Source organism: Microbulbifer elongatus (assembly GCF_020524885.1).
Lineage (GTDB): Bacteria > Pseudomonadota > Gammaproteobacteria > Pseudomonadales > Cellvibrionaceae > Microbulbifer > Microbulbifer elongatus_A.
This window is the reverse complement of sequence record NZ_JAIVKJ010000001.1, coordinates 230,687-288,357: the sequence shown is the minus strand read 5'-3', so window position 1 is coordinate 288,357 and position 57,671 is coordinate 230,687. Positions and strand designations below refer to the sequence as shown.

The following is a 57,671-nucleotide window of genomic DNA, read 5'->3' as shown; positions in this document are numbered from 1 at the left end:
AGAACTGCATGTGCACCCGCAGGAGGCGCAAAAGTTCGGTATCGAGGACGCGCAGCTGGTGCGTGTGGAGAGCGAGAAAGGTCAATTTTTTGGCCGCGCACGTGTCACTGCCAGTCAGAAACCCGGCCAACTGTTTGCCCCCATCCACTGGAGCGACAGTCTTGCTCACAACGCCACCGTGAGCGCACTGGCTATTCCCTTCACAGATCCATTCTCCGGCCAGCCGGAACTGAAACAGGTGGCGGTCAAGGTGGAGCCCCTGAGTGCCCAAGGTTACGCGTGTGTGCTGCTGCGTACCAAGGCAGCCGAGGAACTTCACAGCCGTCTGCAGGCCGGTGAGAAACCGCTGTTCGACACCATCCAGCACTGGTACCGCGTACCCGTGGAAGGCGGATACCGTTTCGAACTGGCCCTGAAAAAGCAGCCAGACTGGCAAGGCATTGCCAACAGCCTGCTCTCCCTGAACGCCAAGCCGCTAAACCGCCAGCACCTGCAACTGCCCACCGGCGAGCGCTGGGTGCTCTATAGCGAACAACTGGAACTGCTGGTATTCACCACCTACGACTGGCAAGCGCTGCCAGATCGCAAGACTCTGGAAGACGCGCTCAATAACCCCCTTCCAGAAACACCTGCCCTACTTCTGCAAAACGTCCCCGCCGGTGCGCAGATGGTATGCACCTGCCTGCAGGTGTCCCGCAAGGAAATCGAGACAGCCATTGCCGATGGGGCTGCGACGGTGGATGCGCTGGGTGAGTTACTGGGCTGTGGGAGCAATTGTGGTTCCTGCAAGCCGGAGATATCCGCACTACTGAATACCAATCTCGCGATTGCGATAGGCTAGTACTTGGCAGAACCCTCCTCAGCCGGCTATCTTGCGGTTCGAGCAGATAGAAAATAAGGCAAGCCTATGTCAGACGCCTGTGCAGAAAATGGCCTCCGCTCCGTAGAAGCCGCCAAGCAGATGCTGATCGACGGCATCAGCCCGATTACGGCGACGGAAACCATTCCTTTGAGTCAGGCCTGTGGCCGCGTTCTGGCCAAGCCTGTATTGGCCGCCCTGGACCTGCCCCCGTGCGATAACTCTGCAATGGACGGTTATGCACTCAGTGGCGACCATGCGAGCTATACCATAATCGGCAAAAGCCTCGCCGGTCACCCCTTTGCTGGTACCCTGGAACCCGGACAGGCTACCCGCATCACCACCGGCGCTGCGGTACCCGAGGGCGCCGACCGCGTTCAGATGCAGGAAAACTGCACACTCGCTGGCGATCAACTCACCATGCGCCGACCTGCGCAAATTGGCGAAAATATTCGTCGCCGCGGTGAAGACGTACACACCGGGCAAAGCCTTGTACCGGTCGGCAGTAAAATCAAAGTCCCCCACATTGCACTACTGGCCGGCGTCGGTGTTGCCAAAGTGACGGTGCTGCGCAAACTCAAAGCTGCCCTGCTGTCCATTGGTGATGAGCTAAAACCCATTGGCACGCCGGTATCCGATCTGGGCGATGGCGATATTTACGATAGCAATCGCATCGCGCTTCAGGCCGCCCTGGAGCAGCTGGATGTGGATATCCTGGACCTGGGCTGCTGGCCGGATAAGCCAGAAAAAATCCGCGAGGCATTTGTACAGGCACGGGACAACGCGGATTTTGTGATTACCAGCGGCGGTGTCTCCGTCGGTGAAGCGGACTTCACCAAAACGGTTTTACAGGAACTTGGTGAAATCGATTTCTGGAAACTCGCGATTAAACCGGGCAAACCTTTCGCCTTCGGCCGACTTCCCAAACCAGATGGCGAAGCCCTGTTCTTCGGCCTCCCCGGCAACCCGGTTTCCGCCATCGTTACCCTTTACCAGCTGGTTGTTCCCGCACTGGAAAAGTTACGCGGCACCTCCGAACAACGCCGTCAGCCTCCGCTACAACTCCGTGCGCGATTGCTAAACAATATTCGTAAAAAGCCAGGGCGGACGGATTATCAGCGTGGATTCACCTATCTCGATGAGGACGGGATTCAGGTAGTTGAGACTCGAGGTATTCAGGGGAGCCACATTCTTTCTGGCTTTGCCGGGGCAAATTGTTTTGTTGTTTTGCCTCGGGAGGGCGGAGACTGTGAGACCGGGGACTGGGTTACTGTTGAGCCTTTTACTGCCCCTCTGGCATAACTTAGTGGCCCCGATTAAGTCGCTTGGGTAGCGGCAAAGTACTGGGTACGGGTTTTCAGGACCGCTGTGAATACATCCCTGTACGCTGCGTCGGCGACGTCCTGTCGCCGACGCTCCTGAAAACCCGTACCCAGCACTTTGCCTTCGCTTAAAACCCCTATGTTCTTCACAGGCGGCTTTGTTAAATACAAGGAGGTAGTATGATTCTTGAGGTTGCAATTCTCGACGTTAAAAGCAGTCAGAATGAAAAATTTGAAGATGCTTTTAAGAAAGCGCAGAACATCATTTCTTCAATACCAGGCTATGTCAGCCACCAATTGCAAAAGTGCCTGGAAAAAGAAGGCCGCTATATCCTCTTAGTAAATTGGGAAAAGCTAGAGGACCACACCGAAGGCTTCCGAAAATCCCCCGAATACCAAGACTGGAAAGCCCTTCTCCACCACTTCTACAATCCATTCCCCGAAGTAGAACACTACTCACTAGTCGAGCTATAAGAACTCCAACGCGAAGGTCAAGTGCCGGGTATGGGGTTTCAGGAGCGTCGGCGCCATGGACGGCGCCGACGCAGCTTACATGGATGTACTTGCAGGGGGGCGCCTAGCTCGGTCCTGAAACCCCATACCCGGTGCTTGGCCGCTACTGAACTATCTAAGCAGGTACCACCACGCTCCAATGCTATAATCCGCGGCACCCCGAAAACCGAACATGATAGAAGTACCATGAGCCGCAGCCGCTACGAGAAATTCAAACAGGTGCTCCGCCAGCGCCAGCACGACATGACCCTGTTAACCGACCAGGTACACAAGGGCCAGAACATTTCTGCCATGCTGCGCACCGCCGATGCCGTCGGCATCCCTGAAATCCACATGGTACAGCCCAGCTACGGCCACCTGCTCTATCACAACACCGCCGGCGGCAGCGGCCGGTTTACCGGCAATGCCGTCTACCCCGATATCGAGACCGGCATGGCCGAACTCAAGAGCCGCGGCATGCACCTCTACGCCGCCCACTGGTCCGACCGCGCCATCGACTTCCGTGAAGCCGACTACACCAAACCTTTTGCCCTCATCATGGGTGCCGAGAAACAAGGCCTCAGCGACTATGCGGCAGCGCAGGCCGACGACCACGTCACCATCCCCATTATCGGTATGGTGGAAAGCTACAACGTGAGTGTGGCCGCGGCGATTATTCTGCAGGAGGCCATGCACCAGCGCACCAAGGCGGGAATGTACGATAACAAGGTGCTCGACGAGGAAGATCCGGCAATCAAAGATATTCTGTTTCGCTGGATGCATCCGAAAATGGTCAAGTATTGCGAGAAACACGGTTTGGCATTTCCGGAGCTGGATGAGGATGGAGACATTATTCCGCCGAAGGACTCTACGTATCGCCAGCCGAATATGCAGCGATAGAGTCAAAAGCGAAGGCAAAGTGCCGCCACAGCACTCCCCAAGCCCCACTGCCCGTTGCACCAAATCCAGCACCCATCTACCCTTGACAAACCATTTCCAAGACCAAGCATTCCTCAAGGAGGGCGTAGTGCACACCGAAGAAATCGAATACACCATCGACGGCGAATCCTTTACCGGCTACCTGGCCTACGATGAAAGCATCGAGGGCAAACGGCCCGCCATCCTTCTGGTCCACGAATGGTGGGGCATGAACGACTTTACCAAGGAAGAAGCCGAGCGTTTGGCCGCCGAAGGCTTCACTGCCTTTGCCCTCGACATGTACGGTACCGGCAAGGGCGCAGACAACCCTGACGACGCCGCCGCGCTGATGAACAAAACGATCGAAACCGAGGGTGCAGCACTCAAGTGCTTCAAGGCCGCACTCGATCTGATCAACAATCACGAAACCGTCCTGACCGGTGAAATCGCCGCCCAGGGCTACTGCTTCGGCGGCGCCGTTTCACTGACCATGGCTAGACTCGGCCTGCCATTGAAAGGCGTGGTCAGTTTCCACGGTGCTCTGGAAACCGACGTGAAAATCAAGCCCGGCGATGTCAAAGCCCAGATCCAGGTTTACACCGGTGGTGACGACGACATGATCCCCGCCGAGCAGGTGGCGAACTTTGTGCAGGAAATGCAGTCCGCCGGCGTGCGCTTTGACGTCATCAGCTACCCCGGTGCCAAGCACGGCTTTACCAACCCTGCTGCCACCGGCCGCGGCGAAAAGTTTGGCATTCCTCTCGCCTACAACGAAGAAGCCGCTAACGATGCCTACGAGGGTGCAGTCGCCTTCTACAACAAAATCTTCGAATGGTAATCCCGCACTGCATGCCTTTCCCACGCCCCCGCTAGCGCGCCGACCGCGCTTCGGGGCACAATGTGCCGCAATTTTTGCGATACGCACTACCAACAAGGGGGAAGCGTGCAACCGATCATTTCTATCGAGGGCGTCGGCAAGACCTATGCCGGAGGATTTACCGCGCTCAAGTCCGTCGACCTACAGATACATCGCGGTGAAATCTTTGCCCTGCTAGGCCCGAATGGCGCTGGCAAGACCACCCTGATCAGTATTATCTGCGGTATCGTCAATCCCACCACCGGAACGGTCACCGCCGATGGACACGACATCCAGCGCGCCTTCCGTGCGGCCCGCAGCAAGATCGGCCTGGTACCCCAGGAGTTATCCACAGATTCCTTCGAGAGTGTGTGGAGCACCGTAACCTTTAGCCGCGGGCTGTTTGGCAAAGCGCCAAATCCGGAATATATCGAGAAGATCCTGCGCCAACTTTCCCTGTGGGATAAAAAAGACAGCCGCATTATGGCGCTGTCTGGCGGCATGAAACGCCGGGTGATGATCGCCAAGGCACTCTCCCACGAACCCAGCATCCTGTTCCTCGATGAACCCACCGCAGGTGTCGACGTGGAATTGCGCCGGGATATGTGGGAGATGGTACGCGGTCTGCGCGAAAACGGTGTGACCGTGATTCTCACCACCCATTACATCGAGGAGGCCGAGGAAATGGCCGACCGTATCGGTGTCATCAATCACGGCGAGCTGGTACTGGTGGAGGAAAAACACACCCTGATGCACAAGCTGGGCAAGAAGCAGCTGACCATTCACCTTCAGAACCCGGTTACCGCACTCCCCGAGAGCCTCAGCGAATTCGCACTGGAAGTCGCCGATGAAGGCAACCAGCTCATTTTTACCTTTGATACCCAGCGCGAGCATACCGGTATTGCCGAACTGCTGCGGCAACTGAATCAACAGGGCATTGAATTCAAGGACCTGCACTCCAGTGAAAGCTCACTGGAAGAAATTTTCGTCAACCTGGTGCACCAAAGCCAGAATGAACGCCAGCAGGCCGGATAAGGGGATTGATGATGAATGTTTACGGTATCCGCGCCATCTATAAATTTGAAATGGCCCGCACTGCGCGCACCCTGATGCAAAGTATTGCCTGGCCAGTGATTTCCACCTGCCTGTACTTTATCGTGTTCGGTACCGCGATCGGCTCGCGTCTTGGCGATATCGAGGGTGTCAGTTACGGGGCCTTTATTATTCCCGGCCTGATCATGCTGTCACTGCTCAGTGAAAGTATTTCCAACGCCTCGTTCGGCATTTTCTTTCCAAAATTCAGCGGCACCATATACGAGGTACTGTCTGCGCCGGTTTCCGCGTTTGAAATTGTCGCCGGCTATGTGGGCGCGGCGGCTACCAAATCGGTGATTATTGGCATCCTGATCCTGATCACCGCGCGCTTTTTTGTGGACTATGAAATCGCCCATCCCTTCTGGATGATTGGATTCCTTATTCTTACAGCAGTCACCTTCAGCATGTTCGGTTTTATTATCGGTATCTGGGCGGACGACTTCCAGAAACTACAGATTATCCCGCTGATGGTGATCACCCCGCTGACCTTTCTCGGCGGTGCCTTTTACTCCATCAACATGTTGCCGGAGTTCTGGCAGAAGGTGACCCTGTTCAACCCAGTGGTTTACCTGATCAGTGGATTCCGCTGGGCGTTTTACGGTGTTGCCGATGTGAACGTGGGCATCAGCCTGGGTATGACCCTGTTTTTCCTGCTGCTGTGCATGACAGGCATCTGGTGGATATTCCGCACCGGTTACAAGATACGTACCTGACAGAATTTGCACAAAAAAAAAGCCCGCCGGATTTTTCCCCGCGGGCTTTTTTATCGCCAGGTAATGGACATGGCTTACGCGGTGCCATACGCCCGCGCAAACACCCGCACCACTTCCGCCACATGCTCACGGATTTCTGACCTGGCTGGAGGCTCGCTGCACCCCAGCATGATCTGAATATGTCGGCAGCCGCCCTGCAACATACCAAAGAAAAGCTCCGAGGCCCGTTCGGTATCCGCCACTTGCAACTGTCCCAGCTCGCAGGCGCGATTCAGGAACCGGATCATCTCGTTGCGTGTGCGCATCGGGCCTGCCTCGTAAAACAGGTTGGCCATGGTCTGGTCCTGGGCGCCCACCGCGCTGATCAGGCGCATCAGCCTCAGGGAATCCTCGTGGTAGAGCATTTCCAGAAATGCCTCGCCGATTTTGTGCAGCATCTCCACCACCGGCATGCCCGGCTCCAGGGTAAACATCACCACCGGCATCTGGCTGCAGCACTTGGCCTCGATAGCGGCGCAGAACAGGGTCTCCTTATCGGAGAAATGGCTGTACACCGTGAGCTTGGACACCCCGGCTTCACTTGCCACGGCATCCATGCTGGTGCCGGTAAAGCCATGGGCAAGAAACAGGTGCTTGGCGGCCTCCAGAATGGCCTGCCGCTTGGCGGGGTCTTTGGGGCGGCCACGGCTGGCGGGTACGGAACTGGTAGAAATGGATTCGCTCATGGGTCGTCATCATCGTTATGTCGCACTTCACGCAATCAACGTTGAAGCACGCGCTCGCCGCCACCGAATTAGTGGACTCACGAGTTTAATATACTTACTATACTCGCCAGTATAGCAATTTGCACTGGCAAGGTATGGCAGACAACTGTACCAGTTTCCGCCGCCATCCCCACCCCCAAGTGCCGCCGCAACCCGCGAACCACAAGGAACGAGGCATTTATGAAAAGCTTCCTCTCGCGCCGTGTACCCACTCTCAGGCTGGCAGCCACGCTGGTCTTCACGTTCACCCTGCTTAACCTGACCGCCTGTTCGGCCCCGGAGGCCGAGAAAGCCAAGCCCCCGCGACCCGCCATCGTGGTCCATCCCACGGTTACCGACAGCCAACTGGCCGTCTACCCGGGTGAGGTGCGTGCGCGGCACGAGCCGACACTGGCCTTTCGTGTGGGGGGCGCGGTAACCCGCCGCCTGGTAGAGGTGGGAGATTGGGTCAAGCGGGGGCAGCCGCTGGCGGAGCTGGATGCCCGAGACCTGCAACTCCAGCGGGATGCGGCGAGAGCGCAACTTGAAGCCGCACAGACCGAGAGCCGCAATGCCGCTAATGAACTGACACGCTACCGCGACCTGCTGAAGCGGAAGCTGATCGGCGAATCCCAGTTCGATGCGGTGAAAACTCGCCACGACAGCAGCGTCGCGCAACTGGAACGCGCCCGTGCCCAGTGGAAGGTCGCCGATAACCAGGCGGAATACGCCGTGTTGAAGGCGCCCAGCGATGGCGTGATCACCCGCCGCAGCATCGATGCCGGCCAGGTAGTCAGCGCCGGCCAAGCGGTATTTGCCATGGCCGCCGACGGTGAGCGCGAAGTCCGTATCGACCTGCCAGAACATGAAGTGACGCGTTTCGCCGTGGGCCAGCCGGTGACCATCGAACTCTGGTCCGAACCGGGCACGCCGATTCGCGGCCAGGTGCGGGAACTCTCCCCCGCCGCAGAATCGGGGCTGCGCACCTTTGAAGCCCGGGTCGCGTTCTCACTGGACGGCAGCGCCAACAGCAAGCCTCAGTTGGGCCAGAGTGCCCGTGTATATGCCCGCACCAGCGCAAGCCGCCCCACCCAGCGGCTGCCCATGTCGGCGATTACTGCAGACGGTGCTGAGGCCTACGTGTGGCGCATGGCCCCGGAGACTTTCACCCTGCACAAGGTCGCGGTCACCGTGGCGAATTACGGCCATGAATATGCAGAAGTGATTTCCAGTCTTACACCACAAGACTGGGTACTCTCCGCCGGAACCCAGCTCGTTCGTGAAGGACAGCGGGTGCGCCCGGTGGACCGCCATAACCGGCCGATCGAATCCGACGACCGCCTGGCGCACAGCTTTTAAGCCTGGCGTACAGCTTTTAAAAAGAGCCTGTAAAAATCCCCTGTATTCACGGACACACCAAGATGTCATTCAATCTCTCCGAGTGGGCGCTGAAAAATAAACCGCTGGTGCTTTACACCATGTTGGTGCTAGGTCTGATAGGGGCCATCTCCTATACCCAGCTGGGACAAAGTGAAGATCCTCCCTTCACCTTCAAGGTTATGGTGGTCAACACCCTGTGGCCCGGCGCCAGTGCCGAGGAAGTTTCCCGCCAGGTAACCGAGCGCATCGAAAAGAAGTTAATGGAGACCGGTGACTACCAGCGCATCACCTCCTTTTCCCGCCCGGGCCAGTCCCAGGTCATGTTTGTGGCTCGCGACGATATGCGCTCCGCGGAAATCCCCGACCTCTGGTATCAGGTGCGGAAAAAAGTGGGTGATATTCGCCAGTCATTGCCTGCGGATATCCAGGGTCCATTTTTTAACGACGAATTCGGTACTACCTTCGGCAATATCTACGCATTGACCGGTCAGGGTTTTGACTACGCGTTGATGAAGGACTACGCCGATCGGCTGCAGCTGGCACTGCAAAGGGTCGATGACGTGGGCAAGGTAGAACTGCTGGGCCTGCAGGATGAAAAAGTCTGGGTCGAAATTTCCAATGCCAAGCTGGCGTCCCTGGGGATTCCACTCTCCGCAGTACAGTCCGTGCTGCAGGCGCAAAACCAGATGGCCGACGCCGGTATTGTGGAGGCGATCAGCGACCGGGTGCGCATCCGCATCAGTGGCCAGTTCCGCAGCGTCGACGAAATCCGCCAGTTCCCTATCCACGCTAACGGCCACACGTTAACCCTCGGCGACATTGCCAATGTAGAGCGCGGTTTCAGTGATCCGCCGCAACCGCGCATGCGCTTTATGGGTGAGGATGCCATCGGTATCGCGGTGTCGATGAAATCCGGCGGCGATATTCTGCAGCTGGGTGAAAGGCTGGATGCCGCGGTGGAAACACTGCAGCAGGATCTGCCGGTGGGGCTAACCCTGAGCAAGGTATCCGACCAGCCGGCAGCGGTAAAAAGTGGCGTGGGCGAATTCGTGAAAGTGCTGATCGAAGCACTGGTGATTGTGATGCTGGTGAGCTTTTTCTCACTGGGCTTTCGCACCGGACTGGTAGTGGCGCTGTCCATCCCGCTGGTGCTGGCAATGACCTTCGCGCTGATGAATTACTTTGACATCGGTCTGCACAAGATTTCTCTGGGCGCCCTGGTGCTCGCCCTCGGACTAATGGTGGACGATGCGATCATCGCTGTAGAAATGATGGCGATCAAAATGGAACAGGGCCTGAGCCGACTAAAAGCGGCAGGCTTTGCCTGGACCAGTACCGCCTTCCCCATGCTGACCGGCACACTCATCACCGCCGCGGGTTTCCTGCCCATTGCCACCGCGCAATCCGGCACCGGCGAATACACCCGCTCCATTTTCCAGGTGGTGACGCTTTCCCTGCTCGCCTCCTGGGTGGCGGCGGTCATTTTTGTGCCCTACCTGGGTAACCGCCTGCTGCCGGAACATGGCGGCCACGACCCTTCCAGCAACGCTTCGACAAGTGGCGCTACCGAGAAAGATCCTTACAGCAAGCCCTTCTACCAGCGCTTCCGCCGCATACTCAACTGGTGCCTGCACTATCGCAAAACCGTATTGCTGCTGACCGTGGTGGTTTTTGCAGGCTCGATTTTCCTGTTCCGCTTTGTACCGCAACAGTTCTTCCCCTCCTCCGCACGCCTGGAGCTGATGGTGGATCTGAAACTGAACGAGGGAGCGTCGCTGCACGCCACAGAGGAGCAGGCGCTGCGGTTGGAGGAGCTGCTGTCACAGAACCCGTTGATCGAGAATTATGTGGCTTATGTCGGCACCGGTTCACCGCGGTTTTATCTGCCGCTGGACCAGCAGTTGCCCGCCGCCAGCTTCGCCCAGTTTGTGGTGCTGACCCGCAATGTGGAAGAGCGGGAGCAGGTGCGCCGGTGGTTGATCTCCACCCTGGGAGAACAGTTCCCGGCGGTGCGAACGCGGGTATCGCGGCTGGAGAACGGACCGCCGGTGGGTTATCCGGTGCAGTTCCGGGTTTCCGGTGAGCATATCAGCGAGGCTCGTCGTATTGCCCGCGAAGTGGCCGCCGTGGTGCGTGGCAACGAAGACGTAGCCAATGTCCACCTGGACTGGGAGGAGCCCAGCAAGGTGGTAAAACTGGAAGTGGATCAGGCCCGTGCACGCGAAATGGGTGTTAGCACCGCCTCCCTGTCGCGCGCGCTGCAGGGCTCACTGTCCGGCACCGCCGTCGGCCAATACCGGGAAGACAATGAACTGATCGCCGTAGCCCTGCGTGGCCAGGAGCGGGAACGCCAGGCACTGGAACAGCTGGGCAACCTGGCGGTGCAGACGGACACGGGCAAGTCCTTGCCCCTGAACCAGATCGCCACACTCGACTACGGCTTTGAAGAAGGGGTGATCTGGCACCGGGACCGTCTGCCCACGGTCACCGTGCGCGCCGATATTTACGGCACCCAGCAACCCGCTACCGTGGTCGCCAGTATCCGGCCTCAGCTTCAGGCATTGCGCGACAGCTTACCGCCGGGCTACCTCCTGGAAGTGGGCGGCAGTGTGGAGGAGTCCGCACGGGGGCAGGATTCAGTGAATGCCGGCATGCCGTTGTTTATCTTTGTGGTGTTTACCCTGCTGATGCTGCAACTGCGCAGTTTCTCCCTGTCTGCGATGGTATTTCTCACCGCGCCATTGGGGATTATCGGGGTCACTCTGTTCCTTCTGCTATTCAACCAGCCGTTTGGCTTTGTCGCCATGCTCGGCACCATTGCCCTGGCGGGTATGATCATGCGTAACTCGGTGATTCTGGTGGATCAGATCGAGCAGGATATACGTCAGGGGCTTGTGCCCTGGGACGCCATTGTGGAATCTACCGTGCGCCGCTTCCGCCCGATTGTGCTGACCGCACTCACCGCGGTACTGGCGATGATTCCGCTATCTCGCAGTGACTTCTTCGGCCCCATGGCGGTGGCGATCATGGGCGGGCTCATTGTGGCCACCGCGCTCACGCTGCTATTTTTGCCGGCGCTCTATGCAGCCTGGTTCCGGATAAAAAATCCGCACAAGGAGAACGACCAGCTGGCGGCAGATTCGGGAGCCGCAGCAACCAGCTGATCGGCTCCCCGACAAACCCCGAAAACAAAAAAAGGGCAAAGCACTCTCCGTGCTTTGCCCTTTTTCATTTCATTGTCTTTTGAGGCCTGGTTTTTTGGGGCCACGTGTTTTGGGGCCTGATTTATTGCTGCTTGAGCGAGTCGTACACGATGCCCGTCCAGATATCCGGCTTCATAAAACCCTGCCCGTAATGTTCATCAAACTCCTTTGTAGGCTTGGCCGCAATGACCTGCTCTTTGGAGTTACCCGCATCCACCAATGTCTTGATCTTGTTGCGCAGGCGCACAAGCAGGTCGTGATATTCCTGCAGCCCCTTCTTGTCCGTAAGCGGCCCGTGGCCAGGAATAATTTGAGTCTTGTCGTCCGCCATTTCGAGCACCCGCGCCGCATTTGTAATCACACCATCGACGCTACCCCCCGCGGACAGGTCCACATAGGGGTAGCTGCCATTGAAGAAGGTGTCGCCCATGTGGATTACATTGGCATTTTTGAAAATGATGATGGAATCGCCATCGGTATGCGCAGGCCCCACGTGCTGGACACGTACTTCGTCACCGTTCCAGTGAAAAGTGGTGGCATCGGTAAAGGTGATAACCGGCAACGCGCCCGCCGCAGCGGGAGGCGTAGTGCGGTCCCACAGTTTGGTGAACTGCTCAGTACTCATGCGCTTGCGCACATTTTCGTGGGCCACAATCAATGCACCGGCCTTGCCCAGATTTTCGTTACCGCCGGTGTGGTCGCCGTGCCAGTGTGTGTTGACCACAAAACGCAGGGGCTTGTCGGTCAGTTTACCCACCGCCGCGAGAATCTTTTCACTCAGGGGGGCGAACTGGTCATCCACCAGAAAAGCACCGTCGTCGCCAGCAAACAGAGCCATATTGCCACCAGCCCCGGTCAACATGTACAGGTTTTCCGCTACCGGCTGGGGCTCGATTTCCACCTTGGAGAAATCCCGCTGGGCCTGCACCGACATCGCACTTGCGGCGAACAGTCCGACGGTCAACACTTTGGCAAGAAAAGATTTTTTCATTGGCTCATCTCCTGAAACTCCTGTAGTTCTTGAATAATTTTTATCAGGCGGTCGGGCCTGTCGGTCATTATGCCGTCGACGCCCAGTTCGATCAGCCGGCGCATTTCCGCTTCATCATTTACCGTCCACACATCCACCCGCACCCCGTGATCCTGTGCCTGATGCACACTGTTCCGGTCGATCAGGGTAATGTCATCGTAGTCCGTGGGAATATGCAGGGCCTGGTAGCGGGGGCTGAGCAGGCGAAAAAAGTGCAGTTTGGAGGCCGCGGCAAACAGCCGGACTTCATCGGAACCCGCACCGGTGGCAACCTGCGGGCATTCCTCGCGCAACGCATCAATGGCCCCCTGGTGAAACGAGGAAACAATGACGAGGTTACTTTTGTTAAACGCCTTCAACTTGCGGCAAAGTGCGCGAGCGGCTTCAACGTCCGGCGTTTTCAGCTCCACCACCATGGCGTAGCGCGGATAGGCCTTGAACACTTCATCAATGGTCAGGATACGCTGGGGATTGTCACGGTAGGGATAGCTGCTGCCGTCCTGACTCCAGTTGTAGGCAACATTGAGCTCCCTGAGCTCCGCCAGGGTCTTATCCCGAATTGCACCCTCGCCGTCGGTCGTGCGGTCGACGGTATCATCATGCATAAGCACCAGTTCGTCGTCCGCGGTGGCATGCACGTCCATCTCCAGCACGTCCACGTTCATCGCCGCCATCTGCTGCAGGAATACCGGTGTATTCCCAGGATAGAGCCCCTGCCCGGAATCGTCCGCGTGGGAGATCACCAGCGGCCGCCGGAAGCCCTCACTCTGATAACTCGGGAACTGCAGCCCAGTGTCCGGCGCCGGACGCGCAGCCAGATAGCGCCAGCCGACGAAGACCATCAGTGCCAGTAAAATGACCAGTAACAAACGCTTGAACATGCGACTTTCCAGATTTATCAGGCCAGGATTTTCAATAATCTATCAGGGCGGTTAGTGACAATACCATCCACACCCAACGCGATGTACTTATGCATGGACTCGGTTTTGTCTACCGTCCACACGGCCAGATGCAAGCCGCAACGCCGCGCCGCCTGCAAAAACCTTCGAGTAAACACTGGCAACCCGTAATAACTGGGTGGCAATTGCATGGTATTAAATTTCGGCTTCAGGAACCTTTCCGCAAATACGCAGTGTGCGGCGTAAAACAGCAACGCTTCCGGCAGCGTTGCTCCCGTGGCCACCCGCGGACACAGGCTGCGAAACTTGCGAATTACCCCAAGGTGGAACGAGGAAACGATCACACTGTCCTCTCGTCCGGCCGACTTTATCGCATTGGCCAGCGCCTCGGCTGCCCGCCCCTGGTCGTCCTTGAGTTCGATAATCATCGGGGTATGCGGGAATGCGGCAAACGCCTCATCGATGGTGACCAGCGGCTGCGGATTATCACGATAGGGGTAGTGCACCCCATCCGCCGACCAATGATAAGCGGCGTTGAGCCCCTGCAATTCGGACAGTGATTTATCCCCCACCTCGCCGCTGCCATCGGTTGTACGTTCAAGGGTGCCGTCGTGGATCAATACCAGATGGCCATCGGCGGTGAGGTTGAGGTCTATCTCCAGTGCATCCACCCCCAACGCAACCATTTTACGCAGGTACAACATTGTGTTGCCCGGATACAGGCCGCGCCCGCGATCATCACCATGGGCGATGACCAGCGGGCGCGGGCGTCGGGGGCGCAGCCAGTGAGCGGGCTGGTTCAAGGGAGGCTCACGGTAGAATTTTTTCCAGCCGCTCCAGATCGTTGACTACCCGCCAGCTGCCACCGCCCTCCTCTACTTTTTCCTGCCAATGCTGCAGGCGGCCAAGGTATTCGCTGGGGTCGACATTGTCACTGCTGAGCTTGGTCACGTTCAGGGCAACCAGGTCAAACCCGTTCAAGGTCAGCGGCAGATCGCGGTTGTAGCCCTGTTTGATCTCTTCCTTGAGGTCGGAAAAAATCAGGATGGTTTTGCGGCCGGGCTGCTTTTCGTTGAGAAATTCCACCGCCTGTAACAGACCGCCGGTAATGTCCGTGTAGGCTGCCGGCTGCGCGCTTTCTACAAAAGCGTCGATACTCTGCTGAAAGGCCCGCTTCTGGCGGTTGGCGACACTGGGGCGATCGTCAAACGTAACCTTGGCGTGGATGTTTTTCTCGCTGAAACTGCCGGTATTGATACTGGCTACGGCAAATGTATCCCCGGGATTTAATCGCGCCAGGGTGAAGTTGATCACCTGCTGGGCCTTGCCCAGCTCCTCGGTATAGGTACCGGAGGTATCGATCAACATATATACCCCCTGGTTGCGCGCTACCGGCTCACCACAACTGGCCAGCACCAGCGTCGAGACAACGGCCAATACAAGCAACAAACACTTTTTCATGATGGCTGCTCCTGTAATGTCGCTTCGGAAGTGGTCGCAGTCTTGCTGGAGGATTTGCCACCCCGCCTGGATGTCGATTTCTTGGCGGGCTTGGTAGCCACCTCGGGTGTTTCCGCCTTCGCCTTCGCTGCGACCTGCTCTCGCCAACCCAAGAAACGCGCCTCCAGCCACAAGGGGAAGAAGATAACGATGTCGTATACCCTAACCAGCAGTGTGCCCGCACGCAGCATTCCGGTACCGGCGAGGCGCAACACCACTGACATCAAGCGCAGGGTGAACGCTGCAACAACCCCGATAACCGTGCGTGTGGAAGCGATAAAGTTCTCCAGCGGGATGGCTACAAATGTCAGCGCAAACGGCAGTATAAAGCCCATGCCCATCTGCGCCGCAGTGGTGATCCAGTAAACCCCGCCCTCTGCAGCAACCACTTCCGCACCGCGCAACTGGGCACTAACCGCCAAATCTTCCTGCATCAGGATTTCGCGCATAAAGGCGAGTCCGGCCTCGACGGTAGCGAGGAAGAACAGCAGCGTAAACGCCGCCCACATCATCCGTGTACGCACCTTGTCACTAAGCGCACTGATCACAGGGAAGAGACGTGTAATCCGCAGGCACTCCATCACAAACAGCCCCATGGTGATCTCCACCAGGATGATCACCAGTGCGGAAATATCCGCGATCTTGAAACTGCCGATATAGCTGGTGCCGCCCACCATTTCGGTCATAGGACGTGCGATCAGGTGGAAATTGATCAGCGCACCGCCAACGGCAATGGCGAGCACAAAGGCGGAAATAAAAAACTGGCTCAGGGAAGACGAAGACAGCATACGCTGGGCCCGATCACTGCCCTGCAGGATTTCCTCGTAGCGATCCATATGGCCATCCACCACCTTGGCCCGCTGCTGCACCGTGGTGACGGTTTTATTCACCGCACCGAGGCTCTTCAGGATGGAACGCCACGCGGGCATCATCCGCTTGAGCAACTGGTGGCGCTCACGGGCGGACTCCCGGTAAGCCTCCAGCGCCTTGCCTTCGGCCTTGCGCATTGAACCGTGAATGGTCTCCAGTACATCGCCCACCACCGGATCCTGCTTGGCCGGAATCTCGGCGACCGCCTTGATGGCCTTGGCCCAGTTGGTGGGCTCCGGCGGCACTTCAGCGCTGCGCACGTAGTCTTCGTCGATGGTAGTAAGCTGTTCGCACAGTCTGCGGTGCAGTGCCGGGTATTGAGCCAGCTCCTTTTTCATGGCCCCTTCGATACGATCGAACTCACGTTCGATATGCCGCTCGGTGGCCTCGCGCCCGGCGGCAAGCAACACCTCGCGATTGCGCAGTTGCAAACGGCCCTCCGCGGCAGCGACCGCGTTGGCCCCCAGACGCAGGGACTGATGAAAGAAACGGGCCAGGGCGAGAATGCCCTGATGAACAGGCTTGCGCGCCAGAAACAGCGCAATCAATGCGATAACGAACCATAACCAGGGTGGCAGGCTCTGGAAGATTCCGGTCATGGTACAGCTTCCTCCCTTGCTGACAGGCAGCAATAGTTAACGTGTGTACAGACCTGACCTCAGTCTTGTAATGAAGTAGTGGCGCCTAATGCGACCATATTCCCAAATTTACTTAGAGACATAACCCCCGCATCCTATCAAGGCTGGGCGGCGGTTTCCTTTATATCGTCACAATTACCGTGAGAACCTCTACGTCGGAATACTGGGAACCGGTGAAATGAAGACAGTTTGAGGCGGGAAAGTTCACTTAAGGCTGGATCAGCGTTTATTTTTGCGCCAGGCAAATCCATACGGGTTAATCAAGGCGCTTACGGAACCGCAGTATGGCGAAGGTCATCATCAGCACGATGAATACAAGTAGCGCGAGCACATCCGGCCACAATTCGAGGATGTCCGCCCCCCGCAGCATCACCCCGCGCACCAGGCGAATAAAGTGTGTCAGTGGCAGCAGCTCTGCCAGCCACTGGGCCGCATGAGGCATACCGTCAAACGGAAACATAAACCCTGACAACAGAATCGACGGCAGGAACACAAAGAATGTCATCTGCATGGCCTGGAACTGGGACTGGGCGCGGGTGGAAATCAGCAGCCCCATCGCCAGATTTGCAAGAATCAGCAGGATCGCGGCAATGTACACATCTAGCAGGCTACCGCGTATGGGCACCTGAAATACGAGCTTGCCCAACAACAGGATCAGACTGGTCTGGATCAGGCCAATCAGCCCATAGGGCAGTATCTTGCCGATCATCAGCTCGGCACTGCTAACTGGCGTGGCGATCAACAGCTCCATATTGCCGCGCTCCCGCTCACGCACAATCGCCACCGCGGTAAACATCACCATGGTCATGGTGAGGATGATACCGATCAGCCCCGGTACGATATTGATCGCCGACACCCGCTGGGGGTTGTAGAAGCTGACAATACTTACCGGGCTCTGCGGCAGTGGTATCGAAGACTGTCGATCCGGCAGGCGCGTGTCATTTTCTGGCGGGGGTTCACCAATCGGCACCTGAGCCAACTGTGCCGCGGCACTCTGCACCACTGTGTCGCTGCCATCCACCATGATCTGGATGGCTTCCTGCCCCAGTGCCAACCGGCGCTCGTAATCGTAGGGAATGGCAACCCCTACGCTGATCTCGCCGCGGCGTAATAGCGCCAGCAACTGCTCCGGTGTTTCCGCGCTAACGACAGGCTCAATGACGCCAGTAGCGAGCATATCCATCACTTGCTGCCGGGACGCACTGGTATTGGACTGGTCGGCGATGGCCGCTGGCAGATTGCGCAAATTTAGGTTGATCGCGTAACCAAACAGCACCAATTGCATGATGGGAATGCCCACGATCATCGCCAGGGTCACGCGATCCCGGCGCATCTGTCGGAACTCCTTGATCAGCACTGCAAACAGCCGGCGTCCGTTCAAGCCTCGGGCTCCTCCTGTGGCGACTCAGCGTTCGACTGCTGGTGGGTAACCGCAACAAATACATCTTCCAGGCTGGGGGTAATCGGCCTCACCTCGGCACCCACTCCCCCCGCAGACAGGGCGGCTTCAATATGCCGCTGGCAGTCCCGATCGCTATCCACCAATACCCGCAAACTGTTGCCGATCTGCGCCGCACTGATCACGCCGGGCACCTTTACCAACAGCTGCTTGGCGCGATATTGCATTTCGGTCTCCACCAGCAAGGTGCGCCCATCGAGAGTGCCGGTAAGCTCTGCGGGGCTGCCATCGGCCACAAGGCGGCCGCGATCAAGGATAGCGAGGCGGTGGCAACGCTCCGCTTCATCCATATAGTGGGTGGATACCAGAATGGTGGTGCCCGCTTCGGTGAGTTCAAACAGTTTCTCCCAGAAATCCCGCCGGGACTCAGGATCCACCGCGCTGGTGGGCTCATCGAGAAACAGCAGCTCCGGCTTGTGGATAACTGCGCCCGCCAATGCCAGGCGCTGTTTCTGGCCACCACTCATGGTGCCGGCAAGCTGGCCCGCGCGGCCCTCAAAGTGGTACTCCTCCAATAACTCGTCGACACGCAGCCGCGCCTTCTTTGATGGAAGATTCTGTACTGCAGCGAGGAACTCCAGGTTTTCACGCACGGTGAGGTCGGCGAACAAGGAGAATTGCTGTGTCATATAGCCAATGTGCTGACGCAACGCTTCCGCCTGCTCTGGAATCGTCAAACCCAGCACTTCGATCTCGCCGGCTGTCGGCGTCAGCAGCCCGCAAAGCATGCGGATACTGGTGGATTTACCCGAGCCATTGGGACCGAGAAACCCGTATACCTGACTGCGGTGTACGGTGAGGTCTACATCATCTACTGCCTTCAGGCTGCCAAAATGTTTGCTCAGGCCGCGGGCGCGAATTGCAATCTCATTTTTCACGATCGTCGGGCCCATAATCGTCGACGCGCTCCCCAACCGCCTTCTCTGTCGAGCCATCCGCGCGCTGCGAGTCATCGATATCGATAGCAGTGTCAGCATTGGTCTGCGGGGAAGCGGAGCTCTTCGGCATTCCAGAGAAGGTAGCCTTTAGCGGCAGTCCGGCGGGTAAATGCGCGGCATTATGTTCCAGCTGAATTTCAGCGATGTAGCTAAGCCGCGTGACATCATCCCCGGTAAGCGCATAGTAAGGTGTAAAGCTCGGCTCATTGCGCACCATCCGTACCTGCCCCGAAAAAGGTCCATTCCCCCCTTTCTGCCCTTCCGTAATATCGCCGCCTTGCAGAAAAACTTGAGCACCCCCGCCCACCTGTACCTGAAGACGCAAAGGCTGCGGCACGTATACGCGGGCGTAGGGGGTTTCCCCTGTCAGCATGACCACGAGCGCAGCACCGAGTGGAGCTTCATCACCCAATTTGAACGGAATGCTGTCGACAACGCCAGGCTGGGGTGCACGCACCGTCAACTTATCCAGTAAAACGCGCTGAGCTCGCGCCTGCGCACGTGCCTCCTCCAGTGCCGCACGCCCCTGTTCAATTTCCTCGAAGCGTGTGCCGCGCTCAAGCTCGAGAAGCTGCTCCATCGCTGCCCTTACCTGTGCCTGAGCGCTTTCTGCCGATGCCTGGGCTGCATCTATATCCGAACGGGACGCATAGTTCTTTTCCCCCAGTGCCTGCAGCCGCCGAAAGTCTGCCTGTCGATCCCGCGCTTCAGCCTTGGTCGCGTCAAGCTCCGCTCTGGCGCGGGCGATCTCCTCAACCCTGGGGCCATCGGTCAGCTCCTCCAGAGCGGCCGCCTGCCGAGCAACTGCGGCTTCCGCTGCCCCGAGCCTTGCTCGGGTTTCCCGCGGATCCAACTGCAACAGCACCTGCCCCTGCGAAACACGCTGCCCTTCACGCGCGCCGATACTCACTATCTTCTCCGCAACCGGAGCCGGTAGGGAAATACGGTCCCACTCAAGGGTACCAAGCGCGACTTCTTCACGATGTTCACAGGCGGAAAGCACCATACACAACACAAGAAAAAGAAGTACAAATACACTCTTCACCGTGGTTAAGCGCATGGCGGTTAATCGCGACAACACAAGCCTCACTGGCCTTTCACTTGAAACTACCATCACCTTTTAAATTCCCTGCGGAAACCGAATCGCGCTTTCTCCTGGGGCTCGGAGATCCGCTGAAAATGCATGATTGCCCAATGCGGATTCCGAAAAATTATAAAAACGGAGCAACGCGCACAAATATTTATTAAAAAACGCATCTTTAAGAATAAATATTATGGAACAACTGTCATCTTAATTAGCCGTTGCACCGCAATTCCCGTCTACACTCCATACAAATTTCTCAAGGAATGAGATTTTCCACTTAATCGGGCTGGCATGAATTCCTCCAAATGAGAAGAAAGGAAAACATTCTCACACAAGAGATGGTTAGGGGGATATTTACAGGGGCTTCAATCCGCCAGTTTTGGAACATCTGTCTCATCCTGAGATCGTCATTGGCAAATTATGGGGTCATCTATGCCGATTCTCTTTTTGAGCGATTCGGGCCTGCACGGAGATCTGCTGTTCTCCCTTATTTCAGAGTCACTTCCATACAGCTGGGAAAAGTCAGAATTCGGACGACAGAAGCATTGTCTCAAGAGCTACGACGCGATAATCGTCAACTGCTTCGCGCTATCAGCACAGTCCTCACCGGGCACGGAGCTACAGCACCTCAAGAGCATCGAGCATCCTCGCGTTCTACTGATCAACCTGCCCAATGAGCTACCGAACCACATCACTGCACCACTGGAAGAGAGAAAGTTTGTCTTTCTTTGCGACAGCCGCACAAGCCAGCAGGACCTGATCCGAAAGCTATCCTCAGGCATCCAGAACTCGCGCATACCCGGTGACGCAGATTCTCGCTCCCGCCTGTTGCTGACCAAGCGAGAGCAGGAAATTCTTGCACAACTCACTACCGGCGAGCCCAACAGTGTTATCGCGTCGCGATTACACCTTAGCGAGCACACAGTGAAGAATCACATGTACAACATCTTTCGCAAGATCGGTGTAAAAAACCGCCTGCAAGCCAGCAATTGGGCAAAAATGCATTTGCAAGTTGAGCGGATATGAGACCCCTCGCCCTGATTCTGACTGTATTTCTTCTCGCTCCCGCTGCCGGTAATACCCAGGATGACAGCGGAACGCTGGAGGAATCCCAAGCAGCAGAAAACAGCGCACGTATTGAGGATGAAATCAGCGGGTTCAATGTAGACCAAACAATCACCCGGACCGGACATGATTTCGCCCGTTTCATGAGTGAGTACCGCAACCTGAATTATCCGGACAGCGATTACAACCTGACCATTCTGGAACGACCCTCAGCGCGCTGGGGCAACCTGATCTGGATAACCTACAACAACAAAACGGTATTTCGGCGCTTTATCAGTCCCAGTACCAACAATATCCGCGAGCTCGCGGAGGATGCAAGCAAAATGATCCACGAAATGGTTCTCCAGGAAAAGGTCCGCGCAGCGTTTACCGATCACTTCGATTTAGGAAAGGATGAGTTCTGATGAAAAAAAATAGACTAATCCCCCTGGCCGTAACACCAATACTGATGTTCGCCAGTTCCAGCGGGCTTGCCTCCCAGCTGATCTACGAGCCTACAAACCCTAATTTTGGAGGCAATCCCTTAAACGGCAGTTTTCTTTTGCAGAACGCGCAATCACAGGATGATCACGAGGATCCAAACAATCCCGCAGATCTCTATGAGCAGCCCAGCGCTCTGGACCGGTTTACTGACTCCCTGGAAACAAGGTTATTGAACCAGCTACTTACCGATGTGGGCGATGGCAACAGCGGCGAACTAATCACCGACGACTTTATTGTCCAGATAGTCGATAACGATGGTGTATTGACCGTCTTGATTACGGACCGGTCTACAGGTGACAAAAGTGAAATTATTGTAAGCGGCCTCAACCCAACTAACTGATCAATTACCTGTGACCAAGATGTACCAATAGAACAGAGGAAACAAAGCTATCAGATCCCTATAGAGGTACCCTGGACTGATCCGCAATCCCGAATAATCGCGAATAATACTGGAGACTAGCGTGATGTTTACAAGAGGTTCCAAACTTGTCGCCGCTCTTTCATTTATGCTTGCCATAAGTGGCTGTACCGCGGTCAAGGAGACAGGTGACGCGCTGTTTGGCCCAGGCCTGCAGGACGCGAAGCTGACACCGCGAAACAATACGTACCGCGACCTGCTGAATTTGCCCCAGCCAAAGGGCAAGATACTGGCAGCGGTATATAACTTTCGCGACCAGACAGGGCAGTACAAGCCCGCCCCCTCGAGCAGCTTTTCCACGGCCGTCACCCAGGGTGCCGCCTCGATGCTGATGAATGTCCTAAATGAATCCGGTTGGTTTATTCCACTGGAGCGCGAGGGGCTACAAAACCTGTTAACCGAACGGAAGATTGTGCGCGCGGCATTGGCGAAGCCCAATGCGCCTGAAAACAACCCGATGTTACCGTCATTGGTCGCCGCAAACATTCTTATTGAAGGCGGTATTGTTGCCTATGACACCAACATCCGCACTGGCGGTGCGGGAGCGCGCTACTTTGGTATCGGTGCTGACGAGCAGTACCGCGTTGACCAGATCACCGTTAACCTGCGGGCAGTCGACATTCGCTCCGGGCGTGTTTTGCACTCGGTACTTACGTCTAAAACGGTTTATTCAAAAGCGATTAGCGCCGATGTGTTTCGCTATGTGAAATTCAAAAGACTGCTGGAAATTGAACTCGGTACCACCACCAACGAACCCGCCCAGCTCGCCATGCTATCTGCAATGGAATCCGCCGTTATCCACCTGATAAGCCAGGGGATCGTTGCCAATTCCTGGGCACTGGACAATCCCGACGAAATCAGCAACCCGGTGCTGCAATATTACCTGAATGAAAATACGGCCATTCTGTAGCAGGGCCCAGCGGATCAGATAACGCCAGAATTATTCAAAATACCCATAATTGACGCCAAGAGAAACCAAGTATGCTTCCCAGGCCCACCAGAATCGGATGTGCATTTCTATCTATTGCGCCCCTGATCACAATGGTTGTAACTGCCTCCGCGATGGCTCAGGAGATTGATGGAGGCATCATTGAGCTGTCCGGCGCCAGCGAACTGGAGCTGTCTAATTTCGGCTATTCGGTGGCTAACATTGCCAATGTGTACCAGATGGGAAACTTCAACCATGTTTCAGCTGAGCAGTCCGGTACCGTCAATTTTCTCTCCGTGCAGCAGGTTGGATTTAAAAACCTGCTAATCAGTGCCCAAGCCGGCGACGGTAACAGTATCGTTACCACGCAGTCCGGAGAAGGCAATATTGCCGCGCTGATCCAGGCGGGCTACGAGAATATAATTCTGCTGGAACAGGTGGGGTACGCGCACCAGGCGGGGATCACCCAATATGGCGTGCGCAATTCAGCATCCGTTGAGCAAGTCGGGCTGTACCACAGTGTCACGATCAACCAGCGCGGCAATGGACTAAGCACAGCGGTGACACAGACCGGCGTATCCATGACGACCACTATCAACCAGTACGATTGAGGTTAGTAATGCTACATATTGAGCAGGTTGAAACGTCAGCGGCAACTGCCATACGCCATATAGGTTGCGCCCTGTGCCTTTTGGCAATCGTTATTCCCGAGCAGGTCGCCGCAGAACAAAACACGGTGTATCAGTACCAGGAAGGCCTGGATAATTTTGCGGTGTCTCAACAGCAGTTTTTCAACACGATAAACAACACCTTCGAGCAGGAGCAGGAAGGAGTACAGAATACCGCTGAGGGAACCCAGAAGCAGGAAGCGGGCAGTGAAATTCACCAGCAGCAAAACGGCGCATTCAATAGCGCGCAGGTGCAGCAACAGTACGGCGGTGATAATAGCGTACGCAGTACGCAGATTGGTGTAGAGAACAGCGCGACCAGTTTGCAGTCGGTGACCTACGATAACCATAGCCAGACCTACCAGGTCGGCTTTGGCAATGAATCGAGTAGCTCGCAGTTAAACGGCAATTTTAACGATATCCGTATTATTCAGTCAGGTATTGCCAACATTGCCACTACCACGCAGACCGCAGGTTTCTATACCAAGAGCTACACCGAGCAACAAGGTAACGACAACAGCGCAACGGTGTCACAAAATGGTGTGGATCACTTCTCTGCCACCGTCCAGGAAGGTGCATTTAATCGTGGCGCGACACAGCAATCCGGCGCGCTTCAAGAAGCAGATCTGTTACAAAATGGTTTGGCCAATCAGGCCTCTCTGTTACAGGCAGATGATTACAATCAGGTCAGCACCAGCCAAAACGGTAACTTTAACCAAGTGGTGGTTAGCCAAACTGGCACTTTTGGCTTGGGTGGCAATCACCAGTCTGTGGTGAGCCAGGTTGGTACTTTCAATGCGACCGCCATCTCACAGGCGGGTATTTCTTCCAGTGCCACCGTTAGTCAATTTGGCGTCGGCAACTCGGTATCACTTACCCATTAGTGCCGCTCGTTTCCTTTCAGCGCCACCCTCTCACCGCCACCTTCTTCTCCACATTCGCCAGCTTTTATTCTGTGCCGGGAGGCCGAGCACCTGTCGCCCAAAAAGAGGTTTTGCCCGCCAAATTCCCCCCAATTGGTTATGAAACCAGACTTTCCAGACCACAAATTGATCAAAAAATATACTTTCTTCCTAGTTTTTCACCACTTCCCTCCTATAGCGCCACGCCGTCCCAACTACAAAACTCAATAGCAAGATGATCAAAATTTAACCCACCCGATCATTTTTAACTCTCGCGACGAGAGTCGTTTCGGGGCAACTTCACTACCATCAAAGCTTCTGCCAGATCGCTCCATTAGATAGGGCACGTGGTAGCCAGGTAAGGAGTGCTCCGGAAGAACTGAGGAATCCGGGTGACAACATAGAGTGTGCAGTGGGATTGATCGATACCCGCTGCCGCGCGACTGAGACCCAAAGAATATGGCGCTTATTTGTCTGTGCCATAGATAATCAGCACCCCCGGGGCTGGTTGTACTTAACGTCCGAAGTAAAGGAGCAACTCATGAAGACGTTTACCCCCATTGCCGCTGCAATCCTTCTAGCCGCCAGCGGTTCCGCCTTCGCCGCGAACAACACCGCCAACCTCACTCAAGTCGGTGTTGGTAATGGCGCCCTCGCAAATCAGCAAGGCCCAACCACCAACAACAACACCATCAACCAGTTCCAAGGAGGCTTTTTCAATGGTGCTGCTGCCGTGCAGGCTGGAGAAACCGGCAGCCTGATTACCCAGACTCAGCTGGGTGCAGCAAACGGAGCCTTCTCCCTGCAAGCCGGTGGTATTGCTAACAATGCCGCCATCCTGCAAGTTGGTGCGGTGAACGGTGCTGCCACCACTCAGGTGGCCTCCGGCCTCTCTTCTGCATCCATTACCCAGGTGGGCTTCTTTAACGGCGCTTCCGTTCTGCAAGCGGTGAGCCTGCTGAGTTCAGCATCCATCACTCAGGTTGGTATTGCCAACACCGCGTCTGCGGTTCAGGTGCTGAGCCTGGGGAACTCTTCAACCATCAATCAGCTGGGTATCGCGAACAACGCAGACTCTTTCCAGTCTGGCATTCTGCAGTCTTCCAGCATGACCCAGGTAGGTCTTGGTAACGATGCAGACACCCGTCAGATCGGTCTGTTCAACGAGGCCGATATCCTGCAAGTTGGCCTGGCGAACGAAGCAGACGTATCTCAATTGGGTCTGGGTAACTCAGGCAGCACTGCACAGTTCGGCTTCCTGAACGACAGCTACATCGGTCAGGTTGGTATTGGCCTGACGGCCTCTACTACTCAGCTGGGTGGTTTCAACAACGTTCTGGTTGGTCAGGTTGGCCTCGGTGACACCGCTACTTCCCTGCAAATTGGCTTTGGCAACAACGGCTTGATTCTGCAGTAATCCCGCAGCGGCTGTGAATACGGCGAGCGGCTTATTCAGCCGCTCGTTGTTTAACTCTTCTCCACCACAAACCACTCCAGCTAATACAGAAAATTCCTTTCGTAGTTCGAAGTGAAGGAGTTCATGTGAAGTACCTAGCTCATGTCAGCGCCTCAGTGCTATTCGCCATAAGCGGATTCGCTCTGGCCGACCAAAATACAGCAATTCTCACCCAAACCGGGGTGGGAAATACGGCAAGTGTTGACCAGACCGACGCCGGCGCTGTGGGTAACCTGATCCAGCAGACACAGTCTGGTTTTTTCAACCAGGCATATGCCACACAGGTTGCCGAAACTGACAGCGCAATCTTTCAGACACAGAACGGTGGATTCAATGACGCTTACGCATTGCAGTCCGGAGGATCAAACAATGTAAGCAATGTACAGCAGCAAGGGTTTGCGAATACCGCATCCACCTTTCAGCTGGGCTCAGCCAACAGCACCGCGATTGTGGTTCAACAGGGCTTGAATAACGATGCGCGAATTGACCAGGTGGCAGGCACCGACAATGTTGCGGTCATCGAGCAGACCGGGCTGGTGCACAACGCCTATATCGGCCAGTTTTTCAGTGCCGGCTCGCAGGCATATATATTCCAGGACGGGATAGGAAACGATGCGGGCATCCTTCAGGGCGGTGTTGGCCATACGGCAAGTATTACCCAGTCCGGCGTGGCTAACGATGCCGGCATTGTACAAACCGGCTTTTTCAATACCGCAGATATCAATCAGAGTGGTTTTGGTAATGACGCGCTCATTACCCAGACTGGATGGTTTAATGCGGCATCCATTTCGCAGGACGGCTTCCTGAACAATGCCAATGTGTTACAGCTTGGCTTTGGCGGTCATACAGCCGTGGTCACCCAGATTGGCGGCCTGAACAATGCGAACGTGGTTCAGAGTGGTTTGAACGAAACAGCCATCGTGACCCAGATCGGGATTGGCAACCAGGCAACTGTTTTACAGTAGGTTGTTTACTTGCCAGAAACAAAAAGGGCGGCCAATGGCCGCCCTTTTTCGTTACTCAATCAAGATCTTTTTACAGATGCTCAACGGTATCAATCTCGTACTCTACCGAACCGGAGGGAGTATTCACCACCACAATATCGCCCTCTTCTTTGCCGATCAGTGCACGAGCAATGGGGGAATTCACAGAGATCTTTTTCTGTTTCACATCCGCCTCATCGTCACCCACGATTTTGTAGGTCACTTCCGAGTCGTTTTCCATGTGGATGATGGTCACTGTGGTGCCAAAAATTACTTTGCCGGAAGGCTCGATGGCTTTTACATCGATGACCTGGGCGAGAGACAGCTTGCCTTCGATATCCTGAATTCGTCCTTCGATAAAACCCTGCTTTTCACGGGCGGCGTGGTATTCGGCATTTTCTTTCAGGTCGCCGTGCTCTCGTGCCTCGGCAATGGCCTGAACTACTGCCGGGCGCTGTACTTTTTTCAGGTCTTCAAGTTCTGTACGCAGGGCTTCGGCACCCTCTACAGTCATAGGTACTCGGTTCACGGGAACCTCCAGAATTTCTATTTTTCACCTTCAAAGGCGATGTTATTTACGGTATTTCCCTAACGAAAAAGCTCCACCAGACGGCGGAGCTTTCGGGGTAGCGGCCCCGGAGGGCCGCCGGAATAAGCGCGCTGTCAGCCCTGCAAACGCACTACCCGCTGGTGCAGTTCCTGCAGGCTACGCACCTTGTGCGGCTCGGCAATTTGCATGGCCATGGCCATAGCGCGAGCTGCCGCCAGGGTAGTGGTGTAGCAAACCTGATGGTTTTCTGCGCTGCGGCGAATATCCGCAGAGTCGCGAATGGCCTGACGCCCTTCGGTGGTGTTGACCACCAGTGCAATCTCGTCGTTTTTAATCATATCGACGATATGCGGACGACCTTCGCTCATCTTGTTTACCGTTGTAACGGTAATATCCGCTTCTTGCAAGACCTTGGCGGTGCCGCGTGTCGCGACCAGGTCAAAACCGAGGCTCGACAGTTCACGCGCCACGTCTACCACACCAGGCTTGTCCACATCGCGCACGGAGATGAACACCTTGCCGGATTCCGGCAGTGCGTCGCCGGCGCCGATCAGCCCCTTGTCGAAGGCTTCGGCAAAGCTCTCGCCTACACCCATCACCTCGCCAGTGGATTTCATTTCCGGGCCGAGGATCGGGTCGACCTTCGGGAACTTGTTGAACGGGAATACCGACTCCTTGACGGAGTAGTAATCCGGCACAATCTCGGTTGTGAAACCCTGATCTTTCAGGCTGATACCAGCCTGACAGCGCGCGGCAATTTTCGCCAGTGAGGTGCCGATGCACTTGGAAACAAACGGCACGGTGCGGGACGCGCGCGGGTTCACCTCGATCACATAGATCTCGCCGTCCTGGTACGCCAGCTGCGTATTCATCAGGCCAACAACACCCAGCTCGCGGGCCATCGCCTTGACCTCCTCACGCATCTTGTCCTGCACGTCCGCGGGCAGGCTGTAGGGTGGCAGGGAGCACGCGGAGTCACCGGAGTGCACACCACACTGCTCGATGTGCTGCATGATCGCGCCGATCACCACATCCTGGCCATCGGACACCGCATCGATATCTACCTCGATGGCGGAGTGCAGGAAGTGGTCCAGCAGTACAGGTGCCTCGTCGGAAACCTCTACCGCTTCCTTCATATAAGTCTTGAGTTCGTCTTCCTTGTAGACAATCTCCATGGCGCGGCCACCCAGTACATAGGACGGGCGCACCACCAGCGGGTAGCCCACTTCCTTTGCCTTCTGAATGGCTTCGTACTCGGAGCGGACGATGGCGTTCTGTGGCTGCTTGAGGCCCAGACGCATGATCATCTGCTGGAAGCGCTCGCGATCTTCCGCACGGTCGATCTGCTCAGGGGTAGTACCGATGATCGGTACACCTTCGGCGGCGAGGAAACGCGCCAGGTTCAGCGGGGTCTGGCCGCCAAACTGGACGATTACGCCCACCGGCTTTTCCTTGCGCACGATTTCCAATACATCTTCCAAAGTGACCGGCTCGAAGTAGAGGCGATCAGAAGTGTCGTAGTCAGTGGATACGGTCTCCGGGTTACAGTTGACCATGATGGTCTCGTAACCGTCTTCGCGCATCGCCAGCGCCGCATGTACGCAGCAATAATCGAACTCGATACCCTGGCCGATCCGGTTGGGACCACCGCCGAGCACCATGATCTTTTTCTTGTCCGTAGGCTCCGCCTCGCACTCTTCATCGTAGGTCGAATACATGTAGGCGGTGCTGGTGGCAAATTCCGCCGCACAGGTATCCACACGCTTGTAAGCGGGGAAGACACCCATTTTGTGGCGGAATTCACGCACGGTCTTCTGGCTCACGCCCAGCAGGTCCGCCAGGCGCTTGTCGGAGAAGCCTTTGCGCTTGAGGTAGCGCATGGTCTCTGCGGTCAATGCCGAGGTAGGCATGGACTTCAGTGGCTCTTCGATATCCATCAGCTCCTTGATCTGAACCAGGAACCAGGGGTCGATGCCGGAGAGTTCGTAGACCTCGTCGATACTCATACCCATCCGGAAAGCATCGCCCACATACCAAATACGGTCGGCGCCGGCCACGGACAGCTCGCGGCGCAGACGCTCTACAGAGCCCACTTCCGCCGGGTCCAGTTTCGGCTCGAAACCGAAAGAGCCCACTTCCAGGCCGCGCAGGGCTTTCTGCAGGGACTCTTGGAAATTACGACCGATGGCCATGACTTCACCCACGGATTTCATCTGGGTAGTCAGGCGCGCGTCGGCTTCACCGAACTTCTCGAAGGTAAAGCGCGGAATTTTGGTAACCACGTAATCGATGGACGGCTCGAAGGACGCAGGGGTAGCACCACCAGTGATGTCGTTCTGCAGTTCATCCAGGGTGTAGCCCACCGCCAGCTTGGCCGCGACCTTGGCAATCGGGAAGCCAGTGGCCTTGGAGGCCAGTGCGGAGGAGCGGGACACCCGCGGGTTCATCTCGATCACCACCATGCGGCCGGTCTTGGGATCCATACCGAACTGCACGTTGGAGCCACCGGTTTCCACACCGATCTCGCGCAATACCGCGATGGATGCATTACGCATCAGCTGGTATTCCTTGTCGGTGAGGGTTTGCGCCGGGGCCACGGTGATGGAGTCACCGGTGTGTACCCCCATCGGGTCGAAGTTTTCGATGGCACAGACGATGATGCAGTTGTCGTTTTTGTCACGCACAACTTCCATCTCGTACTCTTTCCAGCCGAGCAGGGATTCGTCGATCAGCAGCTCGTTGGTAGGCGACAGGTCGAGGCCGCGCTTGCAGATTTCTTCGAACTCCGGCCAGTTGTAGGCCACACCGCCACCGGAGCCACCCATGGTGAAGGACGGACGAATGATCACCGGGAAGCCGAACTCTTCCGGGACCTTTTTCGCTTCCTCCATGGAGTGAACGATCTTGGCGCGCGGGGTTTCCAGGCCGATGGCCTTCATCGCCTTGTCGAACAGATCGCGGTCTTCCGCTTTCTCAATTGCGTTCTTGTCCGCACCAATCAGCTCACAGCCGAATTTCTCCAGCACGCCGTGCTTGTCCAGTGCCAGCGCACAGTTGAGTGCGGTCTGGCCGCCCATGGTGGGCAGGATGGCGTCCGGGCGCTCTTTCTCGATGATCTTGGCTACGGTTTTCCACTCGACCGGCTCGATATAAGTGGCATCCGCCATGGCCGGGTCGGTCATGATGGTGGCCGGGTTGGAGTTCACCAGGATCACCCGGAACCCCTCTTCCCGCAGGGCCTTACAGGCCTGCGCGCCGGAGTAGTCAAATTCACAGGCCTGACCGATGACGATGGGGCCTGCGCCGATGATCAGAATGCTTTTAATGTCTGTGCGTTTTGGCATCTTTCTTCCGTATCTAGCCGGCCGCAGCCGGTGGATAAAATTCTGGTCTTCGTTTGAGGAGGCTTCGGGTTACCGGCGCGCTTCCATCATCTCGATAAACTGGTCGAACAGCGGCGCCACATCGTGTGGGCCAGGGCTCGCTTCCGGGTGGCCCTGGAAACTAAATGCCGGCTTGTCCTTCAGGCGGATGCCCTGGAGGGTGCCGTCGAACAGGGACTTGTGGGTAACTTCCACATTGTCCGGCAGGGAGTCCATATCCACCGCAAAACCGTGGTTCTGCGCGGTGATCATCACCTTGGTGGAATTCAGGTCCTGTACCGGGTGGTTACCACCGTGGTGGCCGAATTTCATTTTTGCGGTCCTGGCGCCAACCGCCAGGCCCAGCAGCTGGTGCCCCAGGCAGATACCGTAAGTGGGCAGACCGGTATCGAGGATTTCCTGGATCGCCTTGATGGCGTAGTCGCAGGGCTCGGGGTCACCGGGGCCGTTGGACAGGAAGACACCGTCCGGATTCATCGCCAGCACTTCAGACGCAGGTGTCTCCGCCGGTACCACAGTGATGCTACAGCCGCGATCCACCAGCATGCGCAGGATGTTGCGCTTTACACCGAAATCGTAGGCAACCACTTTGTAGGGCTGCGCCGCCGGCGCCGGCTTGTGTCCCTGGCCCAGCTCCCAGGTGCCTTCGTTGAAGTCGTACTTTTCCTTGGTGGAAACCACCTTGGCCAGATCCATGCCTTTCAGGCCGGCAAATTCCTTGGCCTTTTTCAGCGCTTCGGCTTCGTTGACGTTTTCCCCAGCAATAATGCAGCCGCCCTGAGCGCCCTTGTCGCGCAAAATGCGGGTCAGGCGGCGGGTATCAATGTCGGCAATACCAACAATGTTGCGCGCCTTAAGGTAGTCCTCGAGGGACTGCTCGTTGCGGAAACTGGATGCCAGCAGCGGCAGATCACGGATTACCAGGCCGGCAGACCAGATCTCGGCACACTCTTCATCTTCAGAGTTAGTACCGGTATTGCCGATATGGGGGTAAGTCAGGGTAACGATCTGGCGGGCGTAAGATGGGTCGGTCAGGATTTCCTGATAACCGGTCATGGAGGTGTTGAAAACCACCTCACCAACGGTTGAGCCTTCCGCGCCAATAGCGCGACCGCGAAAGACACTGCCATCGGCGAGCACCAGCAGTGCCGGTGTGGTGCTGGGCATCAGGGATTCCGGCGTGGGAACGGCGTTGTTCAATTCAATCTCCAGTCGTCAGAACAGCTTCCGGGCGGGGTGAGAGGGCGCGCCTTGTCAGCGCAACCGGTGCAGTTTCAGGTGCAACGTTTTACCGGGAGCCTTTTATAAAAAAGCGAGATGAAACTACTGCTTCATCTCGCTTTTTTATAAGGTTATTCACGGTCGGCTCACTGAGGCTGTCACCAGGGCTCTCACTGTGTGGCCGGCAGCCGATTTAGGGGCTGGGGGGCGGGATATCCACCCTTTCCGGCACTTGTTTTATGACTTGGAAGCCACGGGCCCTGCGGGCTTTTCCTGATGAAATAACATCGCAGGAGGCGCGGGCGACTACAGTGGGACCTTTCCAAGCCGGGCGCAGATTCTACGGGAAACCGGGGTCGATCGCCAGTACAAATTTACGCCATCTCCTCGATAACGATCCAGGGAGCAGACGAGCCCAGGCGGAGAACGCCTCCAGGGCTAATTCACCTGACGGCTCAAGCGGAAAAGGCTGTTCCCCATCTTCAGTTCCGCGCGGTCCAGGCGGGTTTTATTCAGCTGTAATGCCAGGTTGGCACCGCTACCGGCAAACTCGACCATGCCACCCAGGACCGCAAAACGGCGCACATCACTCACCGTTAACACCGGGAAAAACTCTAGCGCGCCCACCGCCTCGGCCAACTGCTCGGCGCCCATATCGCCCATCACCATAATCTGACAGGACCGCGCGCGTATCATCTCTCCGTCGTTCACCCGTTCCAGCTCAACCATACGCCCCTGTATCCGGTGCCGATGTAACCGGGCAGTCAGCGGAGCCACCAGTTCATCGCCGCCCATCACGCAAATCCGGAAAGGGGCGCCAGTGCCATTGAACACCTCGATCGGCCACTGCAGGTGGTGCGCGAAATGGACGATATAGTCCACCATGACCTTTCGCCCCAGGTCAGTATCCGACAAGTGCTCACTGGCCGCCGCGCGCGCCGGCACTCCAGATGCGATAAACAGGATAAGGAAGGGCAGGAGCAGACTGCCAGCGAGGCGCGTCACCAATCGTACGCCGCATCCCCCGCCAGACTGGCTCTGGGGATAGTGAGAGGAAAATTCTGACTTCAACATCTTCAGGGGTCACCGGCACAGAGAAACCACCTGCGAACCATGAACACTCGTTCAAACGCAGCGGGACCAACATAAGGTTAGTAACCACAAGGTTAGTCCCGCCCCCCGCCAGCCACCAACGGACAGCGGCAGCGGCGCGCCAGAAAATATCCCGATGCGCCGCAGGCCTTAATCCGTGGTCGAGGGCTCACTACCGACGATAGCCGGGCGCCATTTAAGCGCCTTCTCGATCGCCAGGATCATGGAGCCGGCAACGTCCTTGCGAGTGGCGCTCTCAATGCCCTCCAGGCCGGGCGAGGAGTTCACTTCCAGCAGCAGCGGCCCCTTCTTGGAGCGGATGATATCCACGCCCGCCACTTTCAGACCCAGGGTTTTCGCCGCCTTGATCGCCAGCTTGCGCTCTTCCGGCAGGACTTTCACCACCGATGCGGTACCACCTTGGTGGATGTTGGCGCGAAACTCTCCAGGTGCAGCTTCCCGCTGGATGGCGGCAAACACCTTGCCGTCTACCACAAACAGACGCAGGTCCTTGCCCTGGGCCTCGCGGATAAACTCCTGCACCAGCAGGTTAACCTTCAATGACTTGAAGGCATTGATCACCGATTCCGCAGCCTTGCGCGTTTCAGCCAGTACCACACCGCGGCCCTGCGTACCCTCCAACAGCTTCACGATCAGTGGGGCACCGCCCACCATTTCGATCAGCTCATTGGTATCCATGGGCGAGTTGGCGAAGCCGGAAATCGGAATATTCAAGCCATCCTCCTGCAACAGCTGCAGAGAGTAGAGCTTGTCACGGGACTGGCTGATGGCCGAGGCACCATTCAACGCATACACCCCCATGCTCTCGAAGTGGCGAGTCAGGGCGCAGCCATAGAAAGTCATGCTCGGTCGAATACGCGGGATGATGGCGTCCAGATTGTTCAGGACACGACCATCGCGGTAGTGCACTTCCGGCTCGGCAGAATCCAGCTTCATATAGCACTGGCGAATATTCAGGAAGGTCATGCGGTGACCGCGCTCGGCACCGGCTTCCATAATCCGCTGGTTGCTGTATAGATCCGGGTTGGACGCAAGCACGCCAATGCGCAGGCCGGTACCCGCGATATGGTGCTCGTCGTGGTAGTACTCCTCCAGCTGACTTGGGGGCATCTCACCCAGACAAAAGCTCTCGGACGGATCCACCAGCATGCGCCCCATCATCGCCTCACGGCCGAGCAGCATGCGATAGCCCATGGAGTCGCGGTTGGTCAGGGTGAGCTCGATATCCCACACGCTGCCACCGATACTGATGCTGGTTTTGATGACCAGGCGCTTTTCCGAGTCACCGGAGGAGCTGCGTACCGTACGCTTGTCCAACACCCGCGCTTCACAGCGCACGCGAGGCCGGCGCAGGTTCTGCAATGGGTGCGCCTCAAAACTCACCCACGGCTCACCACCGCGATTGAATTGCTGGATGTTGTACGCATGCAAACAGGAGGTCTTGGCCCCGGAGTCCACCCGCGCCTTGATAGCGGGAATACCCAGCCCCGGGAATGCACACCACTCCTCACTGCCGACAATGATTTTCTTCTCCAAGCAAATGCTCCTAAATAGTTTTGGCTCGCGTTATTTGAGCGCCAGAACGTCGCGCATATCGTATTGTCCCGCTGCGCGACCAGTTAACCAGATCGCGGCGCGTACTGCACCGCGGGCAAACGCCAGCCTGCTGCTGGCCTTGTGGGTAATTTCAATTCGCTCGCCATCGGCGAGGAAGGAGACCGTGTGCTCCCCCACTACGTCGCCACCGCGCACGGTGGCAAATCCGATGGTGTCGCGCTCGCGGGCGCCGGTCTGCCCTTCACGGCCATAAACGGCCACCCTGGAAAGGTCGCGCCCGAGCGTGTCGGCGATCACCTCGCCCATGCTGAGCGCGGTACCGGAAGGCGCGTCTACCTTATGGCGATGGTGAGCCTCGACAATCTCGATATCCACGTCATCACCCAGCACCCGCGCCGCGGTTTCCAGTAAGTTAAAGCACAGATTCACCCCGGTGGAAAAATTGGTGGCGAAACACAGCGGCGTGCTATCACCAGCGCTCAACATCTGTGCCTTCTGACCCGGCGTGAAGCCAGTCGTTCCGATCACTATGGCCTTGCCGTGCTCCGCACAGTAGGCCGCGTTGTCGAGGGTTGCCTCGGGCGAAGTGAAATCGATCAGCACATCGAATTCCGCCTGCCCCAGGCTATCCACAATGGCCAGCCCGTTGCGCCCAAGCCCGGCAACCTCACCGGCATCGGCGCCAACCAGACTGGAGCCCGGCCGCACTATGGCGCCGCTGAGCTTTGCCCGCCCTTCCTGCTCCGCAAACGTCACGGCCTCTGCCAGCACCCGGCCCATACGACCGCCAAATCCTGTGATTGCGATATTTACTGACATCTCCCCTGACTCTCCTGTTCTGCGACCGGGCTTGCGAAAGCCGCGGATTCTACCCCGGTTTGCGCCCGGGGCAATACCGTTACGACCTTACAGTCTGCGCCCCTCCAACATAACAGACCAGTGACTCGCGGGTATGTCTTGCGGCGCCGAAATCCTCTACTAGGCTTTTAACAACGTGTAGATTGGAGCGCCAACCATGCCCCCGAATTCCCGCGACCCGTTCTGGACTTCCCTCTCCGCCGCCATCTGTGCGCTGCTGCTGTTTACCCTTGTCTCTACCGGCAAGGCTGTGGATACATCCGGCCTCGGAGATGACTTCTGGGAAAAGTACGACGACATTGCCGACTGGGTGACCTTGCGCCTGAAACTTACCCCGGAGCAGGAGGAGAAGGCGCTGCCACTGATGGAAAAAAACTTCGAACTGCAGCTTTTGATTCTCAAGGACTACGGCTTCGCCCGCGGCAAAATGCCCAAGCTTACACGTGAGCAAAAAGAAGAACTCGATGCGAAGATCATCTCCGTGCGCGCGGCGACGCGAACAGAAATGGTCAGGATACTCAATGCGGAGCAATTGGAAGAGCTAAAGAAAATTCAGCAGGAATACCACGACGAATTCCGCCGCAGGCTGGCCGAGAACTGAAGCTCGGACCGCAATGAAATAGAAGTAAAGATTAAGTGAAATAGCAGCGAAATATGAGAACCGGGAGCGCGTTGCGCACTCCCGGCAATCAAAAAACTTATCCGCGGATCAAGCCGAGCAGTTCGTCGGTTTTCGCCTGCATCAAAGCCTTATCCCCACGGGATTCGACATTCAGTCGCACCACCGGCTCGGTGTTCGACATACGCAGGTTAAAACGCCAGTCATCAAACGCGATACTGAGCCCGTCCACATGCTCGACACTGTTGGCACCGGCCGCATACTTCTCTTCCGCCGCCTGCAACAGCGCCTTGGGGTCCTCGACCTTGGAGTTGATCTCGCCACTGCAGGGGAAGGCGGCCATACGCTCACCCACCAGCTGCGAAAGTGACTTGCCGCTGAGGCTCACCAGCTCTGCTACCAGCAACCAGGGAATCATACCGCTGTCACAGTAGGCGAAGTCGCGGAAATAGTGGTGCGCACTCATCTCGCCACCGTAAATGGCATCTTCTTTGCGCATGCGCTCCTTGATAAACGCATGGCCGGTTTTGCTTTGCACCGGCGTACCGCCAGAGGCCTTGACGATATCTTCGGTGTTCCAGGTCAGACGCGGGTCGTGCACCACTTTGGCACCGGGGTGCTTGGCAAGAAAGGCTTCCGCCAGCAGTCCTACCACGTAGTAGCCCTCGATAAATTCGCCGTTCTCGTCAAAGAAGAAACAGCGGTCGAAATCACCGTCCCAGGCAATACCAAAATCCGCACCGCTTTCGCGTACTGCCGCCGCGGTAGACTCGCGGTTTTCCGGCAGGATCGGGTTGGGGATACCGTTAGGGAAATTACCATCGGGTTCGTGGTGAACACGCACAAACTCAAATGGCAGGCTGGGCGCCAGCGCATCGACCACAGACCCGGCACCACCGTTACCTGCATTGACCACCAATTTCAGTGGCTTCAATCCGGAAACGTCCACATAACCCAGCAGGTGTTTCACAAAATCATCACGGTGAGCAAAGGTATGCAGATCTCCGCGCTTGCCTGCTGCGGCGAAGTTATTTTCTTCCGCAAGTTTTTTGATATCCAGCAGGCCGGTATCACCACTGATCGGGCGGCTGCCTGAGCGCACGAACTTCATGCCGTTGTAGTCCATGGGGTTGTGGCTGGCAGTAACACAGATGCCACCGTCAAAGTCCCCGTGGAAAGTGGAGAAGTAAATCTCTTCAGTACCGCACTCGCCAATGTGGAACACATCGGCACCGGCATCGCGCAAGCCATTAGCCAGAGCATCGGTCAACTCAGCGCTGGTCAGGCGGATATCATGGCCCACCACCACACGGCGGGCATCCAGGAACTGGGCAAAGGCACGGCCCACGCGGTAGGCCACATCGGTGTTCAGCTCGTCGGGCACTCGGCCGCGTAAATCGTAGGCTTTAAAACAGGTTAATTCAGACATCTCAACCTTTCTCCCCAGGTAAATAGATATTCTTGTATACGTGATTGGTCGCTTCGATAAAGCCATCGACAGAACCGCAGTCGAAACGACGACCCTTAAAACGGTAAGCCAGCACGCAGCCGCGCTTGGCCTGGGTCAACAGGGCATCGGTAATCTGCACCTCGCCATTTTTACCCGGCGGGGTTTCGCGGATCAGGTCGAAAATGTCGGGGGTGAGAATATAGCGACCGATAATCGCCATATTGCTCGGTGCATCTTCAGCTTTGGGCTTTTCCACCATATCGGTGACCTGGAACAGATCCGGTTTGATCTCATTGCCGGCGATGACCCCAAACTTGTGAATCTGCTCTTTCGGCACTTCCTCAACCGCGACGATGCTGCAGCGGAATTGCTTGTACAGCTGCACCATCTGCCCCAGTACGCCCACTTCTTCGTTCAGGCACAGGTCATCGGCCAGCACCACGGCAAAGGCTTCGTCACCGATCAGCCGCTGCCCCTGCAATATGGCATCGCCGAGGCCGCGCATCTCTCCCTGACGGGTATAGGAGAAACTGGCTGTGTCGATCACCTTGCGCACGCTCTCGAGATAACGCTCTTTGCCGGTGCCGGCAATCTGGTGCTCCAGTTCAAAATTGGTATCGAAGTGGTCCTCAATGGCGCGTTTGCCACGACCGGTCACAAAACCGATCTCGGTGAGCCCTGCTTCAATCGCCTCTTCCACTCCGTACTGAACCAGAGGCTTATTCACCAGCGGCAGCATCTCTTTAGGCATGGCCTTGGTTGCCGGCAGAAAGCGGGTTCCATACCCGGCCACCGGGAAAAGACATTTTTTGAGCATTGCTCCCCCTCATGAAAATACGGATGTGGCGCCCTCCTGCGCCGAATTGCGGCAAGTTATCACAAAACTGTGGCAAGAATCAGTCCAGCTTTGCGCCGGGCCCAACCTGGGGCGGAGGCCAGAGATATCAAGCCCTGCACCGCGGTCAAGGGCCAATTGGGACAGTTCCGGTCACAAAAAGGGTTATGACCGACTGGACAAGCCATCCTTAGCCCTTAGAATGCCGGCTCGTGTAAGAAATGCCCAGAATCGGGGACCCAATGAGTAATTTCGTTCAAAAAAGCAGCTACACCCGTGAAGAACTCCTGGAATGCAGCCAGGGTAAAATGTTCGGTCCGGGCAATGCCCAGCTGCCCGCTCCCAACATGCTGATGCTGGATCGCATCACCCACATCGCCAAAGACGGCGGGGAATTCGGCAAAGGGGAGCTGATCGCCGAACTGGATATCACACCGGACCTGTGGTTCTTTGATTGCCACTTCCCCGGCGACCCGGTAATGCCCGGCTGCCTCGGCCTCGACGCCATGTGGCAGCTGCTGGGCTACTTCCTTGCCTGGAAAGGTAACCCGGGCCGCGGCCGCGCCCTGGGCTGCGGTGAGGTGAAGTTCACCGGCCAGATCCTGCCGACCAACAAGAAGGTCACCTACCACATCCAGATGAGCCGCCTTGTAGAGCGCAAGCTGGTGATGGGTATTGGCAACGGTTCTGTGTCCGTCGATGGCCGCGAGATTTACACCGCCAAAGACCTGCGTGTTGGCCTGTTTACCCGTACCGACAACTTCTGACAGCGGCACTCTTGAGCAAAGAGCCTGTCAGACAAGTGTCTGTCACATAAAACAATAACAATTCACTCTACAAGTTTTACTGGAGATCACTATGCGCCGGGTAGCTATTACCGGAATGGGCATCACTTCCTGCATTGGCAACAATACCGAAGAAGTGCTGGCCTCCCTCAAAGCCGGCCGCAGCGGCATCCGCTACATGGACGAGTACGCCGAGCTGGGTCTGCGCAGCCAGATCGCCGGCGTGGTCGACATCGACTTCAAGGAACATATCGACCGCAAGCACCTGCGATTCATGGGCGATTCTGCGGCCTACGCGTACATTTCCATGGCTGAAGCCATCAAGATGTCTGGCCTGGAAGAGTCCGAGGTATCCAACCCTCGCACCGGTTTGGTGATGGGCTCAGGCGGCACCTCCACTGCCGCCATCATCGAGTCCGCCAACATCCTCAAAACCAAGGGTGTGCGTCGTGTTGGCGCCTACCGGGTACCTCAGGTCATGGGCAGCACCGTGTCTGCGTGTCTGGCCACTCCCTTCAAGATCAAGGGCGTGAATTATTCCATCTCCTCAGCCTGCGCAACCTCCGCGCACTGCATCGGCAACGGTGCGGAGCTGATCCAGATGGGCAAGCAGGATGTGGTGTTCGCCGGTGGCGGCGAGGAACTCGCCTGGAGCCTGACCCACTTGTTCGACGCCATGGGCGCGCTGTCCTCCAAGTACAACGATGCCCCGACCACGGCTTCCCGCCCCTATGATGCCAACCGCGACGGCTTCGTCATCGCCGGTGGCGGCGGCTGTGTGGTTCTCGAGGAAATGGAGCACGCCAAGGCCCGCGGTGCGAACATCATTGCTGAGCTGGTAGGTTACGGAGCCACTTCTGACGGCTACGACATGGTCGCCCCCAGCGGCGAAGGCGCCGCACGCTGTATGCAGCAGGCACTGGCGGGCATGGACGGCAATGGCCTCGAAGGCGGTGTGGATTACATCAACACCCATGGCACCTCCACCCCCGTGGGCGATGTGGCCGAGCTGCGCGCCATGAAAGAGGTGTTCGGCAACAATGTACCGGCCTTTGCCTCGACCAAATCACTCACCGGCCACTCCCTGGGCGCTGCCGGCGTACAGGAGGCGATCTACAGCCTGCTGATGATGCAGAACAGCTTTATCGCCGCCTCCGCTAACGTGGAGACCGTGGATGAAGCGGCCGAAGGCCTGGACCTCGTGACGGAGCTGCGGGAAACCGAGGTGCGCCGCGCGCTCTCCAACAGCTTCGGTTTTGGCGGCACCAACGCCAGCCTGATTTTCGACAAGGTCTGATCCACCGGATCCAGACCCCGAGCCGGGCACAAAAAAGGGCGAATCGCTTGTCGATTCGCCCTTTTTTTATTTGACTGCCCGCTCTGGTGCCAGAACTCAGGCCCGGGGCCCAAACTCAGGACTCCGGCTTCTGCAATCGCTCCAGCCAGAGCTCCACCTGCCGGGTAAGACCCTGTCGCCAGCTGCGCTGCTGGATGCCGAATACATCCCGCAGCCTCTCACAGCTCAATACGAAGGAGCGATCTTCCGGCACAGTCGCCGGTGCCACCAGCACGGCGGCAAAATCCTCGCCATACAGCGAGCGCACCCGATCGACCACTTCGCGGCCGAAATCCATTGCAGTGCAGGTATCCGCGGAGCCGTAATGATAGAGGCCGGATCTGGGCGCACCACTGGCCAGCTGCTGAGCGACAGCGACCGTTACCCGCACCAGATCCGCGACGGTAACCGGGTTACCCTTGCTGGTCTCATCCAGGGTGACCGGGTTGCCATTCAGCAGACTGCGCAGGATGCGCCCAAGCAGTGCATCTTCACTGCGATCCACCTGCCACCCGAGGCGCAGAATACTGACATTGTCGGCAGTGGATAGGATTTCCTCACAGGCAAGCCAGTCCCGTCCCCGCTCCGAGGTGGGAGACGGTGATTCCTCTTCATCAATTTTTTTACGCCGTGCGCGACCGAAAACGCCGTAGGAGGAAAGATGTAGCAAGGCCGTGTAAGGCAGCCCCTTCAGCGCCTCGCACACGGCTTTTGCCTCGCCCATGCGGGCGCCACCGCCACAGCTGGCGGCATTAATCACGATGGTGCCGGAACGGGCCGGAAACTGCTCCACCGCCAGCTGCTCACGGCCGAGCAGCTGCACGCGGAACCCGACCTTCTGCAACCCCTTTTGCAGGGCGCTGTCGATCGCGTTCCCGGCGCCGATCAGCGCCACGGTATCAGGCTGGTATCCGGTGTGACACATACTGCTACCTAGAACGGAATATCGTCGTCGAAGCTGTTGTCGAAACCACCGGCCGGGGGCTGATTGCCCGCGGGCTTGTTCTGGGGCTGACCACCTTGCTGGCCTCCCTGTTGAGAAGGCGCCATCGGAGACGGTGCGGAGCGACCCTGGGAGAACTCATCCTGGTAGCCGCCCTGCTGACCCTGCTGGGCAAAACCGCCGCCCTGTTGCTGGCCGTAGCCGCCACCCTGTCCCTGCTGCTGGAAACCGCCCTCACCGCGGCCGTCCAGCATCTGCATTTCGCTGGCAACGATCTCGGTGGTGTAGCGGTCCTGGCCAGACTGTTTGTCCTGCCACTTGCGGGTGCGCAGGGAGCCTTCCAGGTAGACCTTGCTGCCCTTGCGCAGGTACTCACCAGCAATTTCCGCCAGGCGGTTGAAGAACACCACGCGGTGCCACTCGGTACGCTCCTGCTGCTGGCCGGTCTGCTTGTCTTTCCAGGTTTCGGAAGTCGCCAGGGTAATGTTGGTTACGGCACCGCCACTGGGCAAGTAGCGGGTTTCCGGGTCACCGCCCAGGTTGCCAATCAGGATTACTTTGTTTACGCCCCTGGCCATAAGCCTCTCCTCTCCGGGGGCCTCACCCGGGTATAGGGAGGGGAGGCCCGTTCAGTCTTCAAATGTTCAAAATTGGGAAAGGCGGCGGTGGACGGGCCAACGAGCCAATCCACCGCCGCCTACAGTGTATTTATATCCAGCAGCATACATCACTCGCCACATGGCGTCACCGCCACCCGGCGCGGGGGATGCGGTAAAACTGCTCCAGTTCAGCTACTGGTCAGCGGCATCCGCGCAGCGCGCATCTGCCACCAGGTCAGAGACCAGATTACCAGCACCCCCAACATCCATGTGGCCACCGCTCCGGCCCCGCCCTGGCCGTAAACCACACCGCCAAGGGTGCCACCGACAAAGGCACCGAGAAACTGCATGGTCGCGTAGAGGCCGCTGGCCGCGCCGCGACATTCCGGCGGCGCAATACGGGTCAGCTGTGCCGGCAACAGGGCTTCCAGTAGGTTGAAAGCGAGGAAGAACAGGCCCAGGCAGACCAGAATCCAGCCCCCCTGTACCTCAGACTTCAACGCGACACCGCCGAAAACCAGCCCCAGTAGCGCCAGACGCATGGCCGCAGGTACCTTGTGGCGTTTTTCCGCCATGCGCATAAGCGGCACCATGAAAATGAAAGCGCCAAGCATCAGCGGGCCATAGAGTTTCCAGTGATCTTGGCTGGCCAGGTGCAGCTGGTCGACCAACAGTAGTGGCAACGGCACAAACATTATGGTCAACAACAGATGCAGGAAAAACACACCGCACACCAGGCGCCACACGTCGCCCTGCGCGAGCAGGCGGGAAAAATCACCTTGCTGGGGTGCACGACGCGCAGACTCCTCGGGTGTGGGCACCAACCGCCAGACCAGCAGCACCCCAACCAGCGCCAGTAACGCGGTGAGCCAGAAAATGGCCGACAGGCCGCCAACACTGGCGACCAGTGGCCCCAGCACTACCGCCAGCACAAACGCGACACCGATTGAAGCACCGATCACCGCCATCGCCTTGCCGCGATTCTCGTCGCGGGTCAGGTCCGCCGCCAGTGCCATGGTCGCCGCGGCAATGGCCCCGGCCCCCTGCAAAATGCGCCCCGCAATCAGCCCATACACGGAGTCGGTGGTGGCAGCCACCACGCTGCCCAGGGCAAACACCGCCAGCCCCACGAAGATAACCGGCTTGCGCCCCCAGCGATCACTCAACACGCCCATGGGAATCTGCAGAATGGCCTGGCTCAGGCCATAGGCGCCCAGCGCCAGTCCCAGCAATGCCGGTGTGCTGCCGCTGTATTCGGCGCCGTACAGTGACAGCACCGGCAGCACCATAAATAGGCCCAGCATGCGGAAGACGTAGAGAGAGGCAAGGCCGGCGAGCGCGCGGCGTTCAGTGGGGTTCATTCAACATCCCGGACACAGCAAAAAGGCCCGCATTGTAACAGCGTAGGCAACGGAGGTTGATCCCCCGTCACCTAACAGCAAGATAGAGCAAATCTATGGTGGAAAAGGCTTCAATTACGGCCGTACTGGTCTTCGATACGCACTATGTCATCTTCACCCAGGTAGCTACCGGACTGGACCTCGATCAGTTCAAGAGGGATGGTCCCCGGATTTTCCAGACGGTGGACGACACCGAGAGGGATGAACGTGGATTCATTCTCCGTCAGCAGAATCTGATCGTCGCCGCGGGTCACCTTGGCGGTGCCCCGCACCACTATCCAGTGCTCGGCACGGTGGTGATGCATCTGCAGGGACAGCTGACAACCGGGTTTGACCACGATGCGCTTCACCTGGAAACGCGGGCCCGCGTCAATCGAGTCATAGTAGCCCCAGGGGCGGAACACCTTGCGGTGATTCTCCGCTTCACTGCGCTCGCTGGCCTTGAGCCGCTGCACCAGGGTTTTCACCTCCTGCACCCGGCTCTTGTCAGCGACCATCAACGCATCGTCGGTGTCCACGATCACAAGGTCCTGCACCCCGAGAATGCCTACTAGGCGATCACCGCCGTGCACCAGACAGCCTGAGGCGTCTTCAGCCAGCACGTCGCCGCGCAGCAGGTTGTCGTTGTCGTCGCGCTCGGCCAGCTCCCACAATGCAGACCAGGAGCCCACATCGCTCCATCCTGCCTGCATGGGCACGACGGCTGCAGATTCGGTCTTCTCCATCACCGCATAATCCACAGAATCTGACGGGCAGCGGCTGAAGGCATCGGCGTCGATACGGGTGAAATCGAGGTCCCGCGCGGCGCCGGAAAATGCGGCGCGGCAGGCGGCCAGCATATCCGGGTGATGCTCGGCCAGCTCTTCCAGGTAGCGCGAGGCGCGGAACAGGAACATGCCGCTGTTCCAGTTGTACTCGCCACTGGCCAGGTATTTCTCCGCGGTCGCCAGATCCGGCTTTTCTACAAACTCCGCCACCTTCCAGCCATCAGCCACGGCATCCCCGCTGCGGATGTAGCCGTAGCCGGTTTCCGGGCTGGTTGGCACTATGCCGAAAGTCACCAGGTGGCCGTTTTCCGCCAGGCTCGTGGCCGCGTTTACCGCCTTGCGGAAGCCTTCGGTATCCGCGACCACATGGTCTGCAGGCAACACCAGCAGTAGCGGATCCTCTCCGTGCTCAATAGCGGCAAGGGCCGCCAGGGCAATCGCCGGCGCGGTGTTGCGAGCACAAGGCTCCAGCAGGATCGACTGTGCAGCACGGTCCACTTCCTGCAGCTGTTCCGCCGCGGCAAAGCGGTGGCTCTCGTTACAGACAAGAATTGGCGCCTGCACATCTGCCAGACCGTCCAGTCGCAGGGCGGTTGCCTGCAACATGGTCTGACTGCCGGTCAGGGGCAGAAACTGTTTCGGGTAAGCTTCGCGGGACAGCGGCCACAGGCGTGAGCCGGTACCACCACATAGAATGACAGGGATCATGATTTCCGTATCCACACTGCGTTATTCATTCGGGTTACTCCCTCGGATGGAGGCACCAGCATTTTCGCACACTGGCGCGCCAGATTATACTTGACCGTTTTTCCCCGCCCGGTTCAACGCAGGGCCCGGCCAGCAACACAACAGGACGCCCAGTGGATACGATTTACGTCAGAGGTGCGCGCACCCATAACCTGAAGAATATCGACCTGGATATTCCCCGCGACAAGCTGATTGTGATTACAGGCCTTTCCGGGTCTGGTAAGTCCTCACTCGCCTTCGACACCCTCTATGCCGAGGGCCAGCGTCGCTACGTGGAGTCGCTCTCCACCTACGCCCGCCAGTTCCTGTCGATGATGGAGAAACCGGATGTAGACACCGTGGAGGGCCTGTCGCCAGCCATCTCCATCGAGCAGAAATCCACTTCCCATAACCCGCGCTCGACTGTGGGCACCATCACCGAGATCTACGACTACCTGCGGTTGCTGTTCGCGCGCGTGGGCGAGCCCCGCTGCCCGGACCACCACGAGCCGCTGCAGGCCCAGACCATCAGCCAGATGGTGGACCAGGTACTGGCACTGCCCGAGGGCAGCAAAATCATGCTGCTGGCGCCAATAGTGCGCGACCGCAAGGGTGAGCATTTGCACGTGTTCGAGCAATTGCGTCGCGACGGTTTCGTGCGCGCGCGCATCGACGGTACCGTATGCGATCTGGACGACACGCCCAAGCTCGACAAACGCAAGAAACATACCATCGAAGTGGTGGTGGACCGCTTCAAGGTACGCGACGACCTGCAGCTACGTTTGGCGGAATCCTTTGAGACCGCGCTCAATCTCACCGATGGCATCGCCTCCATCAGCTTCATGGACGGCAATCAGGAGGATCGCCTGTTCTCCGCTCGCCACGCCTGCCCGGTGTGCGACTACTCACTGGACGAGCTGGAACCGCGCCTGTTCTCATTCAACAACCCCGCCGGCGCCTGCCCAGCCTGTGACGGCCTGGGAGTCAAACAGTTCTTCGACGAAGACAAGGTCATCCTGGATCCGGAGAGCAGTATCTCCGAAGGCGCAATCCGTGGATGGGACCGCCGCAATATCTACTACTACCACATGCTGGACTCCCTGTCGGAGCACTACGACTTCGATCTGGACAAGCCATGGAAGAAGCTGCGCAAAAGAGACCGGGACGTCATCCTGCACGGCAGTGGCGATACCCAGGTGGACTTCAGCTATGTGAATGACCGCGGTGACGTCACCATCCGCCGCCACACTTTCGAGGGCATTATTCCCAATTTCCAGCGGCGCTACCGGGATACCGAGTCCCAAAGTGTGCGCGAGGAGCTGTCCAAGTACCTGAGCACTCAGAAGTGCCCAGACTGCAGCGGCACCCGCCTGCGCCGGGAAGCGCGCAATGTGTTTGTGGATAACCAGACCCTGGCACAGATCACCGAACTGCCGGTGGGTGATGCCTTTGAGTACTTCGCCCACCAGCTCAAGTTCCAGGGCGCACAGAAAGAGATCGCAGACAAGATCCTCAAGGAGCTGCGCGACCGCTTCCGCTTCCTGGTAGACGTGGGCCTGAATTACCTGACCCTGAACCGCAGTGCCGAGACCCTGTCCGGCGGGGAGGCCCAGCGCATCCGCCTGGCCAGCCAGATCGGCGCCGGTCTCGTGGGTGTGATGTACATTCTCGATGAACCCTCCATCGGCCTGCACCAGCGGGACAACGAGCGCCTGCTGAATACCCTCACCCACCTGCGCGATATCGGCAACACCGTGATCGTGGTGGAACACGATGAAGACGCGATTCGCGCGGCGGACTTTATTGTGGATATAGGCCCCGGTGCCGGCGTGCACGGCGGCGAGGTGGTCGCCGCTGGCAGCCACGAGGAAATCGCCTCTAGCGAACGCTCACTTACCGGCCAGTATCTGTCGGGCGTCAGAAAGATTGAAGTACCGAAAAAACGCAACCCGGCGACGGGCGACATGCTGCGCATCGAGGGTGCCACCGGCAACAACCTGCAAAGTGTGGACCTGGAAATACCCGTAGGTCTGTTCACCTGTGTCACCGGTGTTTCCGGCTCCGGTAAATCCACCCTGATCAACACCACCCTCTACCCGCTGGCAGCCACGGCGCTCAACAAGGCCACCACCTTAAAGGCATCGCCGCACAAAGCGATCAAGGGACTGGAGCACTTCGACAAGTGCGTAGACATCGACCAGAGCCCCATCGGGCGCACGCCGCGCTCCAACCCCGCCACCTACACCGGGATTTTCACACCTATCCGCGAGCTGTTTTCCGGCACCCAGGAAGCGCGCTCCCGCGGTTATAAACCCGGCCGCTTCAGTTTCAACGTGAAAGGTGGCCGCTGCGAAGCCTGTCAGGGGGATGGCGTAATCAAGGTGGAAATGCACTTCCTGCCGGACATCTACGTGCCCTGCGACACCTGTAAGGGCAAGCGCTACAACCGCGAGACCCTCGAAGTACACTACAAGGGCAAGAATATCCACGAAGTGCTGGAAATGACCGTGGAAGACGCGCGGGAGTTTTTCGACCCGGTGCCTTCCATCGCCAAGAAATTGCAGACGCTGATGGATGTGGGCCTGTCCTACATCAAGCTCGGTCAGGCGGCCACCACCCTATCTGGTGGTGAAGCACAGCGAGTGAAGCTGTCACGGGAACTATCCAAGCGCGACACTGGCCAGACCCTGTACATTCTCGATGAACCCACCACCGGTCTGCACTTTGCTGATATCCAGTTGCTGCTCGACGTGCTGCATCGGTTGCGCGACCACGGCAATACCATTGTGGTGATCGAGCACAACCTGGACGTAATCAAGACGGCGGACTGGATTGTGGATCTCGGTCCAGAGGGCGGCTCCGGCGGTGGCGAAATCATTGCCAGCGGCACACCGGAGCAGGTGGCAAAGGTCAAGGGCTCCCACACCGGGCGCTTCCTGAAACCAATGCTGAAGCGATAGCCAGAACACATGCGCTAATCCATCTACGGGAACTTAATGAAAACAATAAAACCTTCCCTCAGTATCGGCCCGGCGACCATGGTCGCCGCGGCATTTATCGGTCCTGGCACAGTGATCACCGCCAGCCTGGCTGGCGCGCAATATGGCTACACACTTTTGTGGGCACTGTTGTTTGCGATTCTCGCGAGTATCATCCTGCAGGAGATGGCCGCTCGGCTCGGTGTGGTTAGCGGGGCTGGGCTGGGAGAAAACATTCGCCAGTCCCTGGACCAACCACTGCTGCGCTGGCCGGCCCTGGCGCTGGTGATCGGCGCTATTGTGGTGGGCAATGCGGCCTACGAAGGCGGCAACCTGGCGGGCGCCAGCCTCGGCCTGAAACTACTCACCGGCACCGACCTCACCGCAGGCACCGCTTCACTCTGGCCCATGGTGGTTGCGGCAATCGCCGCTGCGCTGCTGTGGAGCGGAAGCTACCGTCTGATCGAGCGCGCCCTGATCGCACTGGTGGCACTGATGAGCGTCGCATTTCTTCTGACCTTCATTATTACCCGCCCGGACTTGTCCGCATTGTTTGGCGGGCTACTGAAGCCCACCCTGCCTACCGGTAGTGCACTCACGGTAATCGCGCTCGTAGGTACCACAGTTGTGCCCTACAACCTATTTCTACACAGCTCCAGCGCCAGCAAAAAATGGCAGTCACCTGAAGAGCTGCCGTCTGCACGGCGGGATATATTTCTCTCCATTCCGGTGGGTGGATTGATTTCCATCGCCATCGTTTCCACCAGTGCCGCAGCATTTTTCAGCCACCAGCTGAGTATCGGCAGTGCCGGCGATATGGCGCAAGCCCTGCAGCCGCTATTTGGCAATGCCGCGGTTTACTGTATGGGCATTGGGTTGTTCGCTGCCGGTATTTCCTCTGCACTTACCGCACCACTGGCATCGGCCTATGCTCTGAGTGGCGTTCTTGGCAAACCCGCAGATCTCAGGGCACTTCAGTTTCGCACCATCTGGCTCAGCATCATCGTGATCGGCGCACTCTTGGCCACACAAGGGATTCGCCCCATCCGGCTAATCTGGTTTGCACAGATCGCCAACGGCCTGTTGCTTCCGATTGTCACCGTTTTTTTGCTGTGGGCAATGAACTCCACCAGGCTCGGGCACTACCGCAATAACTGGTGGCAAAACCTGTTGGGGGTACTGGTACTGGCGATTGCCATTGCGCTGGGCGGGCGCAGCCTGGCGTCCGCATTCGGCTGGCTGTAAGCCCTCGCGCGGAAAATTGAAATGGATTTGGGAGTTGAAATCGATTTGGGAATAGAAATGGATAAGGGACTGGAAAGCGATATGAAATGGGCGGTGACCACTATCGATATCAATTGCGACCTGGGAGAAGGCAGCAGTGAAGCAGATTGCGCCCACGACGCCCGGCTGATGCAGTTTATTTCCCGCTGTAATATCGCCTGTGGCGGCCACGCGGGCGACACCACCACCATGACGCTGTCGCTGAGGAATGCGCGCGAAGCCGGAATTGCTGCAGGCGCCCACCCGGGCTATCCGGACCGTAAAAATTTTGGCCGGGTATCAATGGACCTCCCGCGGGATCACCTGCTCTTCAGTGTTCGCGAACAGATACAGGCACTTCAAAAACTGGCAGCCACTGAACAGGTAACACTCAGCCATATCAAGTTGCACGGCGCCCTGTACAACGACGCCGAAGCCAGTGACGAACTGGCTGAGGATCTGGTGCAACTGATTGCGCGAGAGTTCCCCGACCTGACAATTCTGGCGCTCGCCAATGCAGCTCTGGAACGCGCAGCAAAAAAATTCCGACACCCGGTACTGCGCGAAGGCTTCATGGATCGCCGTTATCTCAATGATCACCGGCTCTCTCCACGCGCCATGTCAGGCGCGGTGATCGAGGATTTCGAGCAGTGCCTGCAGCAGGTACTGGCACTTGCCACGGGCCAACCATTTTCATCGGTCGAACACAAACCGCTGCAGTTCTCGGTCGACAGTATCTGCTTGCATGGCGACAATCCGCAGGCGGTATCCATTGCCGAGAAACTGGAGCAGTCACTGTTGCGTGCGGGAATCCGTATATGGCGATAGAGCGTGCGCCAGCTGAACCCGGTTTTGAACTTCAGCCAAATGGCGATGCCGCAGTGGACATCCGTTTTTTTGCAGAACCGTCCGCGGCACTGAGTGAAACGATTATCTCCCTCGCCGAGTCGATAAATGCCAATACGATAACCGGCGTCACCGAGCTGGTGCCCGCCTATCAATGCCTTACGGTCTGCTACAACCCTCTGCAGCTTACCTGTGCCAGTGACGGAACGCCGGGAGTTTCAAAGCTGCGGAGAGTACTTGCGGCAATCACCGAAAAAGCTCTGGCGCAAAATACGCCTTCGCAACGGGAACGCTACCTGATCCGAATTCCGGTGTGCTATCACGATGATTTCGCGCTGGACATGCGAGCACTTTGCGCGCACACCGGACTCACACCGAAAGAGGTCATCTCCCGTCACACCGCGCCAAGCTACCTGGTGCATATGCTGGGTTTTACTCCAGGATTTCTCTATCTAGGCGGTCTCGACCAGGGACTGTATTGCCCTCGCAAAGCGCGCCCGGCATTGCGCGTACCCGCCGGCTCGGTAGGCATTGGCGGCAGCCAAACGGGCATCTACCCACAGGCCACCCCTGGCGGCTGGCAGGTGATCGGCCGCACGCCCCTGGCGCTGTTTCGACCACAACAGGAGCCTGCATATATCGCTCACCCCCTGGACCAGGTCCAATTTTTCGCGATCAGCAAAAACGACTTCAGCGGCATCGATCCATTCTCAGCGCCGGAGCAAATCTCGCTCAGACAAGCAAGTAGCGAGGCGAAAAAGCCGTGACCCTGCGCATTCTCAAACCCGGGCTACAGACAACGATCCAGGACACAGGTCGCCCCGGCAATCTGTACTGGGGGCTCTCCAGCGGCGGCGCAGCGGATACTTTCGCCATGGCCCTGGGTAATCGACTGCTGGGCAACCCGGATGGACACCCCTGCCTCGAAGTGACACTCACCGGTCCTGAAATCGAATTTGGCGAAGACCTCTCCGTCGCCATCACTGGCGCCCACTTCGCCCTATTTCACAATGACAGGGCGATTGCGAACGATGAAGTTATTCAAATGTATCGGGGAGACACGCTGCGTTTCGGTGCACTCAGGTCTGGCGCTCGCGCCTATATCGCACTGGCCGGGGAAATCGACATAACCGCTACTCTGGGCAGCCGCTCTACCCATGTAGTAGCCGGTATCGGGGGTATGCAGGGGCGGCCGCTGCAGGCCGGTGACCAGATACCACTGCGCTCCTGTCGATCAGCGCCCCCGCGCAGGCTACCGCCACAATACCGGCTGGACTATCGCGCGAGGCCCTTGCTACGGGTGGTGCCGGGGCTGGAACAGCATTACTTCTCCACCACAGCACATGAACAATTTTACGGGGGAGGATTTACCGTATCTCCGCAAAGCAACCGGATGGGCATCCGCCTAGCCGGTGAGTCATTGCCGGTAGAGAACATTCCTCAACAGATATCCTCCGCGCTATGTCCGGGAACCGTCCAGGTGCCACCCAATGGTCAACCCATTATCAGTTTTGTGGAAGGACAGACGATTGGCGGGTATCCCCGCATTGCCCATGTGATTAGTGCAGACCTGCACCGACTGGGGCAGCTGGCACCGGGCTCACGGCTTGACTTCGAGAGCGTCGACATAGACACCGCTCACCGAATTCTTCGGGACAAGTCGCGCCTGCTCACAGAATTGTCGGAGTTTACTGATGAAGTCGAGTGACAAGACGACAGGGGAAGGAGAGATAATACGGCAGCCAAAAACAGCGGCCGCCGTGCCTGGTAGCGTGGCACCTCAGGAAAGGAACCGCGGACAGATAATGTTACGGGGGCGGACCGCCTCAGCCGTCGACCCAGGTTACCGCCTCATCTTCGTGCTTGTCACCACAGGGCGTAGCCTTGGGCGGCACATAGCCAACCCGAGACTCGGGTGCCGTATGGCGCTGCTCCCAATAGGCGATGGCTTCACCACACAGTGACTTCTGCTGATCCGTCAGCGCAACGCCGTTCGGCCACTTGCCCAGTTCGATCGCACGCTTCAGGCTACCCACGATTTGGGGATTCAGGATTTTTAGCAAATCATCCAGCGATTGGAACATCACTACTTCCTACAAATACACAGTGCTCAAATACACGAGACTGAAACAAGAAAAGCCGGTCAAGGACCGGCTTTCCATTGCCCGGAACCGAAGGGTTAACCCCCGGCCCCGAAATACCTTTGGCTGTTAACCTCAGGCTTCTGCAGCTTCTGCAGTCTCGTCCGCTACCGGACGATCTACCAGCTCGACGTAGGCCATCGGAGCCTTGTCGCCTGCACGGAAACCGCATTTCAGAATGCGGATGTATCCGCCCGGACGGGCTTCGTAACGGGGACCCAGTTCGTCGAACAGCTTGCGCACAGCATCCTTGTCACGGATACGGGCGAAAGCCAGACGGCGGTTGGCAACACTGTCCTTCTTGGCCAGGGTGATCAGCGGCTCGGCAACGCGACGCAGCTCCTTGGCTTTCGGCAGTGTGGTTTTGATCAGTTCGTGCTCTACCAGAGAGGCAGTCATGTTCTTGAACATAGCCTTGCGGTGAGAGCTGGTACGACTGAATTTACGGCCACTATAACGATGACGCATAACTCAATTCCTCACGACTTCGATTGCTTTCTCAGCAAGTCGTCTGGGAGTGGCGCTAGCAGTTGGCGCACGCCACTCGGTTTTCTTCACGCGGGCGGGCAAACACACCCGCGCCACAAACGCTTTACAGGGAGCTCAGCTTGCTGTCGCCCTTGAGGCTGGCCGGCGGCCAGTTCTCGAGACGCATACCCAGGGACAAACCACGGGAAGCCAGAACGTCCTTGATTTCGGTCAGGGACTTCTTGCCCAGGTTCGGGGTCTTCAGCAGCTCTACTTCGGTACGCTGAATCAGGTCGCCGATGTAGTAGATGTTTTCTGCTTTCAGACAGTTGGCCGAACGCACGGTCAGCTCCAGATCGTCAACCGGGCGCAGCAGCACCGGATCAACTTCTTCTTCCTTCGCTTCCGGCTGGGCATCCTTCTCGCCTTCGAGGTCCACGAATACTGCAAGCTGTTGCTGCAGAATGGTGGCGGCGCGACGGATAGCTTCTTCCGGGTCCAGAGTACCGTTGGTCTCCAGATCCAGCACCAGTTTGTCCAGGTCGGTGCGCTGTTCTACACGCGCGGATTCCACGCTGTAGGACACGCGACGAACCGGGCCAAAAGAGGCGTCCAGTTGCAGGCGACCAATGGCGCGGGTCTCTTCTTCGTCTTCACGACGTGCATCGGCGGGCTGGTAGCCACGGCCGCGCGCGACGGTCAGACGCAGGTTGAGTTCCACGTCGCCGGTGATGTTGGCGATCACGTGCTCAGGGTTCACGATTTCAATGTCGTGATCCACCTGAATGTCGCCAGCGGTCACTGCACCCGGGCCCTTCTTGCTCAGGCTCAGCACTGCCTGGTCCTTGCCGTGCATCACCACCGCAATTTCCTTCAGGTTGAGCAGGATTTCGATTACGTCTTCCTGCACGCCCTCAATTGCGCTGTACTCGTGCTCAACACCGTCGATCTCAACTTCAGTGACGGCGCAGCCTGGCATGGAGGACAGCAGGATGCGGCGCAGCGCGTTGCCAAGAGTGTGGCCAAAGCCACGCTCCAGCGGTTCCAGAACCACTTTAGCGTGGTTCTGGTTGTACTCGGTGACGTCAATACGACGAGGTGTCAAAAACTCGTTGACAGCAGTCTGCATAGCCATACCTGTATTACAGTTTTATTCCTTAAATGGAACAGAGCCTTACTTGGAGTAGAGTTCCACGATAAGGTTTTCATTGATCTCTGCCGGCAGATCTACGCGATCCGGAACACGCTTGAAGGTACCTTCCAGCTTGCTCGCATTCACGTCTACCCACTCAACGTCACCACGCTGTGCAGCGAGGGAAACGGAGTTCTGGATACGCATCTGCTTTTTGGACTTCTCGCGAATGGAGATAACGTCACCTTCTTTAACAGAGTAAGAAGGGATGTTTACGGTAGCGCCATTCACCAGGATCGCCTTGTGAGATACCAGCTGACGCGCTTCAGCGCGAGTAGAGCCGAAGCCCATGCGGTAAACCACGTTGTCCAGGCGTTTTTCCAGAAGTTGCAGCAGGTTTTCACCGGTTGCACCTTTCAGACGCGCCGCTTCCTTATAGTAGTTGCGGAACTGCTTTTCCAGCACACCGTAGATACGGCGTACTTTTTGTTTTTCACGCAGCTGAACGCCGTAGTCGGACAGGCGACCACGACCGGCGCCATGAACGCCAGGCTTGGTTTCCGCGCGGCACTTTGACTCGTGCGGGCGAACGCCACTTTTCAGCTGAAGATCGGTACCTTCCCGACGGGAAAGCTTACATTTTGGTCCAATATAACGTGCCATTTCGTCAACCCCCTCTTACACGCGACGTTTCTTGGGCGGACGACAACCGTTATGCGGGATCGGCGTCACGTCGGTGATGTTGGTGATCTTGTAGCCGCAGTTGTTCAGGGCGCGAACGGCAGATTCACGACCCGGGCCGGGGCCCTTAACTTCGACATCAAGGTTTTTCAGGCCGTACTCCTGAGCGGCAGTACCTGCGCGCTCAGCGGCAACCTGGGCTGCGAAAGGCGTGCTCTTACGAGAGCCGCGGAAACCGGAGCCACCAGCGGTAGCCCAGCTCAGAGTATTGCCCTGACGGTCAGTGATCGTCACGATCGTGTTGTTGAACGATGCGTGGATGTGGGCAACACCGTCGACAACGGTCTTTTTGACCTTTTTGCGAACAGTAGTTTTTGGCTTAGCCATACCTGTATCCTAAATCCTGTACTTGTGAAGACTTGCGCGACGTAAGTAATTACTTACGGATCGGCTTGCGCGGACCCTTACGGGTACGGGCGTTAGTCTTGGTGCGCTGACCGCGAAGCGGCAGGCTGCGACGGTGACGCAGACCGCGGAAGCAACCCAGGTCCATCAGACGTTTGATGTTCATGGATACTTCACGACGCAGATCACCTTCAACGGTCAGTTTTGCAACTTCACCGCGGATGGTTTCAATCTGGTCTTCGGACAGATCACGAAGTTTGGTGGATTCAGCGATACCTACCGCTGCCAGAATAGACTTGGCCGTAGTGCGTCCGACACCATAGATATGGGTCAGGGAGATCACGGCGTGCTTGTGGTCTGGTACGTTTACACCAGCAATACGTGCCATAGAGGCATACTCCACGTATTGTGAACCAGCGCTACTTTGGTGATGGCGCGGTTCAATTCTCAATTCGGCGCTGACAGCGAATAAAAAGCCACCAGCACCACCAAAAAGGCGCGCAAGAATAGCTTTTCAAACACCAAATTGCAATAGCCCGCCTCTCCCAAGGCCGAAACCCAGGGTAAAACGGACGACAGTCAACGCCCCCTTTTGAAACTTTGAGCCATGCGAAATCATGACTCTTCAGTTTCGCCGCACACCATAAGGTTTGCGGAGCGCCTTTTTACACGGGGCTGTGCAAAGAGGCAAATCTTTTCACTTTCATTTGGTATTCAGACCATTCCATGATTCGAACACCTGACCCACCCTCCCTGGCGAGTCACCAATCGACGCAATAGCGTCGATTAGCCCTGCCGCTGCTTGTGACGCGGCTCGGCGCTGCAGATTACCCGCAGAACGCCTTTGCGACGTACGATTTTGCAGTTACGGCAGATCTTTTTTACAGAAGCGCGTACTTTCATGACCTTACCTCAATTCAATCCTGCTGCTGTGGTTGCCGATCAACGGCGGCCGTAGCTTTGCAGATTTGCCTTTTTCATCAACCCTTCGTACTGGTGGGACAACAGGTGCGACTGCACTTGCGCCATGAAGTCCATCACCACGACCACAACGATCAGCAGTGAAGTACCCCCCAGGTAGAAGGGAATGTTCAGCCCGACCACCAGGAACTGCGGCAGCAGGGATACCAATGCGATGTAACAGGCACCCACCAGAGTCAGACGAGTCAGAACGCTGTCGATATAACGCGCGGTCTGCTCACCGGGGCGGATACCGGGCACATAGGCACCGGATTTTTTCAGGTTGTCTGCGACTTCGTTGGGGTTGAACATCAACGCCGTATAGAAGAAGCAGAAGAAGCCAATCAACAGTGCGAACAGAATAATGTTCAGCGGCTGACCGGGGCCCAGCTGGAGCGCCATCCACTGCAGGATCTGCGCACCGACACCTTCACCACCCTGACCGAACCACTGCGCCAGAGTCGCAGGGAACAGCAGGATACTGCTGGCAAAGATCACCGGAATAACACCGGCCATGTTGACCTTCAGCGGCAGATGGCTGGACTGTGCGGCCGGCGCCTGCGAGTAGCGACCCGCCTGGCGACGCGCGTGGTTAATGGTGATACGGCGTTGACCGCGCTCCATAACCACTACGAAATACACAACAGCAATCGCCACGAAGCCAATCGCCAGCAACATCAGGATATGCAGCTCACCCTGACGCGCCTGTTCGAACGCCTGGCCAATAGCACTGGGCAGCCCGGCAACGATACCGGCGAAGATCAGCATGGAAATACCATTGCCGACACCACGCTCGGTGATCTGCTCTCCAAGCCACATCATGAACACCGCACCGGTCACCAGTGACACTACAGCCACAAAGTAGAAGCCGAATGCAGGCTCTGCGGAATACGCGAGATTCTGACCGGCGAGACCGAAGGTCATACCGATGCCCTGGATCAGTGCCAGCAACACCGTCAGATATCGGGTGTACTGATTGATCTTGCGACGCCCAGCATCACCTTCCTTCTTCAACGCCTCCAATGAAGGCGTCACCGCGGTCATCAACTGCATGATGATGGACGCGGAGATGTAAGGCATGATACCGAGGGCCAGAATACTCATCCGCTCCAGTGCGCCACCGGAGAACATGTTAAACAGGCCAAGGATGGTTCCCTGGTTCTGATTAAACAGGTTTGCCAGCTTTTCCGGATCAATACCGGGCACCGGAATATGAGTCCCTATGCGATATACAAGAATCGCGAGAAACAGAAAACGAAGGCGAGCCCAAAGCTCGCCTAATCCCTTGCCGTTACCCAGGGAGTTAACACCAGATCCTGGTCGTGCCATTGGGGCCTCGATTTAGTCTTCTACTTTTCCGCCAGCAGCTTCGATGGCTGCTTTAGCACCTTTGGTAACGCCCAGACCTTTAACGGTAACCGCTTTGGTCAGCTCACCGGAAAGGAACACTTTGGCGCGCTTAATGTGGCCGCCGATAATATCGGCATTTTTCAGCGCTGCCAAATCAATAGTGTCACCTTCTACCTTGGCCAGCTCCGCCAGACGCACTTCCGCAACAAAGCGGCCAACGCGAGAGGTGAAACCGTACTTCGGCAGGCGCTTCTGCAAAGGCATCTGACCGCCTTCGAAGCCCGGACGAACACTACCACCGGAACGGGACTTTTGACCCTTGTGACCACGGCCACCGGTTTTACCCAGACCGCTACCGATGCCGCGACCAACGCGCTTGGCGCTGTGCTTGTGACCCTCAGCG

General features: G+C 57.4%; 55 protein-coding genes and 1 pseudogene (2 of these 56 running past the window's edge). 25 read left to right on the top strand and 31 right to left on the bottom strand.

Going from position 1 to position 57,671, the window contains the following annotated elements; genetic code table 11:
• The 7 genes from LC059_RS01185 to LC059_RS01155 all read left to right on the top strand — a co-directional run.
• A protein-coding gene (locus LC059_RS01185) for a nitrate reductase (protein WP_226702004.1) crosses the window boundary here: on the top strand, window positions 1–841 show its 3' portion. It extends 1,871 nt beyond the left edge of the window; 841 of the gene's 2,712 nt are visible here — the last part of the coding sequence; the start codon falls outside the window, past its left edge; its stop codon occupies window positions 839–841.
• Window positions 842–907: 66 nt separating this feature from the next.
• A complete protein-coding gene (gene glp / locus LC059_RS01180) occupies window positions 908–2,161 on the top strand; it encodes a gephyrin-like molybdotransferase Glp (RefSeq protein ID WP_226702003.1) in 1,254 nt (417 codons plus the stop codon).
• 200 nt (window positions 2,162–2,361) lie between these two features.
• A complete protein-coding gene (locus LC059_RS01175; protein WP_226702002.1) occupies window positions 2,362–2,655 on the top strand; it encodes an antibiotic biosynthesis monooxygenase family protein in 294 nt (97 codons plus the stop codon).
• A gap of 225 nt (window positions 2,656–2,880) precedes the next feature.
• A complete protein-coding gene (trmH, locus tag LC059_RS01170) occupies window positions 2,881–3,573 on the top strand; it encodes a tRNA (guanosine(18)-2'-O)-methyltransferase TrmH (RefSeq protein ID WP_226702001.1) in 693 nt (230 codons plus the stop codon).
• 127 nt (window positions 3,574–3,700) lie between these two features.
• Entirely contained in the window at window positions 3,701–4,429 is a 729-nt protein-coding gene (locus LC059_RS01165; RefSeq protein WP_226702000.1) for a dienelactone hydrolase family protein, read from the top strand.
• A gap of 105 nt (window positions 4,430–4,534) precedes the next feature.
• On the top strand, window positions 4,535–5,482 hold the full coding sequence (locus LC059_RS01160; RefSeq protein ID WP_226701999.1) for an ABC transporter ATP-binding protein: 948 nt from the start codon (window positions 4,535–4,537) through the stop codon (window positions 5,480–5,482).
• A gap of 11 nt (window positions 5,483–5,493) precedes the next feature.
• The gene (locus LC059_RS01155; protein WP_226703162.1) at window positions 5,494–6,255 is read left to right on the top strand and encodes an ABC transporter permease; all 762 of its coding nucleotides are present in this window, start codon (window positions 5,494–5,496) and stop codon (window positions 6,253–6,255) included.
• Between the two features lie 74 nt (window positions 6,256–6,329).
• On the opposite strand, the gene LC059_RS01150 is transcribed toward LC059_RS01155, so the two are convergent.
• Window positions 6,330–6,980: a TetR/AcrR family transcriptional regulator gene (locus LC059_RS01150; RefSeq protein ID WP_226701998.1), complete on the bottom strand. Its 651-nt coding sequence runs from the start codon at window positions 6,978–6,980 to the stop codon at window positions 6,330–6,332.
• Between the two features lie 219 nt (window positions 6,981–7,199).
• Here LC059_RS01150 and LC059_RS01145 point away from each other — a divergent pair, with 219 nt between their 5' ends.
• Window positions 7,200–8,357, top strand: a complete 1,158-nt coding sequence (locus tag LC059_RS01145) for an efflux RND transporter periplasmic adaptor subunit (RefSeq protein ID WP_226701997.1) — start codon at window positions 7,200–7,202, stop codon at window positions 8,355–8,357.
• 62 nt (window positions 8,358–8,419) lie between these two features.
• Window positions 8,420–11,542, top strand: coding sequence for an efflux RND transporter permease subunit (locus LC059_RS01140; RefSeq protein WP_226701996.1), 3,123 nt, complete (start codon window positions 8,420–8,422; stop codon window positions 11,540–11,542).
• Window positions 11,543–11,663: 121 nt separating this feature from the next.
• On the opposite strand, the gene LC059_RS01135 is transcribed toward LC059_RS01140, so the two are convergent.
• The 8 genes from LC059_RS01135 to LC059_RS01100 form a co-directional block, all read right to left on the bottom strand.
• Window positions 11,664–12,572 carry an MBL fold metallo-hydrolase gene (locus tag LC059_RS01135; RefSeq protein ID WP_226701995.1) on the bottom strand — a complete coding sequence of 303 codons (909 nt, stop codon included), beginning with the start codon at window positions 12,570–12,572 and terminating at the stop codon, window positions 11,664–11,666.
• Entirely contained in the window at window positions 12,569–13,492 is a 924-nt protein-coding gene (locus LC059_RS01130; RefSeq protein ID WP_226701994.1) for a glycerophosphodiester phosphodiesterase, read from the bottom strand. Before LC059_RS01130 ends, LC059_RS01135 begins: the two co-directional genes overlap by 4 nt.
• Window positions 13,493–13,509: 17 nt before the next feature.
• A complete protein-coding gene (locus tag LC059_RS01125) occupies window positions 13,510–14,313 on the bottom strand; it encodes a glycerophosphodiester phosphodiesterase (protein ID WP_226701993.1) in 804 nt (267 codons plus the stop codon).
• A 7-nt stretch (window positions 14,314–14,320) separates the two neighbouring features.
• Window positions 14,321–14,971, bottom strand: coding sequence for a VWA domain-containing protein (locus LC059_RS01120; RefSeq protein ID WP_226701992.1), 651 nt, complete (start codon window positions 14,969–14,971; stop codon window positions 14,321–14,323).
• On the bottom strand, window positions 14,968–16,479 hold the full coding sequence (locus tag LC059_RS01115; RefSeq protein ID WP_226701991.1) for a hypothetical protein: 1,512 nt from the start codon (window positions 16,477–16,479) through the stop codon (window positions 14,968–14,970). The genes LC059_RS01120 and LC059_RS01115 overlap by 4 nt, the downstream gene beginning before the upstream one ends.
• Window positions 16,480–16,774: 295 nt before the next feature.
• Window positions 16,775–17,899, bottom strand: a complete 1,125-nt coding sequence (locus tag LC059_RS01110; protein WP_226701990.1) for an ABC transporter permease — start codon at window positions 17,897–17,899, stop codon at window positions 16,775–16,777.
• Complete coding sequence (locus LC059_RS01105; RefSeq protein ID WP_226701989.1) at window positions 17,896–18,870, bottom strand: ATP-binding cassette domain-containing protein; 975 nt, start codon at window positions 18,868–18,870, stop codon at window positions 17,896–17,898. The genes LC059_RS01110 and LC059_RS01105 overlap by 4 nt, the downstream gene beginning before the upstream one ends.
• Window positions 18,845–19,993 (bottom strand): HlyD family secretion protein, encoded by a 1,149-nt coding sequence (locus tag LC059_RS01100; RefSeq protein ID WP_226701988.1) that lies wholly within the window; start codon window positions 19,991–19,993, stop codon window positions 18,845–18,847. The genes LC059_RS01105 and LC059_RS01100 overlap by 26 nt, the downstream gene beginning before the upstream one ends.
• A 438-nt stretch (window positions 19,994–20,431) precedes the next feature.
• Here LC059_RS01100 and LC059_RS01095 point away from each other — a divergent pair, with 438 nt between their 5' ends.
• From LC059_RS01095 to LC059_RS01060, 8 genes are all read left to right on the top strand, one after another.
• The gene (locus LC059_RS01095) at window positions 20,432–21,025 is read left to right on the top strand and encodes a helix-turn-helix transcriptional regulator (protein ID WP_226701987.1); all 594 of its coding nucleotides are present in this window, start codon (window positions 20,432–20,434) and stop codon (window positions 21,023–21,025) included.
• Window positions 21,022–21,468, top strand: coding sequence for a curli production assembly/transport protein CsgE (locus tag LC059_RS01090; RefSeq protein WP_226701986.1), 447 nt, complete (start codon window positions 21,022–21,024; stop codon window positions 21,466–21,468). The genes LC059_RS01095 and LC059_RS01090 overlap by 4 nt, the downstream gene beginning before the upstream one ends.
• Window positions 21,468–21,887, top strand: coding sequence for a curli assembly protein CsgF (locus LC059_RS01085; protein ID WP_226701985.1), 420 nt, complete (start codon window positions 21,468–21,470; stop codon window positions 21,885–21,887). Before LC059_RS01090 ends, LC059_RS01085 begins: the two co-directional genes overlap by 1 nt.
• A gap of 124 nt (window positions 21,888–22,011) precedes the next feature.
• Window positions 22,012–22,875 carry a CsgG/HfaB family protein gene (locus tag LC059_RS01080; protein WP_226703161.1) on the top strand — a complete coding sequence of 288 codons (864 nt, stop codon included), beginning with the start codon at window positions 22,012–22,014 and terminating at the stop codon, window positions 22,873–22,875.
• Between the two features lie 152 nt (window positions 22,876–23,027).
• Complete coding sequence (locus tag LC059_RS01075; RefSeq protein ID WP_226701984.1) at window positions 23,028–23,504, top strand: hypothetical protein; 477 nt, start codon at window positions 23,028–23,030, stop codon at window positions 23,502–23,504.
• Window positions 23,505–23,512: 8 nt separating this feature from the next.
• A complete protein-coding gene (locus LC059_RS01070; RefSeq protein WP_226701983.1) occupies window positions 23,513–24,445 on the top strand; it encodes a hypothetical protein in 933 nt (310 codons plus the stop codon).
• Between the two features lie 559 nt (window positions 24,446–25,004).
• Window positions 25,005–25,880: a hypothetical protein gene (locus LC059_RS01065; RefSeq protein ID WP_226701982.1), complete on the top strand. Its 876-nt coding sequence runs from the start codon at window positions 25,005–25,007 to the stop codon at window positions 25,878–25,880.
• Between the two features lie 125 nt (window positions 25,881–26,005).
• The gene (locus LC059_RS01060; RefSeq protein ID WP_226701981.1) at window positions 26,006–26,884 is read left to right on the top strand and encodes a hypothetical protein; all 879 of its coding nucleotides are present in this window, start codon (window positions 26,006–26,008) and stop codon (window positions 26,882–26,884) included.
• A 70-nt stretch (window positions 26,885–26,954) separates the two neighbouring features.
• Here the strand turns inward: LC059_RS01060 and greA are convergent, their stop codons facing one another.
• The 7 genes and pseudogenes from greA to dapB all read right to left on the bottom strand — a co-directional run bounded on the left by greA (window position 26,955) and on the right by dapB (window position 35,545).
• Window positions 26,955–27,431, bottom strand: a complete 477-nt coding sequence (greA, locus tag LC059_RS01055; RefSeq protein WP_226701980.1) for a transcription elongation factor GreA — start codon at window positions 27,429–27,431, stop codon at window positions 26,955–26,957.
• A 134-nt stretch (window positions 27,432–27,565) separates the two neighbouring features.
• The gene (gene carB, locus LC059_RS01050; protein ID WP_226701979.1) at window positions 27,566–30,796 is read right to left on the bottom strand and encodes a carbamoyl-phosphate synthase large subunit; all 3,231 of its coding nucleotides are present in this window, start codon (window positions 30,794–30,796) and stop codon (window positions 27,566–27,568) included.
• Window positions 30,797–30,865: 69 nt separating this feature from the next.
• Window positions 30,866–32,002 (bottom strand): glutamine-hydrolyzing carbamoyl-phosphate synthase small subunit, encoded by a 1,137-nt coding sequence (gene carA / locus LC059_RS01045; RefSeq protein ID WP_226703160.1) that lies wholly within the window; start codon window positions 32,000–32,002, stop codon window positions 30,866–30,868.
• A 492-nt stretch (window positions 32,003–32,494) separates the two neighbouring features.
• Window positions 32,495–33,130: a YfiR family protein gene (locus LC059_RS01040; protein WP_226701978.1), complete on the bottom strand. Its 636-nt coding sequence runs from the start codon at window positions 33,128–33,130 to the stop codon at window positions 32,495–32,497.
• A gap of 168 nt (window positions 33,131–33,298) precedes the next feature.
• Window positions 33,299–34,219 carry a 30S ribosomal protein S6--L-glutamate ligase gene (gene rimK / locus LC059_RS01035; protein WP_226703159.1) on the bottom strand — a complete coding sequence of 307 codons (921 nt, stop codon included), beginning with the start codon at window positions 34,217–34,219 and terminating at the stop codon, window positions 33,299–33,301.
• An 84-nt stretch (window positions 34,220–34,303) separates the two neighbouring features.
• Window positions 34,304–34,705 (bottom strand): annotated as a pseudogene (locus LC059_RS01030) (ATP-dependent zinc protease); the annotation flags it as partial.
• Window positions 34,706–34,735: 30 nt separating this feature from the next.
• Complete coding sequence (gene dapB / locus LC059_RS01025) at window positions 34,736–35,545, bottom strand: 4-hydroxy-tetrahydrodipicolinate reductase (RefSeq protein WP_226701977.1); 810 nt, start codon at window positions 35,543–35,545, stop codon at window positions 34,736–34,738.
• Between the two features lie 196 nt (window positions 35,546–35,741).
• On the opposite strand from dapB, the gene LC059_RS01020 reads away from it, so the two are divergent.
• A complete protein-coding gene (locus LC059_RS01020) occupies window positions 35,742–36,185 on the top strand; it encodes a hypothetical protein (protein ID WP_226701976.1) in 444 nt (147 codons plus the stop codon).
• 97 nt (window positions 36,186–36,282) lie between these two features.
• Here LC059_RS01020 and LC059_RS01015 read toward each other — a convergent pair whose 3' ends face one another.
• Together LC059_RS01015 and galU are read right to left on the bottom strand one after the other, a co-directional pair.
• Window positions 36,283–37,632 carry a phosphomannomutase gene (locus LC059_RS01015; RefSeq protein WP_226701975.1) on the bottom strand — a complete coding sequence of 450 codons (1,350 nt, stop codon included), beginning with the start codon at window positions 37,630–37,632 and terminating at the stop codon, window positions 36,283–36,285.
• Between the two features lies 1 nt (window position 37,633).
• The gene (galU, locus tag LC059_RS01010; RefSeq protein ID WP_226701974.1) at window positions 37,634–38,470 is read right to left on the bottom strand and encodes a UTP--glucose-1-phosphate uridylyltransferase GalU; all 837 of its coding nucleotides are present in this window, start codon (window positions 38,468–38,470) and stop codon (window positions 37,634–37,636) included.
• A 260-nt stretch (window positions 38,471–38,730) separates the two neighbouring features.
• Between galU and fabA the strand changes: the two genes are divergently transcribed.
• Entirely contained in the window at window positions 38,731–39,255 is a 525-nt protein-coding gene (gene fabA, locus LC059_RS01005; RefSeq protein ID WP_043320837.1) for a 3-hydroxyacyl-[acyl-carrier-protein] dehydratase FabA, read from the top strand.
• Between the two features lie 91 nt (window positions 39,256–39,346).
• On the top strand, window positions 39,347–40,570 hold the full coding sequence (fabB, locus tag LC059_RS01000; RefSeq protein WP_226701973.1) for a beta-ketoacyl-ACP synthase I: 1,224 nt from the start codon (window positions 39,347–39,349) through the stop codon (window positions 40,568–40,570).
• A gap of 115 nt (window positions 40,571–40,685) precedes the next feature.
• Here fabB and LC059_RS00995 read toward each other — a convergent pair whose 3' ends face one another.
• The 4 genes from LC059_RS00995 to LC059_RS00980 form a co-directional block, all read right to left on the bottom strand.
• Entirely contained in the window at window positions 40,686–41,534 is an 849-nt protein-coding gene (locus tag LC059_RS00995) for a sugar nucleotide-binding protein (protein WP_226701972.1), read from the bottom strand.
• 8 nt (window positions 41,535–41,542) lie between these two features.
• Window positions 41,543–42,130 (bottom strand): single-stranded DNA-binding protein, encoded by a 588-nt coding sequence (ssb, locus tag LC059_RS00990; RefSeq protein ID WP_226701971.1) that lies wholly within the window; start codon window positions 42,128–42,130, stop codon window positions 41,543–41,545.
• Window positions 42,131–42,339: 209 nt separating this feature from the next.
• A complete protein-coding gene (locus tag LC059_RS00985) occupies window positions 42,340–43,512 on the bottom strand; it encodes an MFS transporter (RefSeq protein ID WP_226701970.1) in 1,173 nt (390 codons plus the stop codon).
• A 110-nt stretch (window positions 43,513–43,622) separates the two neighbouring features.
• Complete coding sequence (locus tag LC059_RS00980; protein WP_226701969.1) at window positions 43,623–45,026, bottom strand: mannose-1-phosphate guanylyltransferase/mannose-6-phosphate isomerase; 1,404 nt, start codon at window positions 45,024–45,026, stop codon at window positions 43,623–43,625.
• 152 nt (window positions 45,027–45,178) lie between these two features.
• On the opposite strand from LC059_RS00980, the gene uvrA reads away from it, so the two are divergent.
• Genes uvrA through LC059_RS00955 form a run of 5 tightly spaced genes read left to right on the top strand, consistent with a single transcriptional unit; the run spans window position 45,179 to window position 51,839 of the window.
• Window positions 45,179–48,004, top strand: coding sequence for an excinuclease ABC subunit UvrA (uvrA, locus tag LC059_RS00975; protein WP_226701968.1), 2,826 nt, complete (start codon window positions 45,179–45,181; stop codon window positions 48,002–48,004).
• 36 nt (window positions 48,005–48,040) lie between these two features.
• Entirely contained in the window at window positions 48,041–49,267 is a 1,227-nt protein-coding gene (locus LC059_RS00970) for an Nramp family divalent metal transporter (protein ID WP_226701967.1), read from the top strand.
• Window positions 49,268–49,324: 57 nt separating this feature from the next.
• Window positions 49,325–50,113, top strand: coding sequence for a 5-oxoprolinase subunit PxpA (pxpA, locus tag LC059_RS00965; protein WP_226701966.1), 789 nt, complete (start codon window positions 49,325–49,327; stop codon window positions 50,111–50,113).
• A complete protein-coding gene (gene pxpB / locus LC059_RS00960) occupies window positions 50,104–50,898 on the top strand; it encodes a 5-oxoprolinase subunit PxpB (RefSeq protein WP_226701965.1) in 795 nt (264 codons plus the stop codon). The genes pxpA and pxpB overlap by 10 nt, the downstream gene beginning before the upstream one ends.
• Window positions 50,895–51,839, top strand: a complete 945-nt coding sequence (locus LC059_RS00955) for a biotin-dependent carboxyltransferase family protein (protein WP_226701964.1) — start codon at window positions 50,895–50,897, stop codon at window positions 51,837–51,839. The genes pxpB and LC059_RS00955 overlap by 4 nt, the downstream gene beginning before the upstream one ends.
• Window positions 51,840–51,957: 118 nt before the next feature.
• Here LC059_RS00955 and LC059_RS00950 read toward each other — a convergent pair whose 3' ends face one another.
• From LC059_RS00950 to rplO, 9 genes are all read right to left on the bottom strand, one after another.
• Entirely contained in the window at window positions 51,958–52,215 is a 258-nt protein-coding gene (locus tag LC059_RS00950) for a DUF1315 family protein (protein ID WP_226701963.1), read from the bottom strand.
• Between the two features lie 132 nt (window positions 52,216–52,347).
• Complete coding sequence (gene rplQ, locus LC059_RS00945; RefSeq protein ID WP_010133817.1) at window positions 52,348–52,740, bottom strand: 50S ribosomal protein L17; 393 nt, start codon at window positions 52,738–52,740, stop codon at window positions 52,348–52,350.
• Between the two features lie 124 nt (window positions 52,741–52,864).
• Window positions 52,865–53,869, bottom strand: a complete 1,005-nt coding sequence (locus LC059_RS00940) for a DNA-directed RNA polymerase subunit alpha (protein WP_226701962.1) — start codon at window positions 53,867–53,869, stop codon at window positions 52,865–52,867.
• Window positions 53,870–53,914: 45 nt separating this feature from the next.
• Window positions 53,915–54,535, bottom strand: coding sequence for a 30S ribosomal protein S4 (gene rpsD / locus LC059_RS00935; protein WP_226701961.1), 621 nt, complete (start codon window positions 54,533–54,535; stop codon window positions 53,915–53,917).
• 15 nt (window positions 54,536–54,550) lie between these two features.
• Window positions 54,551–54,940, bottom strand: a complete 390-nt coding sequence (gene rpsK / locus LC059_RS00930) for a 30S ribosomal protein S11 (protein WP_043320820.1) — start codon at window positions 54,938–54,940, stop codon at window positions 54,551–54,553.
• A 49-nt stretch (window positions 54,941–54,989) separates the two neighbouring features.
• Window positions 54,990–55,346: a 30S ribosomal protein S13 gene (rpsM, locus tag LC059_RS00925; RefSeq protein WP_010133823.1), complete on the bottom strand. Its 357-nt coding sequence runs from the start codon at window positions 55,344–55,346 to the stop codon at window positions 54,990–54,992.
• Between the two features lie 398 nt (window positions 55,347–55,744).
• Window positions 55,745–55,861, bottom strand: coding sequence for a 50S ribosomal protein L36 (gene rpmJ, locus LC059_RS00920; protein WP_010133825.1), 117 nt, complete (start codon window positions 55,859–55,861; stop codon window positions 55,745–55,747).
• Between the two features lie 39 nt (window positions 55,862–55,900).
• Window positions 55,901–57,247, bottom strand: coding sequence for a preprotein translocase subunit SecY (secY, locus tag LC059_RS00915; RefSeq protein ID WP_226701960.1), 1,347 nt, complete (start codon window positions 57,245–57,247; stop codon window positions 55,901–55,903).
• A 12-nt stretch (window positions 57,248–57,259) separates the two neighbouring features.
• Window positions 57,260–57,671, bottom strand: partial view of a 50S ribosomal protein L15 gene (gene rplO, locus LC059_RS00910; protein WP_226701959.1) — the 3' portion only. 23 nt of this gene lie beyond the right edge of the window; 412 of the gene's 435 nt are visible here — the last part of the coding sequence; its start codon lies beyond the right edge, outside the window; the stop codon is at window positions 57,260–57,262.

Bases quoted from the DNA above. Each gene is read 5' to 3' on its own strand.
- LC059_RS01020 (WP_226701976.1), top strand. From the start codon at position 35,742: ATGCCCCCGAATTCCCGCGACCCGTTCTGGACTTCCCTCTCCGCCGCC.
- rpsD (WP_226701961.1), bottom strand. From the start codon at position 54,535: ATGGCACGTTATATTGGACCAAAATGTAAGCTTTCCCGTCGGGAAGGT.
- LC059_RS01145 (WP_226701997.1), top strand. From the start codon at position 7,200: ATGAAAAGCTTCCTCTCGCGCCGTGTACCCACTCTCAGGCTGGCAGCC.
- LC059_RS00980 (WP_226701969.1), bottom strand. From the start codon at position 45,026: ATGATCCCTGTCATTCTATGTGGTGGTACCGGCTCACGCCTGTGGCCG.
- LC059_RS01175 (WP_226702002.1), top strand. From the start codon at position 2,362: ATGATTCTTGAGGTTGCAATTCTCGACGTTAAAAGCAGTCAGAATGAA.
- LC059_RS01105 (WP_226701989.1), bottom strand. From the start codon at position 18,870: ATGGGCCCGACGATCGTGAAAAATGAGATTGCAATTCGCGCCCGCGGC.
- dapB (WP_226701977.1), bottom strand. From the start codon at position 35,545: ATGTCAGTAAATATCGCAATCACAGGATTTGGCGGTCGTATGGGCCGG.
- galU (WP_226701974.1), bottom strand. From the start codon at position 38,470: ATGCTCAAAAAATGTCTTTTCCCGGTGGCCGGGTATGGAACCCGCTTT.
- LC059_RS01090 (WP_226701986.1), top strand. From the start codon at position 21,022: ATGAGACCCCTCGCCCTGATTCTGACTGTATTTCTTCTCGCTCCCGCT.
- fabB (WP_226701973.1), top strand. From the start codon at position 39,347: ATGCGCCGGGTAGCTATTACCGGAATGGGCATCACTTCCTGCATTGGC.
- rplQ (WP_010133817.1), bottom strand. From the start codon at position 52,740: ATGCGTCATCGTTATAGTGGCCGTAAATTCAGTCGTACCAGCTCTCAC.
- LC059_RS01065 (WP_226701982.1), top strand. From the start codon at position 25,005: ATGAAGACGTTTACCCCCATTGCCGCTGCAATCCTTCTAGCCGCCAGC.
- LC059_RS01070 (WP_226701983.1), top strand. From the start codon at position 23,513: ATGCTACATATTGAGCAGGTTGAAACGTCAGCGGCAACTGCCATACGC.
- glp (WP_226702003.1), top strand. From the start codon at position 908: ATGTCAGACGCCTGTGCAGAAAATGGCCTCCGCTCCGTAGAAGCCGCC.
- LC059_RS01135 (WP_226701995.1), bottom strand. From the start codon at position 12,572: ATGAAAAAATCTTTTCTTGCCAAAGTGTTGACCGTCGGACTGTTCGCC.
- LC059_RS01080 (WP_226703161.1), top strand. From the start codon at position 22,012: ATGTTTACAAGAGGTTCCAAACTTGTCGCCGCTCTTTCATTTATGCTT.
- LC059_RS01155 (WP_226703162.1), top strand. From the start codon at position 5,494: ATGAATGTTTACGGTATCCGCGCCATCTATAAATTTGAAATGGCCCGC.
- rpmJ (WP_010133825.1), bottom strand. From the start codon at position 55,861: ATGAAAGTACGCGCTTCTGTAAAAAAGATCTGCCGTAACTGCAAAATC.
- carA (WP_226703160.1), bottom strand. From the start codon at position 32,002: ATGCCCAGCACCACACCGGCACTGCTGGTGCTCGCCGATGGCAGTGTC.
- LC059_RS01130 (WP_226701994.1), bottom strand. From the start codon at position 13,492: ATGTTCAAGCGTTTGTTACTGGTCATTTTACTGGCACTGATGGTCTTC.
- carB (WP_226701979.1), bottom strand. From the start codon at position 30,796: ATGCCAAAACGCACAGACATTAAAAGCATTCTGATCATCGGCGCAGGC.
- LC059_RS01085 (WP_226701985.1), top strand. From the start codon at position 21,468: ATGAAAAAAAATAGACTAATCCCCCTGGCCGTAACACCAATACTGATG.
- pxpA (WP_226701966.1), top strand. From the start codon at position 49,325: ATGGATAAGGGACTGGAAAGCGATATGAAATGGGCGGTGACCACTATC.
- LC059_RS01095 (WP_226701987.1), top strand. From the start codon at position 20,432: ATGCCGATTCTCTTTTTGAGCGATTCGGGCCTGCACGGAGATCTGCTG.
- rpsK (WP_043320820.1), bottom strand. From the start codon at position 54,940: ATGGCTAAGCCAAAAACTACTGTTCGCAAAAAGGTCAAAAAGACCGTT.
- LC059_RS00985 (WP_226701970.1), bottom strand. From the start codon at position 43,512: ATGAACCCCACTGAACGCCGCGCGCTCGCCGGCCTTGCCTCTCTCTAC.
- LC059_RS01075 (WP_226701984.1), top strand. From the start codon at position 23,028: ATGGCTCAGGAGATTGATGGAGGCATCATTGAGCTGTCCGGCGCCAGC.
- LC059_RS01150 (WP_226701998.1), bottom strand. From the start codon at position 6,980: ATGAGCGAATCCATTTCTACCAGTTCCGTACCCGCCAGCCGTGGCCGC.
- secY (WP_226701960.1), bottom strand. From the start codon at position 57,247: ATGGCACGACCAGGATCTGGTGTTAACTCCCTGGGTAACGGCAAGGGA.
- fabA (WP_043320837.1), top strand. From the start codon at position 38,731: ATGAGTAATTTCGTTCAAAAAAGCAGCTACACCCGTGAAGAACTCCTG.
- LC059_RS01120 (WP_226701992.1), bottom strand. From the start codon at position 14,971: ATGAAAAAGTGTTTGTTGCTTGTATTGGCCGTTGTCTCGACGCTGGTG.
- LC059_RS01040 (WP_226701978.1), bottom strand. From the start codon at position 33,130: ATGTTGAAGTCAGAATTTTCCTCTCACTATCCCCAGAGCCAGTCTGGC.
- LC059_RS00940 (WP_226701962.1), bottom strand. From the start codon at position 53,869: ATGCAGACTGCTGTCAACGAGTTTTTGACACCTCGTCGTATTGACGTC.
- trmH (WP_226702001.1), top strand. From the start codon at position 2,881: ATGAGCCGCAGCCGCTACGAGAAATTCAAACAGGTGCTCCGCCAGCGC.
- pxpB (WP_226701965.1), top strand. From the start codon at position 50,104: ATGGCGATAGAGCGTGCGCCAGCTGAACCCGGTTTTGAACTTCAGCCA.
- LC059_RS01015 (WP_226701975.1), bottom strand. From the start codon at position 37,632: ATGTCTGAATTAACCTGTTTTAAAGCCTACGATTTACGCGGCCGAGTG.
- LC059_RS00995 (WP_226701972.1), bottom strand. From the start codon at position 41,534: ATGTGTCACACCGGATACCAGCCTGATACCGTGGCGCTGATCGGCGCC.
- LC059_RS00970 (WP_226701967.1), top strand. From the start codon at position 48,041: ATGAAAACAATAAAACCTTCCCTCAGTATCGGCCCGGCGACCATGGTC.
- LC059_RS00950 (WP_226701963.1), bottom strand. From the start codon at position 52,215: ATGTTCCAATCGCTGGATGATTTGCTAAAAATCCTGAATCCCCAAATC.
- rpsM (WP_010133823.1), bottom strand. From the start codon at position 55,346: ATGGCACGTATTGCTGGTGTAAACGTACCAGACCACAAGCACGCCGTG.
- ssb (WP_226701971.1), bottom strand. From the start codon at position 42,130: ATGGCCAGGGGCGTAAACAAAGTAATCCTGATTGGCAACCTGGGCGGT.
- LC059_RS01140 (WP_226701996.1), top strand. From the start codon at position 8,420: ATGTCATTCAATCTCTCCGAGTGGGCGCTGAAAAATAAACCGCTGGTG.
- LC059_RS01115 (WP_226701991.1), bottom strand. From the start codon at position 16,479: ATGACCGGAATCTTCCAGAGCCTGCCACCCTGGTTATGGTTCGTTATC.